This window comes from Streptococcus sp. SG1 (assembly GCF_030439935.1).
Taxonomy (GTDB): domain Bacteria; phylum Bacillota; class Bacilli; order Lactobacillales; family Streptococcaceae; genus Streptococcus; species Streptococcus gordonii.
The window spans coordinates 230686-288205 of sequence record NZ_JAQFJC010000001.1 but is presented as its reverse complement, the minus strand read 5'-3'; the positions used below and the strand labels follow the sequence as shown (position 1 = coordinate 288205).

The 57520-nt window shown below is 35.8% G+C and carries 63 protein-coding genes and 2 pseudogenes (2 of these 65 running past the window's edge); 52 read left to right on the top strand and 13 right to left on the bottom strand.

Features of this window, described 5'->3' with window-relative positions; all coding sequences use genetic code 11:
• Window positions 1–60, top strand: partial view of a hypothetical protein gene (locus PCY06_RS01390; RefSeq protein WP_061596151.1) — the 3' end only. It extends 891 nt beyond the left edge of the window; only the last 60 of its 951 coding nucleotides appear in the window; its start codon lies beyond the left edge, outside the window; it ends in the stop codon at window positions 58–60.
• A 326-nt stretch (window positions 61–386) separates the two neighbouring features.
• Here the strand turns inward: PCY06_RS01390 and PCY06_RS01385 are convergent, their stop codons facing one another.
• The 3 genes from PCY06_RS01385 to PCY06_RS01375 all read right to left on the bottom strand — a co-directional run bounded on the left by PCY06_RS01385 (window position 387) and on the right by PCY06_RS01375 (window position 4681).
• Complete coding sequence (locus PCY06_RS01385) at window positions 387–1238, bottom strand: hypothetical protein (RefSeq protein ID WP_061596150.1); 852 nt, start codon at window positions 1236–1238, stop codon at window positions 387–389.
• Window positions 1239–1406: 168 nt separating this feature from the next.
• Window positions 1407–3203, bottom strand: a complete 1797-nt coding sequence (gene pepF / locus PCY06_RS01380) for an oligoendopeptidase F (RefSeq protein WP_082307210.1) — start codon at window positions 3201–3203, stop codon at window positions 1407–1409.
• A gap of 116 nt (window positions 3204–3319) precedes the next feature.
• A complete protein-coding gene (locus PCY06_RS01375) occupies window positions 3320–4681 on the bottom strand; it encodes an MFS transporter (protein WP_082307209.1) in 1362 nt (453 codons plus the stop codon).
• A 520-nt stretch (window positions 4682–5201) separates the two neighbouring features.
• Here PCY06_RS01375 and pnp point away from each other — a divergent pair.
• From pnp to PCY06_RS01325, 10 genes are all read left to right on the top strand, one after another.
• Window positions 5202–7400, top strand: a complete 2199-nt coding sequence (gene pnp, locus PCY06_RS01370; protein ID WP_105165083.1) for a polyribonucleotide nucleotidyltransferase — start codon at window positions 5202–5204, stop codon at window positions 7398–7400.
• An 86-nt stretch (window positions 7401–7486) separates the two neighbouring features.
• Window positions 7487–8104: a serine O-acetyltransferase gene (gene cysE, locus PCY06_RS01365; RefSeq protein WP_061596147.1), complete on the top strand. Its 618-nt coding sequence runs from the start codon at window positions 7487–7489 to the stop codon at window positions 8102–8104.
• Between the two features lie 30 nt (window positions 8105–8134).
• On the top strand, window positions 8135–8353 hold the full coding sequence (locus PCY06_RS01360) for a YdeI/OmpD-associated family protein (RefSeq protein WP_060976207.1): 219 nt from the start codon (window positions 8135–8137) through the stop codon (window positions 8351–8353).
• A gap of 13 nt (window positions 8354–8366) precedes the next feature.
• Window positions 8367–9131, top strand: a complete 765-nt coding sequence (locus PCY06_RS01355; protein ID WP_061596146.1) for a nucleoside phosphorylase — start codon at window positions 8367–8369, stop codon at window positions 9129–9131.
• 8 nt (window positions 9132–9139) lie between these two features.
• Complete coding sequence (locus PCY06_RS01350; protein WP_060970667.1) at window positions 9140–9661, top strand: dihydrofolate reductase family protein; 522 nt, start codon at window positions 9140–9142, stop codon at window positions 9659–9661.
• Between the two features lie 17 nt (window positions 9662–9678).
• Window positions 9679–11022 (top strand): cysteine--tRNA ligase, encoded by a 1344-nt coding sequence (gene cysS, locus PCY06_RS01345; RefSeq protein WP_060976209.1) that lies wholly within the window; start codon window positions 9679–9681, stop codon window positions 11020–11022.
• On the top strand, window positions 11015–11419 hold the full coding sequence (locus tag PCY06_RS01340; RefSeq protein ID WP_060970665.1) for a Mini-ribonuclease 3: 405 nt from the start codon (window positions 11015–11017) through the stop codon (window positions 11417–11419). Before cysS ends, PCY06_RS01340 begins: the two co-directional genes overlap by 8 nt.
• The gene (locus tag PCY06_RS01335; RefSeq protein ID WP_060970664.1) at window positions 11406–12281 is read left to right on the top strand and encodes a helix-turn-helix domain-containing protein; all 876 of its coding nucleotides are present in this window, start codon (window positions 11406–11408) and stop codon (window positions 12279–12281) included. The genes PCY06_RS01340 and PCY06_RS01335 overlap by 14 nt, the downstream gene beginning before the upstream one ends.
• Before the next feature lie 108 nt (window positions 12282–12389).
• Complete coding sequence (locus PCY06_RS01330) at window positions 12390–13520, top strand: ABC transporter ATP-binding protein (protein WP_045634339.1); 1131 nt, start codon at window positions 12390–12392, stop codon at window positions 13518–13520.
• A gap of 377 nt (window positions 13521–13897) precedes the next feature.
• Window positions 13898–15745, top strand: a complete 1848-nt coding sequence (locus PCY06_RS01325) for an APC family permease (RefSeq protein WP_060970663.1) — start codon at window positions 13898–13900, stop codon at window positions 15743–15745.
• Window positions 15746–15812: 67 nt separating this feature from the next.
• Here PCY06_RS01325 and PCY06_RS01320 read toward each other — a convergent pair whose 3' ends face one another.
• The gene (locus tag PCY06_RS01320) at window positions 15813–16775 is read right to left on the bottom strand and encodes an aromatic acid exporter family protein (protein WP_048777335.1); all 963 of its coding nucleotides are present in this window, start codon (window positions 16773–16775) and stop codon (window positions 15813–15815) included.
• A gap of 147 nt (window positions 16776–16922) precedes the next feature.
• Between PCY06_RS01320 and rlmB the strand changes: the two genes are divergently transcribed.
• The 5 genes from rlmB to rpsI all read left to right on the top strand — a co-directional run bounded on the left by rlmB (window position 16923) and on the right by rpsI (window position 20357).
• Window positions 16923–17654: a 23S rRNA (guanosine(2251)-2'-O)-methyltransferase RlmB gene (gene rlmB, locus PCY06_RS01315; RefSeq protein ID WP_048777334.1), complete on the top strand. Its 732-nt coding sequence runs from the start codon at window positions 16923–16925 to the stop codon at window positions 17652–17654.
• The gene (locus PCY06_RS01310; protein ID WP_048777333.1) at window positions 17654–18298 is read left to right on the top strand and encodes a hypothetical protein; all 645 of its coding nucleotides are present in this window, start codon (window positions 17654–17656) and stop codon (window positions 18296–18298) included. Before rlmB ends, PCY06_RS01310 begins: the two co-directional genes overlap by 1 nt.
• Before the next feature lie 141 nt (window positions 18299–18439).
• On the top strand, window positions 18440–19303 hold the full coding sequence (locus PCY06_RS01305; protein WP_082307208.1) for a DegV family protein: 864 nt from the start codon (window positions 18440–18442) through the stop codon (window positions 19301–19303).
• A gap of 195 nt (window positions 19304–19498) precedes the next feature.
• A complete protein-coding gene (gene rplM, locus PCY06_RS01300) occupies window positions 19499–19945 on the top strand; it encodes a 50S ribosomal protein L13 (protein ID WP_003026230.1) in 447 nt (148 codons plus the stop codon).
• Window positions 19946–19964: 19 nt separating this feature from the next.
• Window positions 19965–20357 carry a 30S ribosomal protein S9 gene (rpsI, locus tag PCY06_RS01295; RefSeq protein WP_008808378.1) on the top strand — a complete coding sequence of 131 codons (393 nt, stop codon included), beginning with the start codon at window positions 19965–19967 and terminating at the stop codon, window positions 20355–20357.
• Between the two features lie 110 nt (window positions 20358–20467).
• Here rpsI and PCY06_RS01290 read toward each other — a convergent pair whose 3' ends face one another.
• The 5 genes from PCY06_RS01290 to PCY06_RS01270 all read right to left on the bottom strand — a co-directional run bounded on the left by PCY06_RS01290 (window position 20468) and on the right by PCY06_RS01270 (window position 24255).
• Window positions 20468–21685 (bottom strand): tyrosine-type recombinase/integrase, encoded by a 1218-nt coding sequence (locus tag PCY06_RS01290; RefSeq protein ID WP_008808379.1) that lies wholly within the window; start codon window positions 21683–21685, stop codon window positions 20468–20470.
• 71 nt (window positions 21686–21756) lie between these two features.
• Complete coding sequence (locus PCY06_RS01285; RefSeq protein WP_008808380.1) at window positions 21757–22017, bottom strand: helix-turn-helix domain-containing protein; 261 nt, start codon at window positions 22015–22017, stop codon at window positions 21757–21759.
• A 59-nt stretch (window positions 22018–22076) separates the two neighbouring features.
• The gene (locus PCY06_RS01280; protein ID WP_301385151.1) at window positions 22077–23105 is read right to left on the bottom strand and encodes a replication initiation factor domain-containing protein; all 1029 of its coding nucleotides are present in this window, start codon (window positions 23103–23105) and stop codon (window positions 22077–22079) included.
• Between the two features lie 2 nt (window positions 23106–23107).
• Entirely contained in the window at window positions 23108–23530 is a 423-nt protein-coding gene (locus PCY06_RS01275; RefSeq protein WP_008808382.1) for a hypothetical protein, read from the bottom strand.
• 281 nt (window positions 23531–23811) lie between these two features.
• A complete protein-coding gene (locus PCY06_RS01270; RefSeq protein ID WP_046165025.1) occupies window positions 23812–24255 on the bottom strand; it encodes a hypothetical protein in 444 nt (147 codons plus the stop codon).
• Between the two features lie 154 nt (window positions 24256–24409).
• Between PCY06_RS01270 and PCY06_RS01265 the strand changes: the two genes are divergently transcribed.
• The 19 genes and pseudogenes from PCY06_RS01265 (at window position 24410) to PCY06_RS01175 (ending at window position 37529) form a co-directional block, all read left to right on the top strand.
• Window positions 24410–24982, top strand: a complete 573-nt coding sequence (locus PCY06_RS01265) for a helix-turn-helix transcriptional regulator (RefSeq protein ID WP_008808384.1) — start codon at window positions 24410–24412, stop codon at window positions 24980–24982.
• Window positions 24983–25092: 110 nt separating this feature from the next.
• Window positions 25093–25959: a helix-turn-helix domain-containing protein gene (locus tag PCY06_RS01260; protein ID WP_105165082.1), complete on the top strand. Its 867-nt coding sequence runs from the start codon at window positions 25093–25095 to the stop codon at window positions 25957–25959.
• 444 nt (window positions 25960–26403) lie between these two features.
• Window positions 26404–26682 carry a class IIc cyclic bacteriocin gene (locus PCY06_RS01255; RefSeq protein ID WP_008808386.1) on the top strand — a complete coding sequence of 93 codons (279 nt, stop codon included), beginning with the start codon at window positions 26404–26406 and terminating at the stop codon, window positions 26680–26682.
• Between the two features lie 87 nt (window positions 26683–26769).
• Window positions 26770–27237 carry a stage II sporulation protein M gene (locus PCY06_RS01250; RefSeq protein ID WP_008808387.1) on the top strand — a complete coding sequence of 156 codons (468 nt, stop codon included), beginning with the start codon at window positions 26770–26772 and terminating at the stop codon, window positions 27235–27237.
• 11 nt (window positions 27238–27248) lie between these two features.
• Window positions 27249–27782: a hypothetical protein gene (locus PCY06_RS01245; RefSeq protein WP_125414667.1), complete on the top strand. Its 534-nt coding sequence runs from the start codon at window positions 27249–27251 to the stop codon at window positions 27780–27782.
• 12 nt (window positions 27783–27794) lie between these two features.
• Entirely contained in the window at window positions 27795–28652 is an 858-nt protein-coding gene (locus tag PCY06_RS01240; protein ID WP_008808388.1) for an ABC transporter ATP-binding protein, read from the top strand.
• Window positions 28633–29286 (top strand): ABC-2 transporter permease, encoded by a 654-nt coding sequence (locus PCY06_RS01235; RefSeq protein WP_000677415.1) that lies wholly within the window; start codon window positions 28633–28635, stop codon window positions 29284–29286. The genes PCY06_RS01240 and PCY06_RS01235 overlap by 20 nt, the downstream gene beginning before the upstream one ends.
• Before the next feature lie 13 nt (window positions 29287–29299).
• Window positions 29300–29467 (top strand): hypothetical protein, encoded by a 168-nt coding sequence (locus PCY06_RS01230; RefSeq protein WP_020992799.1) that lies wholly within the window; start codon window positions 29300–29302, stop codon window positions 29465–29467.
• 712 nt (window positions 29468–30179) lie between these two features.
• A complete protein-coding gene (locus PCY06_RS01225) occupies window positions 30180–30482 on the top strand; it encodes a TMEM175 family protein (RefSeq protein ID WP_004240734.1) in 303 nt (100 codons plus the stop codon).
• Window positions 30407–30748 carry a hypothetical protein gene (locus PCY06_RS01220; RefSeq protein WP_000397556.1) on the top strand — a complete coding sequence of 114 codons (342 nt, stop codon included), beginning with the start codon at window positions 30407–30409 and terminating at the stop codon, window positions 30746–30748. The genes PCY06_RS01225 and PCY06_RS01220 overlap by 76 nt, the downstream gene beginning before the upstream one ends.
• A gap of 13 nt (window positions 30749–30761) precedes the next feature.
• Window positions 30762–31085, top strand: coding sequence for a potassium channel family protein (locus tag PCY06_RS01215; protein ID WP_001253404.1), 324 nt, complete (start codon window positions 30762–30764; stop codon window positions 31083–31085).
• Window positions 31082–32131, top strand: a pseudogene (locus PCY06_RS01210) (DUF389 domain-containing protein). The gene PCY06_RS01215 and the pseudogene PCY06_RS01210 overlap by 4 nt, the downstream one beginning before the upstream one ends.
• A 475-nt stretch (window positions 32132–32606) precedes the next feature.
• Entirely contained in the window at window positions 32607–33209 is a 603-nt protein-coding gene (locus PCY06_RS01205; protein WP_255260894.1) for a transposase, read from the top strand.
• A gap of 180 nt (window positions 33210–33389) precedes the next feature.
• On the top strand, window positions 33390–33668 hold the full coding sequence (locus tag PCY06_RS01200; protein WP_002893755.1) for a DUF6110 family protein: 279 nt from the start codon (window positions 33390–33392) through the stop codon (window positions 33666–33668).
• Between the two features lies 1 nt (window position 33669).
• Window positions 33670–35733: a heavy metal translocating P-type ATPase gene (locus PCY06_RS01195; RefSeq protein WP_002893754.1), complete on the top strand. Its 2064-nt coding sequence runs from the start codon at window positions 33670–33672 to the stop codon at window positions 35731–35733.
• A 299-nt stretch (window positions 35734–36032) separates the two neighbouring features.
• Window positions 36033–36647 (top strand): CadD family cadmium resistance transporter, encoded by a 615-nt coding sequence (locus PCY06_RS01190; RefSeq protein WP_002911684.1) that lies wholly within the window; start codon window positions 36033–36035, stop codon window positions 36645–36647.
• A gap of 11 nt (window positions 36648–36658) precedes the next feature.
• Entirely contained in the window at window positions 36659–36997 is a 339-nt protein-coding gene (cadX, locus tag PCY06_RS01185) for a Cd(II)/Zn(II)-sensing metalloregulatory transcriptional regulator CadX (RefSeq protein WP_000711078.1), read from the top strand.
• 43 nt (window positions 36998–37040) lie between these two features.
• Complete coding sequence (locus tag PCY06_RS01180; RefSeq protein WP_023024363.1) at window positions 37041–37175, top strand: hypothetical protein; 135 nt, start codon at window positions 37041–37043, stop codon at window positions 37173–37175.
• A 69-nt stretch (window positions 37176–37244) separates the two neighbouring features.
• On the top strand, window positions 37245–37529 hold the full coding sequence (locus PCY06_RS01175) for a hypothetical protein (RefSeq protein WP_014334291.1): 285 nt from the start codon (window positions 37245–37247) through the stop codon (window positions 37527–37529).
• Window positions 37530–38246: 717 nt separating this feature from the next.
• On the opposite strand, the gene PCY06_RS01170 is transcribed toward PCY06_RS01175, so the two are convergent.
• Both PCY06_RS01170 and PCY06_RS01165 read right to left on the bottom strand, forming a co-directional pair.
• The gene (locus tag PCY06_RS01170; RefSeq protein ID WP_061601559.1) at window positions 38247–39764 is read right to left on the bottom strand and encodes an ABC transporter ATP-binding protein; all 1518 of its coding nucleotides are present in this window, start codon (window positions 39762–39764) and stop codon (window positions 38247–38249) included.
• Complete coding sequence (locus PCY06_RS01165) at window positions 39748–40029, bottom strand: SPASM domain-containing protein (protein ID WP_231083267.1); 282 nt, start codon at window positions 40027–40029, stop codon at window positions 39748–39750. The genes PCY06_RS01170 and PCY06_RS01165 overlap by 17 nt, the downstream gene beginning before the upstream one ends.
• A gap of 390 nt (window positions 40030–40419) precedes the next feature.
• Between PCY06_RS01165 and pezA the strand changes: the two genes are divergently transcribed.
• The 4 genes from pezA to PCY06_RS01145 all read left to right on the top strand — a co-directional run bounded on the left by pezA (window position 40420) and on the right by PCY06_RS01145 (window position 42556).
• The gene (pezA, locus tag PCY06_RS01160) at window positions 40420–40896 is read left to right on the top strand and encodes a type II toxin-antitoxin system antitoxin PezA (protein ID WP_061601558.1); all 477 of its coding nucleotides are present in this window, start codon (window positions 40420–40422) and stop codon (window positions 40894–40896) included.
• Window positions 40896–41663, top strand: coding sequence for a type II toxin-antitoxin system toxin PezT (pezT, locus tag PCY06_RS01155; protein WP_046165029.1), 768 nt, complete (start codon window positions 40896–40898; stop codon window positions 41661–41663). Before pezA ends, pezT begins: the two co-directional genes overlap by 1 nt.
• 267 nt (window positions 41664–41930) lie before the next feature.
• Window positions 41931–42188 carry a type II toxin-antitoxin system Phd/YefM family antitoxin gene (locus tag PCY06_RS01150; protein WP_046165030.1) on the top strand — a complete coding sequence of 86 codons (258 nt, stop codon included), beginning with the start codon at window positions 41931–41933 and terminating at the stop codon, window positions 42186–42188.
• On the top strand, window positions 42185–42556 hold the full coding sequence (locus PCY06_RS01145; RefSeq protein WP_046165031.1) for a type II toxin-antitoxin system death-on-curing family toxin: 372 nt from the start codon (window positions 42185–42187) through the stop codon (window positions 42554–42556). The genes PCY06_RS01150 and PCY06_RS01145 overlap by 4 nt, the downstream gene beginning before the upstream one ends.
• A gap of 378 nt (window positions 42557–42934) precedes the next feature.
• On the opposite strand, the pseudogene PCY06_RS10720 reads toward PCY06_RS01145, so the two are convergent.
• A pseudogene (locus PCY06_RS10720) lies at window positions 42935–43066 on the bottom strand (site-specific integrase); the annotation flags it as partial.
• Between the two features lie 669 nt (window positions 43067–43735).
• Here PCY06_RS10720 and PCY06_RS01140 point away from each other — a divergent pair.
• From PCY06_RS01140 to PCY06_RS01080, 13 genes are all read left to right on the top strand, one after another.
• Entirely contained in the window at window positions 43736–44470 is a 735-nt protein-coding gene (locus PCY06_RS01140) for a LytTR family DNA-binding domain-containing protein (RefSeq protein ID WP_048778123.1), read from the top strand.
• A gap of 12 nt (window positions 44471–44482) precedes the next feature.
• On the top strand, window positions 44483–45811 hold the full coding sequence (locus PCY06_RS01135; protein ID WP_048778126.1) for a GHKL domain-containing protein: 1329 nt from the start codon (window positions 44483–44485) through the stop codon (window positions 45809–45811).
• Between the two features lie 354 nt (window positions 45812–46165).
• Window positions 46166–46336, top strand: coding sequence for a thiopeptide-type bacteriocin (locus PCY06_RS01130; RefSeq protein WP_103344441.1), 171 nt, complete (start codon window positions 46166–46168; stop codon window positions 46334–46336).
• Between the two features lie 70 nt (window positions 46337–46406).
• Window positions 46407–47345, top strand: a complete 939-nt coding sequence (locus PCY06_RS01125) for a hypothetical protein (RefSeq protein WP_048778129.1) — start codon at window positions 46407–46409, stop codon at window positions 47343–47345.
• On the top strand, window positions 47323–47970 hold the full coding sequence (locus PCY06_RS01120) for a hypothetical protein (protein ID WP_048778130.1): 648 nt from the start codon (window positions 47323–47325) through the stop codon (window positions 47968–47970). The genes PCY06_RS01125 and PCY06_RS01120 overlap by 23 nt, the downstream gene beginning before the upstream one ends.
• A 14-nt stretch (window positions 47971–47984) precedes the next feature.
• Window positions 47985–49658, top strand: coding sequence for a YcaO-like family protein (locus tag PCY06_RS01115; RefSeq protein WP_061601554.1), 1674 nt, complete (start codon window positions 47985–47987; stop codon window positions 49656–49658).
• A 10-nt stretch (window positions 49659–49668) separates the two neighbouring features.
• Window positions 49669–50514 carry a thiopeptide-type bacteriocin biosynthesis protein gene (locus tag PCY06_RS01110; RefSeq protein WP_048778137.1) on the top strand — a complete coding sequence of 282 codons (846 nt, stop codon included), beginning with the start codon at window positions 49669–49671 and terminating at the stop codon, window positions 50512–50514.
• Entirely contained in the window at window positions 50501–51319 is an 819-nt protein-coding gene (locus PCY06_RS01105; protein ID WP_048778139.1) for a nitroreductase family protein, read from the top strand. Before PCY06_RS01110 ends, PCY06_RS01105 begins: the two co-directional genes overlap by 14 nt.
• On the top strand, window positions 51320–52063 hold the full coding sequence (locus PCY06_RS01100; RefSeq protein ID WP_048778142.1) for a hypothetical protein: 744 nt from the start codon (window positions 51320–51322) through the stop codon (window positions 52061–52063).
• 19 nt (window positions 52064–52082) lie between these two features.
• Complete coding sequence (locus PCY06_RS01095) at window positions 52083–53159, top strand: M20/M25/M40 family metallo-hydrolase (protein WP_048778144.1); 1077 nt, start codon at window positions 52083–52085, stop codon at window positions 53157–53159.
• On the top strand, window positions 53159–55564 hold the full coding sequence (locus PCY06_RS01090) for a hypothetical protein (RefSeq protein WP_061601553.1): 2406 nt from the start codon (window positions 53159–53161) through the stop codon (window positions 55562–55564). Before PCY06_RS01095 ends, PCY06_RS01090 begins: the two co-directional genes overlap by 1 nt.
• Window positions 55565–55620: 56 nt before the next feature.
• Window positions 55621–56301 (top strand): ATP-binding cassette domain-containing protein, encoded by a 681-nt coding sequence (locus PCY06_RS01085; protein ID WP_061601552.1) that lies wholly within the window; start codon window positions 55621–55623, stop codon window positions 56299–56301.
• A complete protein-coding gene (locus PCY06_RS01080; protein ID WP_008808392.1) occupies window positions 56294–57013 on the top strand; it encodes a hypothetical protein in 720 nt (239 codons plus the stop codon). The genes PCY06_RS01085 and PCY06_RS01080 overlap by 8 nt, the downstream gene beginning before the upstream one ends.
• 351 nt (window positions 57014–57364) lie before the next feature.
• Here the strand turns inward: PCY06_RS01080 and PCY06_RS01075 are convergent, their stop codons facing one another.
• Window positions 57365–57520, bottom strand: partial view of a CsbD family protein gene (locus PCY06_RS01075; protein ID WP_008808393.1) — the 3' portion only. The gene runs 48 nt beyond the window's last position; the window shows 156 of its 204 coding nt (coding positions 49–204); its start codon lies off the right edge, out of view; it ends in the stop codon at window positions 57365–57367.

Sequence of the window (57520 nt, the reverse complement as noted above, 5' to 3'; positions counted from 1 at the left end):
AATCTTTTACAAATCAATATGAAACCAGCGAATGAAGCTAATAAAGGTAAATTCGAATAAGCTGCTACCAGAGTCTTGAATGGACTCTTCGAACCCGCATACTCCAACCTCTTGCTAGTTGGACATTTAGTAGATGGAATTTTTCTAAATTGCAAAAAAATCACCCGTTTCAGGTGATTTTTTGTGTAGTCTGGTTTTAGATGATAAATACTCTTAAATCCATCATAGGTAAAAGCTTTTATTTTCCAACCTCTTCGCTAAAGGCAATAATCAGATCATCTGTATCCGACAATAATTAAATGGTGTCGCGAAGTGGTTAAGCATATACATATTGCCTTGAGGACGAAATAGATAAAGGGAAAATTTTTCTTGTGCATTTTTTTATATTATTCTTTACTTGTGTGTCTTTTTCCAGAGGCAATGGCATCAGCTTCAGTCATTGACACGACTCTATCAAAACGTGTATTTGATGGCATATTCTCCATACTATACCAATATACATCTGCAGTTCCGTTTCGAGCGACATAAACAGTTCTTGTTTGTTGCTGTTCTGCTGCCAGTCTTGCAGTTTCTTGGCGTGCTTCCTCTGCAAGGCGTGCTTCTTCAGCCCGTTGGTTAATTGCATTTTGCACTCGTCCAATGCGATCCGTCAAGTTAGATTTTGTAGTTGGATCTGCAACGCGTTCGACCGCTACCTGTGCCGGAGAAATATTGTCTGCGACCTGATTATTTTCAAGCTGTTGGACAGCCTGATTGGCTTCTTCAACAATTTTCTTAGTCTCTGCTTCTTTACGTGCTTGTTCCTCGCGAGCTTTTTTCTCTTCTTCCTGCTTTTGTTTCTGAGCTTCCTTTAGCTCTTTTTCTTTACGTTCTTTCTCTTGTTTTTCTTTTTCTTTTTTACTGCTAGATGCTGTAGAGCTACTAGTTTGTGATGACGATGAGCTAGTCGAGGAACTATTAGATGTAAATTTTGTTACCTGACTTTGTTCTGTCTGCTCTTTAATAACATCAGGAGTTAACTTCCCTACTGCATAGGTTCCTAGTATTCCGACAATAGTGACAGCAATGGCGATATTGCGCTTTCGAATATTCGGTTTTCGTTTAGAGAAGCGCCAAATACCAAAGCATCCTCCTAGGAACATCAATGGCATGGTGATTGGTGCAAGAATGATGATGAAGAGAACTGCCAGAACAAGCAATATTTTCTTCAAGGTCTGCTTTTCAAAAAAATTTTTCATAATTTTTCTCCCTTCGGATATATATCCAAGGACATCATATCACAAAAAGGAAGCGTTTTCAATAGATATTTTTGTAAAATTTTAAAATATAGATTTGATTTTGTTCTTTAAAAGAACTAAAAATCAGACCCAGATGAATAATCCAAGTCTGATTCTAAATATATAGTCTTACTCCCCCAACTCTTCGCTGTAGGCAATAATTTGATCGACTGTGTCGGACAAGAACTGGATGGTGTCGCGGAGTGGTTTGTCTGTCGAAATATCTGCTCCGATAATCATAGCTGACTCAAGTGGAGTCTTGCTGCCGCCAGATTTGAGCAGCTCAAGCCAGTCACGGGCGCCATTTTCGTCATTTTTCAGATGTAGGTAGCCAGCGGTAGAGATGACCAAGCCTGCGGAGTAAGTATAGCTGTAGAGTCCCATGTAGTAGTGGGCTTGGCGCATCCAAGTTAAGGCAGCATCGTCGTCAATTTCAACGGCATCGCCCCAGAAGTCCGTCAAGACTTCTTTCATGATAGCGTTGAGTTTGCTTGCGCCGAAGGTTCCGCCTTCTTCAATCAAAGTATAGACCTTGCGTTGGAAGGCAGCTTCCAGCAAGTGGGTGATGAAGTTGTGGAAGTAAGTATCCGTCAGACGGTGAGCTAGGGCAAAGCGTTTCTGGCGTGGGTTATCAAATTGGCGCTCCAGATAATCGCTGAGCAGGAGCTCATTAAAGGTAGACGGAGCTTCCACATAGTAGGTGGACATGTGGGCGTTGAAATAGCTTTGGTGATTGTCAGAGAAGATAAACTGACCGGAGTGGCCAATCTCGTGAATCAGAGTATAGACATCGCTCATGCGACCAGTCCAGCTCATGAGGACATAAGGGTGAACCCGATAAGGATCCGCAGCATAGCCTCCAGAGTCTTTTCCCGCATTGGCCGCAAAGTCGACCCAGCGTTCTTCCTTATAGCGGGCAACTTCTTGACAATACTCTTGTCCGAGTGGCTCGACTGACTTCATGACTAGGTCGTAGGCATCATCGATGCTGACTTCGGGATTGAGTTCGCTGTCCAAGTCCAGCTTCCAGTCGGCAAAGGTCATTTTTTCAAGTCCGTTTACCTTAGCGACATGCTTGAGGTATTTTTGAGCTACTGGGGCAAATTCGCTCATGATCAAGTCAATCTGCCGGTCAAACATAGAGCGATCAACTTCTTGCTCAGCTAGTAGGTAGTCAAAGACAGAGTCATAGCCCTTCATGTCAGCCAGTAGTTTTTCAGACTTGACCTGAGCCAGATAGGCAGCTGCAGCAGCATTTTGGTGCTTACGAAGGCCTTCAGAGAAAGAGCGGAAAGATTTTTCGCGAATTTCTGCGTTTTCATGGTTTTGGTAGAAATTCTCATAGGTGACAAAGCTGTTTTTGTATACTTTGCCGTCCACTTCAAAGTCAGCCATAGCAAAGTCGCCAGCCCGCATCTTAGTGTAAATATCCTGAGGACTGTAGAAGACTTCGCCCAGATTAGTCAGAGCTTTTTCGACATCTGCTCCCAGATAGTGGGCTTTTTTGATTTTAGCTTGGCGGATAGCTGAAGTCAGATGGGGCTCTTGGCCCAGTTTTTCTAAGATAGCTTCATCTGCACCGACCAGGGCGTCGTCAAAGAAGCTGAGTGCGACATTGGCATCGGTCTCAAACTCCATAGCTGCTTGGGCAATCTGCGCAAAGCTCTCGTCACCAAAGTCAGTGGTCTGTGGCATAAAGCCGTAGTTGCCGATGTGGCTGATTTGGATATAAATCTGCTCTAACTCAGCAAATGCCTGTTCAAAATCTTCGAAAGTGCTGAGCTTGCCTTGGTAATCACGGACGAATTTTTTGATATCCTCTCTTGCCTTCTCGATGGCCCGGAGGAAGTCCTCTTGGTCTTGGTAAAGGGCCGTTAGGTCCCAGAGTTCATTTTCTGGAAATTCAGAACGATGTTTTTGTTCCATAGTATACTCCTTTTGTCATATATAGAAATAGTATAGCAAAAAATCCCCCAAAATGTCTTTGGGGGAGGAAGGATAAGTCAGTATTTTTTAAGTGTTTATCAGGTCAAGGATAAAAGTCAATTTTTCTTTGCTGCAATCCTTTTAAAAAGCAGTAGATAAGACAAGAAGACGAAGAGAACCAAGCCCAATAAAAGGGTGAAGACGTTTTGAGTTCCTTTTGTCATATTGGGAGCTTGGTTGGCGATGACAGCTGTAACTGCAGTACCTATAGCGCCCGCAAAGGTCTGGGCTAGCTGAAAGAGCGCGGTCGTATCTGCAGTCTTTCCTTTATCAACTTGAGTCGTGGCTAGAGCTAGTGTGTTATTAAAAGCCATGTTTCGCCCCAAGGTAAAGCAAATATAAATCGCAATAACAGCTGTTAAGGTGAGTTCTTTTGTGAAGAGAAGGAGCAAGAGGACAGCTAGGAAAAGAAGTGAATTGCCTGTAAAAAGGGTTAGTTTCGGTCCTTTTGTATCATAGAGTTTGCCAAAGGCAGGAGATAGGAAGGCTCCGAGCATGGTTCCTGGAAGCAGTGCAAAGCCTGCCTGAGCGGTTGAAATGTCTTTTTCTATGACTAGGAAGTTGGGAATCAGAAAATTGGCCGATAGGTTGATAAATTGAAAAATGAAGAAGGGCAAAATAGCCAATAAGACTGTTGGTTGCTTTAAGATACGAATATCTAGGAATGGATGATCGATTTTCAAGCTCCGATAGATGAAGCAAGCTAGTGGCACTATGCAGAGAACAAGATAGAGCCAATCGATATGTCCTTCTTCTAAGCTAGAGATAGCTACAATGGCAAAGACGAGTGAGCTTGCTAAGAGGAGAAATGAGAGAAGATCAAAGATGCGTTTCCTAGACTTCTCGGAATTTCTTAAAAAGAAAAAGCCAAGAATAAAGGAAATGATTGGGACAGGAAGAATAAAGGTATAAATCATATGCCAGTCAAAACGACTAATCATAAAACCACCGTAAGTCGGGCCAATTGCTGGTGCTAGGCTGACCACCATCCCAGACAAGCCCATATAGGTTCCGATTTTTTGCTTAGGAACACGCTCAACAATCAAGTTAAAGAGCAAAGGAATGGCTAATCCAGTAGCTCCTCCTTGTAGGATTCTCCCTATCATCAAGATGGGAAAGCTTGAAGCCAACATGGCAATCAGTGTGCCCAGGCAAAAGTTGGCCAAAGCGGTAAAGAGGATGGTTCTCTCTTTCCAATTGTGGGCTAGGGTCGCTCCTAAAGTAATTGTAATAGCCACTGCTAACAAATACCCTGTCGTAATCCATTGCAGTGTTCCCAATCCTAAGCCAAAGACCTTACTTAGATGCGGGAAGGTTACGTTCATACTGGTTTCAGATAAGATGCCTGCAAAGCAGACTAAGGCTGTTGCAAGGAGCGAGAAAAAATCTTTCTTTTCAACTGTTTGATGATTTGGCACGATTGTCTCCTTTATATGTTTGAAATGAGTTACTGTATTTATTATAAAGCAAGAAATCCTCTTTGAAAAGTGAATAGTGGCTATACCGCCATCTTGTTTGACGAATCGAAAAGGGAAAAACGAACTCTGACAGTTGACTATAATCAGCTATAGAAAAGAAAAATAGGTTTTCAGTACTTTTATAGAAAAAAGCCATTTTCAGCCTTTTTCTTTTGCCTGAAATTGTGGTAAAATAAGGTCTATACGTGCTTGATACAAAGATGAGGATATAATAAGCTACTGAGACCATGATATTAAAGTCAAAGTGCTCACTGAACACGTCCTATGAGTTGCTTAAGGGCTTAATATCTTGAGAATTGAACCCGCCTACAACTCTGTGGAAAAAGATAAATCCATCTAGGAGCAGTCGCTCCGTCGCTCGCTTTCCTATGTTTACTTTGCTTTTGACGGGCTTAATATCTTGATCTTTGTAGCCAAGGCGTATGAAAAAATTTGAGCATGTGCTCGGCAAGGAGTCTTTATGACAAAACAAGTTTTTAAAACTATTTTTGCAGGCCGTGAGCTGGTAGTTGAAACCGGACAGGTTGCAAAGCAGGCAAATGGCAGCGCCGTTGTTCGATATGGAGAAAGTACCGTTTTAACTGCGGCAACCATGTCCAAAAAGATGGCTACTGGTGACTTTTTCCCGTTGCAGGTCAACTATGAGGAAAAAATGTATGCGGCTGGGAAATATCCTGGTGGTTTTAACAAGCGCGAAGGCCGTCCGTCAACAGATGCGACTTTGACTGCCCGCTTGATTGACCGCCCGATTCGTCCCATGTTTGCAGAAGGTTTCCGCAATGAAGTTCAGGTTATCAATACAGTTCTTTCTTATGACGAAGATGCTTCGCCTCAAATGGCTGCTATGTTCGGTAGCTCTCTGGCTCTTTCTATCTCAGATATTCCTTTTAATGGCCCTATCGCAGGAGTTCAGGTTGGCTATGTAGATGGTGAATTCATCATCAACCCTAGCAAGGAACAAAAAGAAGTTTCGCTTTTGGAACTGACAGTGGCTGGTACCAAAGAGGCTATCAACATGGTAGAGTCTGGAGCTAAGGAGCTGTCTGAAGATGTCATGTTGGAAGCTCTTCTCAAAGGGCATGAAGCAGTCAAAAAATTGATTGCCTTCCAGGAAGAAATTGTCGCAGCAGTCGGCAAGGAAAAAGCAGAAGTAGAATTGCTGCACGTTGATGAAGAGTTGCAGGCAGAGATTATCGCAGCCTATAACAGCGACTTGCAAAAGGCTGTTCAGGTAGAAGAAAAGCTGGCGCGTGAAGCAGCGACTCAGGCTGTCAAAGACCAAGTCACAGCAGTTTATGAAGAGAAATACGCAGACCACGAAGAATTCGACCGTATCATGCGTGATGTGGCTGAAATCTTGGAGCAAATGGAGCATGCTGAAGTGCGCCGTTTGATTACCGAAGATAAGGTCCGTCCTGACGGTCGTAAGGTTGATGAAATCCGTCCGCTGGATGCGGAAGTAGATTATCTGCCGCGCGTGCATGGTTCTGGTCTCTTTACTCGTGGGCAAACCCAAGCCTTGTCTGTTCTGACTCTAGCACCAATGGGCGAAACGCAAATCGTTGACGGTTTGGATCCAGAATACAAGAAACGCTTCATGCACCACTATAATTTCCCGCAATATTCTGTCGGAGAGACAGGCCGTTATGGTGCTCCTGGTCGTCGTGAAATCGGACACGGTGCTCTTGGGGAACGTGCCTTGGAGCAAGTCTTGCCTAGCTTGGAAGAGTTTCCTTATGCTATCCGTCTGGTAGCAGAAGTCTTGGAATCAAACGGTTCTTCCTCCCAAGCCTCTATCTGTGCAGGCACTTTGGCTCTGATGGCTGGTGGTGTGCCGATTAAGGCTCCGGTTGCTGGTATTGCTATGGGCTTGATTTCAGATGGCAGCAACTACACGGTTCTGACGGACATTCAAGGTTTGGAAGACCATTTTGGTGATATGGACTTTAAGGTGGCTGGTACTCGTGACGGGATTACCGCTCTCCAAATGGATATCAAGATTGAAGGAATTACAGCGGAAATCCTGACAGAAGCTCTTGCTCAGGCTAAGAAAGCCCGCTTTGAAATTCTGGACTTGATTGAAGCGACAATTCCAGCTCCACGTCCTGAGTTGGCTCCAACTGCTCCGAAAATCGACACTATCAAGATTGATGTGGACAAGATTAAGATTGTCATCGGTAAAGGCGGTGAAACCATTGATAAGATTATCGCTGAGACTGGTGTTAAGATTGACATTGATGAAGAAGGAAATGTATCCATCTACTCCAGCGACCAAGACGCGATCAATCGTGCTAAGGAAATCATTGCTGGCTTGGTCCGCGAAGCAAAAGTGGATGAAGTTTACCATGCCAAGGTTGTTCGGATTGAGAAATTCGGTGCCTTTGTCAATCTCTTTGACAAGACGGATGCACTGGTTCACATCTCAGAGTTAGCTTGGACTCGGACCAACAACGTCGAAGATGTTGTACAAATCGGTGATGAAGTGGATGTTAAGGTTATCAAGATTGATGCCAAAGGTCGGGTAGATGCTTCCATGAAAGCACTTTTGCCACGTCCGCCTAAACCTGAAAAATCAGACAAGCACCATGATAAGCATCATGGTAAGGGGCATCCTCATAAGAAACATGAAGAAGCACCTCTTGCTCAAACAGAAGAATAAAAGACAAACAAGGAGTAGTAGGGCTCAGTTGCGTTGCAATTCTTGGGCCAGCTCCCTTGTTTTTTACATCATGAAAGGAGAAGAAGATGGGGTGGTGGAAAGAAACCATTGATATTGTAAAAGAAAATGATCCAGCAGCTCGAAATTCTCTGGAAGTCCTCTTGACTTATCCAGGGATTAAAGCCTTGGCAGCTCATCGTCTTTCTCATTTTTTGTGGAGGCGTGGGTTCAAGCTATTAGCAAGAATGCACAGTCAATTCTGGCGCTTTTGGACTCAGATAGAGATTCACCCTGGAGCCCAGATTGAATCAGGTGTCTTTATTGACCATGGCAGTGGCCTAGTGATTGGAGAGACAGCTGTTGTGGAGAAGGGGGCTATGCTATACCACGGTGTTACCTTAGGTGGTACAGGAAAAGATACGGGCAAACGTCATCCGACTGTCCGAAAAGGGGCGCTGATTTCGGCCCACGCTCAGGTGATTGGCCCTATTGAAATTGGAGAGAAAGCCAAAGTTGGGGCGGGTGCAGTGGTTGTATCTGATGTGCCTAGTGATGTGACGGTGGTCGGAGTTCCAGCTAAAATTGTCCGTGTCCACGGTGAGAAAGATGAGCCAACCATTCACGAAGTAGAGGAGAAACGGGAATACTATCTAGACAAGTTAGAGCATGCCCGTGAAGCCAGCCACCATTCGTCAAGTCTCTAGGAAAGGGTAGCAAAGTTATCGAAGTGGAGTATGACAGGAGGAACCGACATGTCAGATTTATCAGATGCAATTTTGAACCAGGCAGTCCTTGAGTTACAAGAACACTTGGATGGTCTTGCTAAGGAGCGCTTTATTAAACTGCCACCTAGCCACCAGCAAGAATGGGCTCATTATATCAGTGAAGCCAAAAAAGATGAGACCAAACTGCGCCGTCTAAATAAAATGAAGGCGGATTTGCTGGAGCCTTAAAGAAAGAGAAGTTATGCTATTAGAGGAATTTGAAGATGTAGCAGCGGTTATTGAGCCAACTGAAAAGCCAGTCCATGACAAGGGTGAGGTATGCGAAACCATCATCCTGTCCTTTAATGGCGAAATTCTGAAACGTTTGGTTGAGTCAGAGGAAGTCTATCAGGGAGGCTATTTGAAAAGCATAAACGGCCAGCATCCATGGTATATTTATGGCCAAGGACCTAGCAAGCTAGCAGTTATGTTGTCTCCAATTGGGGCTCCCATGATAGTTGGCCAACTGGAGGAGTTAGCGGCCAGAGGCTTCACGAATTTCATCATTCTAGCTTCCTGTGGCGTTTTGGACCACTCAATTGAGGCGGATAAGATCATCCTGCCAGCTGCTGCTTTGCGAGATGAAGGGACTAGCTATCACTATGCCCCACCGGGTGATGAAGTAGCCTATGACGAGTCTCTGCTGATCGAGCTGGAAGCCATCTTTGACAAGCACAATATCGAGCATATCCGCACCAAGTCTTGGACGACTGACGCCTTTTATCGAGAAACGCCTGATAAGGTCAAGCGTCGCTTGGCTGCTGGTGCACAAGTGGTGGATATGGAAGCTTCAGCTATCATGGCTTGGAGTCAATTTCGCAAGAGTAAAGTCTATCAGTTCTTCTACACAGCTGACTATGTGGATCATCATAACAGAACCTGGGATGCCCGCCATGAAGAGCGGACAGCTGATGCCATGACTTTTTTCACTATCGCTTTGACAATAGCAAAGGAACTAGAAAGGTAACTACAAGAATGGCAGTATATTTTTACGGCTGTATCACCATGGATGGCTACTTGGCAGACAGCCAGCACAGGATAGACTGGTTGCATCAGCTTGGTTCTGTAGAGGATACAGGCTATGATGACTTTTACAGGCAAATGGATATCACCATCATGGGCAAGCGGACCTTTGAGGAAATCCAAGATTTGCAAGATGTAGAAAGTTTTTATCAAGCTACGGAAAATTATGTCTTTACGCATGATAGGCACCTGCCTGTCAGCAATTACCAGCCAGTAGCTGGGGATGTGGTGGACTTTGTTCACCAGATTGACAAAGGCAAAAATGTCTTTGTGATTGGTGGTAATTCCTTGGTAGGACCGCTCTTGGATGCGGATCTTTTCGACCACCTCATTATTCAGATAGCGCCCCTTATCCTAGGAAAGGGGGTTCCCCTCTTTACCCAAGAGGAAGGGCGGCGCTTTTACCAACTGGATAGCCTCAGACAATTTGGCCCTTTTGCAGAGCTGGTTTTCAGCCGAAAAAGTCAGAAATAGAGAAGGGAGTGGACCGCATGATTAAAATTTACGACACCATGACCCGCAGCCTACGTGAATTTGTGCCCATTGAAGAGGGCAAGGTTCGCATGTATGTCTGCGGTCCGACGGTTTATAACTATATCCATGTCGGCAATGCCCGCTCAACAGTAGCTTTTGACACAGTTCGTCGCTATTTTGAGTATCGGGGATTTGAGGTCAATTATATTTCCAATTTTACAGATGTAGATGATAAGATTATCCATCGCGCCAAGGAAGAAGGCATCACACCAAAAGAAGTGGCTGATAAGTATATCGCAGCTTTTCGTGAGGATGTCTCAGCTCTGGGTGTAAAACCTGCGACTCGTCATCCGCGGGTGGTGGAGTTTATGGCTGACATCATCCGTTTTGTTGAGGACTTGGTTGACAAAGGCTACGCCTATGAGTCAGAGGGCGATGTCTACTTCCGCGTCGAAAAATCTCACAATTATGCCAAACTAGCCAACAAAACCTTGGCTGACTTGGAGTTGGGTGCTTCTGGTCGGACAGATGAGGAGACCGCTCGTAAGGAAAATCCAGTGGACTTTGCTCTCTGGAAGGCAGCTAAGCCAGGTGAGATTTCTTGGGACAGTCCTTGGGGAGCAGGTCGCCCAGGCTGGCACATCGAGTGTTCGGTCATGTCGACGGAGATTTTGGGTGATACTATTGATATCCACGGTGGAGGAGCAGACTTGGAGTTTCCTCACCATACCAATGAAATCGCCCAGTCAGAGGCCAAGACTGGTCAGACTTTTGCCAACTACTGGATGCATAATGGCTTTGTCAACATTGACGATGTTAAGATGTCCAAATCTCTGGGCAATTTTATCACCGTTCATGATGCCCTCAAGACCATTGATGGTCAGGTGTTGCGTTTCTTCTTTGCTACCCAGCATTACCGCAAGCCCATTAATTTCACAGAAAAAGCAGTTCATGATGCAGCGACCAACCTCAAGTATTTGAAGAATACCTATGAGCAGCCTTTCACTGGCCAGGCAGACTCTGCTCAGCTGCAAGCCTTTCTAGACAAGTTCACAGCTGCTATGGACGAAGATTTCAATGCGGCTAACGGTATCACGGTTGTCTTCGAGCTAGCCAAGTGGATCAATTCTGGTAACTACACCGCTGAAGTCAAGGAAGCCTTTGCCAAGCTTTTAGAAGTTTTCGGTATCGTCTTTGTAGAAGAAGTTTTGGACGCAGACATTGAGCGCTTGATTGAGGAGCGCCAAGTAGCGCGTGCCAATCGTAACTTTGCGACTGCAGACCGTATTCGAGATGACTTGGCCGCTCAGGGCATCAAGCTTTTGGATACTAAGGACGGAGTGAGGTGGACACGTGACTGATGTCAACCTGATTAACGGCATTGCCCTCGCCTTTGAGGGAGATGCTGTCTACTCCATGTATATAAGACGCCACCTGATTTTTCAGGGGCTCACTAAGCCCAATCAGTTGCACAGGGAAGCGACCAAGTACGTTTCTGCCAAGGCTCAGGCCAATCTTATCTCTCTCATGCTGGAAGAAGGGATCCTGACAGAAAAGGAAGAGGATATCTACAAGCGCGGCCGCAATGCTAATAGTCACACCAAGGCCAAAAATGCAGATATTGTTACTTACCGTATGTCTACTGGTTTTGAAGCGGTCATGGGCTACCTGCATATGACGGAAGAAATCAAACGCTTGGAAGAATTAATTGACTGGTGTGTCAAACGAGTGGAGGAAGCTACTCATGAAAACAAATGAACTGCTAGCTTTGTTTCCAAAGGCTAGTCTACAAGATAAACCCAGTCAAGATAGCCAGAAAGTCTCGCTCCGTCTTGATCAGCAACAGTGGCTAGTTTTGGCGACAGAAGATTTAACAGATCGAGAACAGCAACTGCTTGCTCTGCTGACAGAAAAAGAGTCCGTTTTTTCACAAAATCCCTGGTATAGGTATTTAGTATCTGAGTCCGAAGAGACGCTCCCCCATGAGGTTGAGACGTTACAGTTCATTCATTGTCATCTATTTCATTATGAGACAGAATCTATTTCGGCCTGGCTAGATATGATGCGAACTCTTTTGACCAATAAAGTCGCTTATTTTCAGACCAGTCCGCAAGACTATATTTTTGTTCTTGATCAAGGGCAACAATTGGCTGTTAAAGATTTGCTGAGGGATGTCTTGTCAGCTGTTGAATATGACTTTAACCTGCGTTTGGCTGTTTTGATTGGGCAAGTCTGGCCGAAATCGGTGAAAGATGAGTTGCCACAACTTTACCAAGCCGAGAACAGCCTCTTCACTCAATGGTTGAATCGCTATCAGCAGTCTTTGGTTTTGCCTTTCTCACAGCTCTTTTTATGGGGCTTAGACGAGGCTAAGGACACTCTTCTTCCTCTGAAGAAGAAACTGCATCAGCTTATAGAAGGACAAGAGCAATTAACCGAGATTATCTTAGCTTTGTGGGAAAATGGAGCAGTTGTGACCAAGGCAGCTCAGCAACTTTATATTCACCGGAATACTCTCCAATATCGCTTGGATAAGTGGGAGGAGTTGACAGGCTTGCAGTTAAAAGAGTTGACGGATTTATCACTCTGTTACCATATCATTTTGAAAGACTTATTTTGATGTTTTGTGCAGCCTGCACAAAACATTTTTTTTATTTTAGGCAGTTTGCCATAGCATTGTAAAACGCTTTCAAATATAATAAGAGTATAAATTTAAAAGGAGCCTATCATGGTAGAATTAAATCTAAAAAATATTTACAAGAAATATCCAAATAGTGAACACTATTCTGTTGAAGATTTCAACTTGGAAATTCAAGACAAAGAATTTATCGTATTTGTAGGACCTTCAGGATGTGGTAAATCTACAACTCTTCGTATGATTGCTGGACTTGAAGACATCACAGAAGGTGAATGTTCAATTGATGGTCGAGTGGTTAACGATGTGGCACCAAAAGACCGTGATATTGCCATGGTTTTCCAAAACTATGCCCTTTATCCTCATATGACTGTATATGACAACATGGCCTTTGGTTTGAAATTGCGTAAATACAGTAAAGATGATATTGACAAACGTGTTCAAGAAGCTGCTGAAATTCTTGGATTGAAAGAATTCTTGGACCGTAAACCAGCTGACCTTTCTGGTGGTCAACGTCAACGTGTTGCCATGGGACGTGCTATTGTCCGTGATGCAAAAGTATTCTTGATGGACGAGCCTTTGTCAAACTTGGATGCAAAACTTCGTGTATCTATGCGTGCTGAAATCGCTAAAATCCACCGTCGTATCGGAGCAACAACTATCTACGTAACACACGACCAAACAGAAGCGATGACTTTGGCTGACCGTATCGTTATCATGTCAGCAACTAAGAACCCATCAGGAACTGGTACAATTGGTCGCGTAGAGCAAGTTGGTACACCACAAGAACTTTACAAACACCCTGTCAATAAATTTGTTGCTGGCTTTATCGGAAGCCCAGCTATGAACTTTATCAATGTGAAGCTTGAAGGCAACGAGATCGTTACTGAAGGTGTGAGATTGAAAGTGCCAGAAGGGATCTTGAAAGTTCTGAAAGAAAAAGGCTACGAAGGTAAAGAATTGATTTTTGGTATCCGTCCAGAAGATATCAATACAGAACCTGCTTTCCTTGAAACTTTCCCTGACTCAGTAGTACACGCAACAATCTCTGTATCAGAGTTGCTTGGTTCAGAGTCTCACTTGTACTGCCAAGTTGGTAAAAACGAATTTATCGCAAAAGTAGATGCACGTGACTACTTGCAAACTGGTGAGGGAATTGACCTTGGCTTTGACTTGAACAAGGCGCACTTCTTCGATAAAGAAACTGAAAAGACAGTTTATTAATGTTTTCTACAATGAAGAAAATTTAGTTATCAAAAACGAGCTTGGACATCCATGCTCGTTTTTTTCTATCAAGACTTATCAATCCATACTTGATAGGCTCAAAAACCTCATAGTTGAAGAGATTATTTTTATAAGTGATAGAAAATGAACTTTGGAAAATATGAATTTGTCCTTCGAAGTTATTTCATTAGAGATGAGAAGCTTCACTTCTCATCTTTAAGGATAATTGAATCATTCTCACAACCTTCTAATTGCTACTAGCTCACATTGTTGAACAAGAAGAGGTTGCTTAAAAATAGAAAAAATTTCAGAAAACTGTTGACATGTTTTCCGAAAAAGAGTAGAATAGCCCTTATTTTTTAATTGAGGAGGAACTTATGTTTTCCAAGTTAAAAGGATTTTTTATTGGACGTCCATTAAAATCCGGTAAAGAAGGAGAGGATGGTCATTTATTGACAAAACTACAGGCCTTGGCTATGCTCTCTAGTGACGCCTTATCTTCCATCGCTTATGGACCAGAGCAGGTTGTTCTGGTCTTAACTTCTGTGTCTGTCGGAGCGATTTGGTGGTCACTTCCAATAGGAATTGTTGTATTGGTTTTATTAGCGAGTTTAACCATTTCTTATCGTCAGGTTATCCATGCTTACCCTCAAGGAGGAGGAGCTTATATGGTAACGACAGAAAATCTTTCTCCAACAGCAGGCTTAATTGCAGGAGGAAGTTTACTGGTAGACTATATGTTGACTGTAGCTGTTTCAGTTGCTTCTGGAGCGGATGCCATTACCTCAGCGATTCCTATCTTACACCCTTACAACCTACATATCTCGGTCTTGCTAGTCCTCTTATTGATGCTAATGAATTTACGAGGGCTAAAAGAATCAGCGACTTCCTTAATGATTCCTGTCTATCTTTTTATTGTCAGCACGTTATTGTTGATTGGTTTTGGTTTTGTGCAAATCATGACGGGAAACTTGGAATATCACGCAACTGCCCATCTCGGGACTTCTATTACTGGAGTAAGCATGATCTTGCTGCTCCGAGCATTTACCAGTGGCTCTGCTTCTCTGACAGGAGTGGAGGCTATATCTAATTCCGTTCCCTTTTTCAAGAAGCCAAAAGCTCAAAATGCCGCAACAACCCTATCCATTATGGCTTTAATCCTAGGAGTCATGTTCGCAGGAATTACTTTTTTAAATTATTGGATTGGGATCGTTCCTGTCAAAGGTGTAACCACCTTGGCACAGATGGCTCAGGCAATCTTGGGAAGTTCTCCACTTGGTCGTATTTTATTCTACGTTTTTCAATTGTCAACAGCTTTGATCTTGGCAGTTGCGGCTAATACAGGATTCTCAGCTTTTCCAGTGCTTTCCTACAATATGGCTAAGAATAAATATATGCCACATATGTATATGGAAAAAGGAGATCGCCTCAGCTATTCAAATGGGATTTTTACATTAGCCTTTGGGGCTATTGCTCTCTTGTGGATTTTTAAGGGGAATACAGAGCGTTTGATCCCCCTGTATACCATTGGTGTATTTGTGCCCTTCGCCCTCTCTCAAACTGGTATGGTTGTCCATTGGAAGAAAAAGTTTGGAAAAGATTTCTTGAAGCATTCAGTTGCGAATATCCTTGGTGCTGTTATTTGTTACGGGATTGTTCTTATTTTACTTTTATTCCGTCTCGGCGATATTTGGCCCTTCTTTCCAATTATCATTGTCTTGACATGGCTGTTTTTAGCTATTAAACAGCACTACAACAGAGTCGCAAGACAGCTGAGATTAGAAGAACATATCGAGCGTCAGAATTACACAGGCAATACAGTAATTGTACTAGTTGGAAATGTCACCAGAGTTAGTGTTGGAGCAATGAGCTATGCTCGCAGTATTGGCGACGATGTCGTCGCAATGCACGTCTCAACAACTGAAACTGCTAAAAAGGATGCTGAAGTTGCAGAGGAATTTGCTGACTATTTCCCTGATATTCGATTTGAGACTGTTACGACTAGCTACCGCAATATCATTACTCCAACAGTTCAGTATGTGATCAAGGTAGCAAAGCGGGCTAAAAAAGAAGGAAGGACAGTGACAGTCTTGGTTCCTCAGTTTATCCCGAAAAAGAGCTGGCAAAATATCCTTCATAATCAAATGAGTTTAAAATTGAAATATTATCTAAAGTGGTACGAAGATGTTGTAGTCGCAAGCTATTCTTATCACTTAAAAGAATAAACTACTTTCTTAATGTAAAAAAGGAACCAAATTTTTTTGGTTCCTTCTTTATTTTGTGTAGAAAGAGTTAGTTCCTTTCTTCTTGATAATTCCTATAAAAATCAACCTTTAGCTTAATAAAGGTTTCCAAGTCCCGCAGGAGCTGAAGGAGCGTAGCGCGGGTTTCAAATTCCTGGCGAGTCTTAGGAAGTGGCCGTTTTCGAAAGACTGCCAGATATTCCTCGATTTCATCCAGCAAATCATGACCTGGATTTTCTTGACTTAACTGTTTGGCTGTTTTTAAAAAGAGTTTAGCCAATATGAAGCTTTCGCTAGCTGCTAGGCGACAGGTATTGATATTACCGGCCATATCCAGCAAGATACGATTCTGAGCTCTTCGCATTTCAAAATAGTGGATATGGTAGTTGGTTTGATGAAAGAGATGGTTAGAGCGGTCCAAGTAGACCAGATTCAAGGCTTGTTCTAGAGTTTTATCAAGCTCTTTTATTAGGGTCGCATCGTTTCGTCCGTCCCCTGATTTTAAAAAGTATTCAAAACGAAGGAGAATCTTTTTTAGTTGTTCTTCCACTTGCTCATGATAGTTGTCAATCTCCTCTTGACGCGAGGGCATGTAGAGATTGGCTAAAAGAGCAAAGCCAGTTCCAATGAGAAATAGAGCAAGCTCATTGCTAAGGAGTGACCAGGAGGTGGATTTTTCTAAGAGCAGATGAGAGACCAGGACAGTGCTGGGGGTAATGCCAATTTCCCATCCAAGTTGAAAAGCTAGCGGAACGTAGATTGCGATATAGAGGGCCAATGCTCCGAGATTAAAGCCTAGAAAGCGAAAGGCTAAGCTTCCAATAGTCAGCGCCAATATGGTCGATAAAAAGCGGTCTCTGGCTAGTCTAGCTGTACTCCGGCGTGTATCGCTAACACTCAAAAGAGCAATAATACCAGCAGAGACTGAATAAGCTAATCCTAAAGTTTTTGCTAGCCAAGCCGCTAGGCAGGTGGCGAGCATCAGTTTGATCGTTCGGTGGAGAAGGGACATATGAGTCAACTTTCTTTTTCTAGAGTCGTTTAATTATATCATGACTAGAGTATAAAGTTGGTTAGGATGATTCCTTCAATTCGGATTTCTTGTTTTGTTCAGTAAAAGCTGTCGCAATTTAGGAGGCATTTATGTTATACTGAAATCATGGAAAAAAACGATATTGTCTACGGTGTGCATGCGGTGACAGAAGCGCTCGCAGCCAACACTGGAAATAAACTCTACATTCAAGATGACCTGCGTGGCAAAAAGGTCGATAAAATCAAAGATTTAGCTGCAGAAAAAAAGGTTTCGATCTCCTGGACGCCCAAGAAGACCTTGCAGGAAATGACTGACGGAGCCGTTCACCAGGGCTTTGTTCTGCGAGTCGCAGAGTTCGCCTATACTGACTTCGAGGTTCTGTTGAAAAAAGCAGAGCAGGAAGACAATCCACTATTATTGATTTTGGACGGGCTGACTGACCCGCACAATTTGGGCTCTATCTTGAGGACGGCTGACGCAACCAATGTGGCTGGAGTCATCATTCCCAAGCATCGTGCGGTCGGTGTGACACCAGTTGTAGCTAAGACCTCAACGGGTGCCATTGAGCATATTCCCATTGCTCGTGTGACCAATCTCAGCCAGACTCTGGACAAGCTCAAGGAAGCTGGTTTCTGGATTTTCGGTACGGATATGCAGGGGACGCCTTCCCATAAGTGGAATACAACTGGCAAGCTGGCCCTCATCATCGGCAATGAAGGCAAGGGTATTTCCAGCAACATCAAGAAGCAGGTGGACGAAATGCTGACGATTCCCATGAATGGCCATGTCCAAAGCCTCAATGCCAGTGTCGCAGCGGCTATTCTCATGTATGAAGTCTTTAGAAATCGGGTGGGCTAATGCAAGTACTTGGAAGTTATGAGTTAGAAAAATATCAAACAGAAAAGTTTGAACCGATTATTTATGATATCTATCATAATAAAGGAGAAGATAATTATTGCTTTTGCTTTGAAATCACTGAGGAAGCAGATCAGTATCCCTTAGAGGATTTATTGACCCAATATTCCTTGAATTGCACGGATTTATACGGTCAAGGAAGTCAGGTAAATGGTGCTTTGAAATACCTAATTGAGGTCGAAACCTTATCCAGTGATAAGGCGGATTTTATCAGTATTCTCAATTTTTCTACAATTTTAAATAAAGAGATTGTGAATTATGTAAAAGGAAAATATGAGTGCCTTGCTGAAAAGAGGTGTATGAGTTCCTTTTATATGGGAAATCAAAAAGTGGAAGTTCCTGTGCTTGCTTACCGAAATGATAACTCTGGGATGGTTTCTTTCCAAAATCAATATCCAGAAGGACAATTGACAAATTTATTTTTAGAAGATAAAAAATATGATGTTGAGTGTTTAGATGGGGAATGGACCTGTATTGAATTGCTTAATGGCAAGGCAAACCTTATTTTAAAAGATTCACAAGATGAATATTTCCAATATATTTTTGATTTGAAAGGCTTTCAAAGTGTCAGTCCTGTTTTAGACTGACCTAGCGAAATAACTTTCCTAAAAAGCAAGAATGTTTACTAGTTAGCCCCAATAAGGTGGTCATTCAAAGCACCACTAATAACCCGCTTATATCCATGGAGAAACGCTTCTGTGGGAACTAAAAAATGATGGAGAAAAAAGATGACCTTTAAAATTTTAACGGATTCTACAACAGACCTGTCTGAAAAATGGGCAGCTGAACACGATGTTACAATCCTAGGCTTGACCATTCAGCTGGATGGAGTGACCTATGAAACAGTAGGAGATAATAAACTGACTAGTAAAGTCTTGCTTGAAAAGATGAAGGCAGGAAGCCAACCAACTACCAGCCAAATTAATGTAGGTCAGTTTGAGGATGTCTTTAGAGAATATGCGAAAGCTGGCACACCACTGTTGTATGTAGCTTTTGCTTCCTTGCTATCTGGGACCTATCAAAGCGCTGTTATGGCTCGGGACATTGTCTTGGAAGACTATCCTCAAGCTGTGATTGAGATTCTTGAGAGTCGGGCTGCTTCTATGGGGGAAGGGCTTCTGGTAATGAAGGCTGTCGAGGCACGATCAGAAGGTAAATCACTAGCTGAGACCTTGGATATTTTACTGGCTTTGCGACCAAAAGTTCAAACCTATTTCTTAGTGGATGATCTGAATCACTTGGTGCGGGGCGGAAGAATTTCAAAAACAGCTGCCATGATCGGTAGTCTAGCTAGTATCAAGCCAATTATTGCAGTTCAAGCGGATGGAAGTTTGAAACCAATTGCTAAGGTAAGAGGAAAGAAGAAGGCTCAGGCAGAGTGTGTTCGCATGCTTTTAGAAAATATAGCGGATGATCGTGCAGTGATTGCTCATGCAGATGCTGATCAGGATGCTGAGAATCTGAAGGAACAGCTCTTAGCAGATGGTCGAGTGAAAGAAGTCTTGATTGAGCCACTTGGACCAGTTATTGCAACCCACGTTGGACCAGGAACTTTAGCTTTATTTGGCTTCGCAAAAAACGACCGAGATTAAGAAACAAACTTGAAAACGAAAACAAGCTAAAAAGTGAAATATTTCCGGCAAAGATATTGACTTTTGGCCTAAAAATTTGGTATGATAGTAGGCGGTATTGTTTACCCCATTTGTAAGGCCCCGGAACCTTTCAAATAACTTGCGGACCGGAACATCCGCCCTGTAAACAAAAACGATATTCAAATAGGAGAAATCATGAACAAAACAACATACATGGCTAAGCCAGGTGAAGTTGAACGCAAATGGTACGTAGTTGACGCTACTGATGTACCTCTTGGACGCCTTTCTGCTGTTGTAGCAAGCGTACTTCGTGGAAAAAACAAACCAACATTCACACCACACACTGATACAGGTGACTTCGTAATCGTTATCAACGCTGAAAAAGTTAAATTGACTGGTAAAAAAGCTACTGATAAAGTTTACTATACTCACTCAATGTACCCAGGTGGATTGAAATCTATCACTGCTGGTGAACTTCGCTCTAAGAACGCTGTTCGTTTGATCGAAAAATCAGTTAAAGGTATGCTTCCACACAATACTCTTGGCCGTGCTCAAGGTATGAAATTGAAAGTATTTGTAGGCGCTGAGCACACTCACGCTGCACAACAACCAGAAGTTCTTGATATTTCAGGACTTATCTAAGGAAAGGAACAAATAAGCTATGTCACAAGCACAATATGCAGGTACTGGACGTCGTAAAAACGCTGTTGCACGCGTTCGCCTTGTTCCAGGAACTGGTAAAATCACTGTAAACAAAAAAGATGTTGAAGAGTACATCCCACACGCTGACCTTCGCTTGGTTATCAACCAACCATTCGCAGTTACTTCAACTGCTGGTCAATACGACGTTTTCGTAAACGTAAACGGTGGTGGTTACGGAGGACAAGCAGGAGCTATCCGTCACGGTATCGCTCGTGCCCTTCTTCAAGTAGACCCAGACTTCCGCGATTCTCTTAAACGTGCTGGACTTCTTACTCGTGATGCTCGTATGGTAGAACGTAAGAAACCAGGTCTTAAGAAAGCTCGTAAAGCAAGTCAGTTCTCAAAACGTTAATATTATACTTTTATATCAACGTTTCAAGCACTTCATGGTTCACACCATGGAGTGTTTTTTGATGTCTTTTAAGTAAAATTCACACCACTTTTCACACCAAATTCACACCATTACTTTTTTAAGTTACGATAAGCAATCTCTCCAACAGCCATTGGAACGACATTTGAAGTATTGACATAGGTCTTAGTTGTAAAAGTGTCGCTATGCGTTAGAGCCTCTGAAATGGCTTCTAGTGATGTGCCAGATTGTTTGGCAAGAGTTGCCCCCGTATGACGTAATTTATGAGGTGTAGCGTGTATTAGTTCCTTATGACGGCGTTCGACTGACTTCATCTTATTATTAAGATAATCAGCATGTAAGGGACTATTAACGTTTCCTTTTGTGTCAATATAAGTAAAGACATACTGTTCATCAGATTGAATAATATTGAATTTTGCTAATTCCAATTTTTGTTGCTTTTTCCAAACACGGAGTAAATCAGCTAGCTCAATGGGAATATGGAAAGTCGTCTTTTTATTACCCTTAGTTGACTTTGGATTTTTATACTTATCCAAGGCTCTCACTAACTGAATTTCTTGTTTCTTTAGGTTAATGTGCTTCCATTGTAAGGCATAGCTTTCAGATTTTCTATCACCTAGGAAAAAGGTTGTATAGAATAACACATAATCTTTGAACAGGAGTTTGTCATTTTCTAAATCTTCTTCAAACGCTGTAAACCATGCTTGTAGTTCTGATTGTGACAGATACAAATCTTCATCATTTTTAGCCTCTTGTAGTTTGATTTTTTTAGTTGCCTTAATACGGCTAATGGTTTTAGAGAGGCGATTAGTTTCGATATATTCTAATTCCTCAGCCCAATCAAAAATAGAGTTAACATAGCTTCTGATGACTTTGAAGTTGGCATATTCTTCTGCTTTTTGGGTCAATAGGTTCAAAACAACTTGTTTATTTTGATTGAGAAAATCAATAGAATAATTTCCAAGCAAGGGTAGGATATGTTTTCTAAAGACAATTTCTGTACCGTCAATAGTAGCTTGTGAAGGTGGTTTTGTGGTAGATGTTGTTTGACCTGCTTTATAGGATTCCCACCAAATATTGTGATAAAAATCGGAAAAGAGGGTTGAACCATTTGTTTCCAATGAGGTTGAATCTCCGCTTAAAATTTTATCAATCCTGTTTTGTAATTCAAGTTCGTATTTTTTAGCTTCACTCCTTAGCTTAAAACGTTTTTCAATCACTTTTTTATCAATTCCCAATGATGATTTGACTTCTTCTGGGACATAGATACGTAAGCGATAAGTTCCATTTTTAGTTTTTGTAATTGACATAGTATTCTCCTTTTTTTGAATTGAGCTAGAAAAATACCGTGGCTTAATTATATCAAACCACGGTTAGAATGCTACTGATTTTGTAACCAGTGATTGAGTTCAATTCTATCAAAGCGGACAGTTTTTCCAACTCGAATAACTGGTAACCCCTTTTTTATCCAAGAATCAAGCGTATTATTGGCAATTCCTAGATACTTACAAGCTTGTTGCTTGTTCAAGAATGGACTTTCAATGTTGTTACTATCCAATTTATTTTTTATTTCATTTTCTATAAGCCAGCTAATTAACAGTTGTAGCTGATGAATTTGTTCGTCTGGTAAAATCACTTGCATAGTCTTTTTTGTCCTTTCATGATATAATATTTGTAGTTATTATTTCTAAGGCGATTTGTTTACGGCAAGTCGTCTTTTTGTATGCCCCAAGTGTTGGAACTTTGGTGTTCACGGACATATTGGTCAATCTCCTTTTCATCGCTGTTGGTAAATTTCGATAATCCCAGTTTTAAGAGGTCTTGGAGAAATTGGTCTGCTCCTTCAAGAGTTGTTGCCTCATATTTAGCCACATAGAGTTTGGCTAAGGTCTTTGAGACTTGTTTTTCCGCCCATCGTTCTGACTGTCTAAGCGTTGGCTTGGTACGTTCAGTGCTTAACCGTGTTTTGATTTCCGTCTGGAGGTAATCCAGCCACCATTTGACGGGTTGGCGTCTGCGCTTATTTGTGTCCCTGCCATTTGGTCTGACAAAACGGTAGTGTCCGTTGATTGCCTCAAAGTAAATGGCTGTCAGAGGTCTTTTAAGGTGTATTTGGTGAGCAATGATATTGGCTTTTCCTTGCCAACAACGGAGTTCTGCTCTGACCCAAGCGTTTGTCTCATCAACGATTTTACCTTTACCTTTTTGTTCCATGAGTTTGTTATAGACACACCATTGTTGGCTCCCTCGTGCCCCTATGGTGACGGTCTCACCAACCCGTTCGCCTGTTTCAAGGATTGACCGCTCGTGATAGTCCATATATTGTGCTCTTGTAATACACAAGCCTCGTTTACAGTAGGCGTAGAGGGTTTGAACGGATAAAGCCTTATCGTAGATGTCATTGGCAATATCTATTCGGGTAAAGTTGACCTGATAGCGGTAAAGGCGTGTGACCAGAGCTACCCAGTTGTTAGCGTTACCCACCATAAATTCCTCATATTGGCGACAGCCTCGTCCTTTGAGTTCCAGATAGACCCCCATCTTATCTAAGAATTGGTTAAAGTAAACTTTGATATCTGAACAGGCATAGTGGCTTTGATACTTGTTTATTCCCCAAGCATTAAGGGCAAACTGGTCTTGGGGTATAAGGAGTATCTCTTCTAACACCTCCTCTGGTGGAACATCTTTAATGGTCACAGCGAAGTAGTCAATCCTTACGCTGTTATCCATGCTTAGTCACCAGTCATTTTAAGGTCGTTTGCCACTAGTTTTACTCCAGACCAGTTACTACGAGTCATGTTCCACATGAGACGGACTTGAGGATTGACGAGTTCAACGGTCTTATCAAGTAAACCGTCATTTTCTGCCAATTTCGTGATTTTGTCGAGGTTGTCATTAATTTCAAGCGTAATCGCTTTGAGTTCTTCAATGGCAATGTTCATTTCTTTTAACACTTTGATTTTATCCGCATCTTGAACGCTACAAACTAGTTTGGATGGTTCGTCTGTTCGGACTTGTTCGCCATTTACCTCTTGATACTTATAACTCATACGAGCAGAAAGCACTACCACTTTTTTAGGTAGCATGAATTGACTTTTATCAAGGTTCAATTCGCCAAGTTTAAGTGTTGTGTCAGTTAGTGTTAAGTTTGTCATAGTATTCTCCTTTGTGTTTTTTAAAGTAGTTATCTTTTCTAAACGTACGCAGAATTAGCTTTGAACCATACTCCCCCAAGGGATTTCAGCGCAAACTTCAACTGATTGGCTTTAACCCCAGACGTATCAAGGGTTTAGCCCTACTTTCGTGTACGTTCGTACCCCCTATTAGTATCGGGGTACTAATTTTTGGGGAAGATTGCCCGTCCAAGCACGGGCACGCCATTATGGGCTACCGTGTTTCTACACACTCGCCCATGGCGTTGTGCTTCTAGCCGTGCTCACTTCCCAAATAATTTTTTCCTCTTCGATTTCTCTAAAACTTCAATCTGTTTTCTTAACTGCTCTATACGAATAGCTAATACCTGTTCCTGTTGTGTTAAGTCTGTTACTTTTTGACTTAACCCTTTTAATTGAACAGTTAAACGATTGACTTTTTGGTTAATAGATAAGGGAGAGGCTCTACTCGGTGCATAGGCTTTTAAGATTGCTTTATCAAGCCCAAGGTTTCCTTTGGTATCTGCAATTTGTTGGAGTTTTTCAATATCATCATCTGTAAAGAGATAGATTTTACTGTAAGAACGTTTACCAGTTCGGACTCGACTTTCTTCAAAGGTAGTCCCTGTGAGTTGTTCAATCTTTAAACGCCATTTTTTTAGTGTAGAGATAGAGTTCAATCCCTTAACAAGTTCAATTATTTGGGCATAACCATAAAACTGTGTCATTTTTGTCTCCTCTCATTTACTTTTATGGTAAAATATTATATAATCAAGAGGTAAATAATTATTTTACCTTGAATTATCTTTATTATACAAAACAAAATTTTACCTGTCAACCCAAAAAAGTAAAAATATATTTTACCCAGAAAGTGAGATACTAATGGCTCCTTTATATAATTATACGACTGTTCTACGAGCTGGAGAATTAGATATTAAGTCAGCTCGCTTAAAAGCAGGAATGACTCAAAAAGAATTGGCTAAGATTATTGGTGTCACAAAACAAACGATTATTAACTACGAAAAAGGCACTACCGACCCAAGCTGGGAACGCCTTGAAGATATAGCTAAAGCTTTAAAAGTTGATGTGGATGCGCTTTTTCCTTACAATGAGTTTGGAGAGATGAAAGGGGATGTGAAATGGGCAGACCATTTGGAGCGCTTAGCTAATGATTGGCATTATGCTCGTATGGCAGAAGAAGAGTTACTGTTAGAAAATCTTTTTGAGTATGCTCAATTTCAACGAGAAGTGGAACAGAAAACTTATACAAAAGAACAACTGAATCAAGAGTTAGGACTTGAAAATAATAACATGTCTGACGAAGATAAAATAGAACTCATTCAACTTAAGTATGAAAAGGATATTCAAAGGAAAACGGAAAATTTAATTTCTTTGTATAAGGAACAATCGGATAAAGAAATTGATGTAATTCGATTTGAGCATACAAATTTATAAAGTAATTAATTTTGTAAAACATGAAATTACTTGAAAGAGTTAAGTGAAGCCTGATATACATGAGAATTTAAGTTTTTAGTTTTATATCAATAGCTAAAAAATAGGGAGACATGCAGATGAATACAAAAGAATCAATGGATTTAGGAGAGCTTTTTCGTGAGTTACGTATTGCACGAGGCTTAAAATTGAAAGATGTTGCAAGTGATAAATTGTCTGTCTCACAATTATCTAAATTTGAGAATGGTCAGACGATGCTTTCGTCTGATAAGCTATTAGTAGCTATATCGGGTATTCATATGAACTTTTCAGAGTTTGGATATGCACTGAATAATTATCAAGAGCCTGAATTTTTTAAATTAGGAGAAAAAATAGCAGCGCTTCACTCGAAACAAGATATTGATGGTTTAAAAAAGCTATTGGTAACTTATAAGGGATACGAAAGTTTTGATGTTTATAATCGTTTAAACCTATTAGTTATTAAAGTAGCTATCCATTCCCTCGATAACGGCTCTCTAATAACTGATGAAGATAAAAAATTTTTAACTAATTATTTATATGAGATTGAAGCATGGACAGAATATGAACTGTATATATTTGGTAATACAATGTCCATATTGTCAGATAGCGATTTAATTTTTTTAGGTAAAGCGTTTGAAGAACGTAGTAAATTATATTCCTCACTTACAAGTCATAAAAAAAGTGCTGAAATAGCCTTTTTGAATCTAATTTTAATTTTAATTGAGCGGAAAGAGATTTACTATGTGAGGTATTTCATATCTAAATTAGAAGAAATATTGAATTACCAAGATATGTTTGCTATTACTTGTTTGCATGTTTTAAAACAAGTATCAGACTATCTCAATGGTGATGTAAAGAGCATTGAAAAAATAGATAATGATATAAACATGATTGAAAAGCTAGGTAATCCCATTGCTGCCTCTTTTTTAAGAATAAATCTACAACAATTTTTACATTGATAAAAAAGCTACTAGATTTAAATCTAGCAGCTTTTTAACATTTTAGCTCATAATAGCTTATAAAATTGGTAGTAGGAAAAATGGTAGGACAAGAGCGAGAGAAATAATTCTTTTTAAAATTGTTTTTAACATAAGGTAGAACCTCCTTTTACTATTATTATAAATCGAAATAAGTAATAAGGTGTATTTTTTCAAATATGAAAATAATAGTAAATTAAAGTTCTTATTTGAAATTATCTAGGTTATATATAAAAGAGTGCTAGAATAACCGTGTAATCGGTTACACCAATTATCCTTTATCGAAATTAATACTAGTAAAATATTTTTCTAAAGGATAATAATACTAAAAGAAAAGAGATGGTTATTATGGGGGTCCAAAACAAAAAGGTGAATTTGTGAATGTACTAATACTGCTTTATATTGCACTGGGAAAGGTGGTTTATTATGAGAAACAATGTATCACTAAACTTCAATCTTAATAAAATTGAAAAAACTTTTCTATTTAGTTTGCTCGTTTCTGTAGGTATGCTTATTGCGGTAGGAAATATCTACTGGATTTGTGGAAAATTTGGTATTCGGTTGGCTCCAGGATGGTACCAAGATATTGTAGACTTTGTATCTGCTGGCGGTTCAATTGTTGATGCCTTTGCAATTATTGCTGGGATTACACTTCCAGCATGGATTGCACCAGTTTTAGCTGGTTTTGGTGTCGTAAGTGCTTAAATACTGTTGGAGGATTGAGGGAGATAAATTCTTCCTCAATTTTTCAAAATTCAAGTAAGTAATAATTAGATTACTAAGGGAGAAAGGATGAGAGGGAAAAAATATTTAATTTTGACCTATTTATTAACCGCTCTTATAGTATTTTATTTTTCCACTTCTTCTGAAAAGCAAGTAATTTCAAACTATAATGTAGCTTTTGGCTTTGAAGATTTTATCCAAATACTTTTAAAAAATTCAATTGCTAGTATTTGGTTATTATTAGCATATATCTTTGGTGAATCAATTATCTATATTTTCTTTATAATTAATGGAGTAATCTTGGGACTTTTGTTGTCTTCCTTTTCGTCAATAACATATTTATTGCTAGTTTTACCACATGGATTGATTGAAATAGGCTCTTATGTATATTTATCAGATACTATAATGAATATGAGGAATCAGAACCAAGATAAGAAAAAAGTGACTAAACGTTTTATAGTCTCTTTCCTATTGTTAGCTTTAGCGGCAGGGGTTGAAACCTTTATAACCCCTTTCATGATTAATTTCATTAGTTAAGGAGAAATAAAATGGATAAAAAGCATAAATTACCCATTGTATTTACAATTTCATTATTTATCTTTATCCTTAGAAGTATTTTTATTTCTGAAAAAACCTTTCAAATAAAATACAATATACACTTTAACTTATTCAATACACTATTATTTATAGTGGTTTCACTAGTAATTACAGCTGGTGTATTAATTTTAAATACCAATATAACCTATTTTATAATTAAGAAGATAATAATAAGATTTTCTGACATAAACATAGATAACTATGATTTTAAAAATACATTGTATTTTATTTATCTATTATCTTATTCAATAACAGGTGCTATCTCTGTGATAACAAGTCTATTTATCACAATAACAAATTTATTTATCACAATAACAAATTTATTTACTTTACTAATGAGTTTAGGTAATTATGTTTTAGTAGCTTTATTATTATTTATTGAATTAAAAAAGGCCAATGTATCTAAAAAAGTTAATACTCTATTGACGTTGGTAATTCTAATTGGAAATAGCTTAACGGTTGTGTATATGCTATTGCAATCTTAGCGAGGTGAAAAAATGAATACAAAACCAGTATTAGAAGTGCTAAACTTAAGCAAGCGGTATACAGATTTTCAACTACAAATCAATAATTTAAAAATCCAAGAAGGAAGTATTGTTGGATTGATTGGTGAAAATGGTTCAGGAAAATCAACTTTTCTGAATTTGTTGTTAAATCAAATAAAAAGTGACTCATGTAATATGAAAATTTTAGGTTTGGATTCTGATAAAGATGAATATCAAATAAAACTTAACCTAGGAGTGATTTTAGAACAAAATTATTTTCCAAATTCGTTTTCAATTCAACAAATTGAAAAAATGCTAAAAATGATTTATCCAAGTTGGGATAAAGAACTTTATTACAGCTTAATTGATAAATTTGCCTTACCTATTAACAAAGCTATTGGAGATTTTTCAAGGGGAATGGTTGTAAAACTAAACTTTGCTGCCACATTATCCCATCATCCTAAACTTTTGATTGCTGACGAAGCAACAAGCGGGCTTGACCCTATTGTAAGAAAAGAGATTTTAACTATACTAAAAAAATATGTAGATAATAATAGAATGACTGTACTATTGTCTTCGCATATTTTAAGTGATTTGGAACAAGTCGCTGATTATTTTATTTTTATTGAAAATGGGAAAATTCTACTAAAGGGCGAGAGGAGTGAGTTACTTAACCATTACGCTATTAAAACCGAAATAGCACATTTGCCATTGAAAAACATCAAATATAAGTCGTCTCAAGATAACATTATTCAATATTTAGTTGACGTATCACAAAATGAAGTTGATAGTGAAGACTATGCTACATTAGAAGAAATATTATTATTTCTAGCAAAGGGAGTGAGGATAGATGAAGGGACTACTCTATAAAGATTTTCAACTTATTTTGAATAAAGTAAGTGTGACGAATAGATTGTTAATTGTCTGTGCGTTATTGTTAATAACAATTTTTGGTAGAGAGTCTGGAGCAATTTTTTTATCAATAATGGGACCAATTGGCTTGGCATCTATACCAACCAGTCTATTAGTTTCTGACTATGAAAGTGGTTGGAACAGGTTTGTTGGTGTTTTCCCAATTTCCAAAAAAACGATAGTTCTAGCTAGGTACATTTTTTGTATCTCTCTAATAATATTTGTTAGTTTTATAACTCTGATTTTGAGTCTTATAACCGCTCTAATTTTTCAACAATTCAGTATACAAATACATATATTCATATCAATAGCTGGCTTATTGATTGGCATTATGTATGTAGTATTCTTACTTCCGTCGGTTTATGCCTTTGGTACATTTGGAAGCACAGTCGTAAATATACTGGTTTTGGTATTCATTATGGGAGCAGTTTACATTTTGCAGAAAACAGCTTTTGGTCTAGTATTTATTTCTTGGATTAGCAATACTAATGCTATTCTACTAATAATTGCAAGCTGTATCTTAATTATGACAATAACGGTTGTTTCTATGATAATATCAACCAAAATATACTCTAGTACATTTAATAGATAGGAGTTTAATTGTTATGAGTAAAAAAATATATCATCAAGTAGCTGTTGCTTTAGCAATAATTTCAATTATATTGGCAGTTGGATTGCTAATTTGGGGAGAAAGAGGTACAATCTTTTTTGCAATTATCCCTCTTTTAATTGCAGGATTGGTAGAACGAATGGGAAAGCAAGGGGAGGAATAGGAATAGATTTCCATCATAGTTAGTTTTTAGAATAATAGAAAAGACGCTTGTTTTATACTCAAGTGTCTTTCTCATTTGTTTTCTATACGAAAAAATAAAGGGAGTATTCTACAAAAAAACATAATAAAAATTAGATTATTCAATGGTGTGAATTTTAGATATTAGTTAGCTCAATTCAGTGATTTTTAGGTTAAAATTCACACCATTCAAGTACAATTACTTGAAATTAGATAAAATAATTTATATTGCAAACTCGTGAAAACGCTAATTTTAAAGGCTTTTGAATTTTATCAAAACATATTTTTTTCAAACCAGGCTTGAAAAAGGCCCGTAAAGCATCACAATTTAGTAAACGTTAAAACTTATTTAAACTTATTGAAAGCATTTCGTATCAAAAATACGGGATGCTTTTTCTGTTCACCCCAAATTTTTGTAACTAGGTGATACTTGAAATTAATACAAATTTGGTTGTTTTTGATAAATCTAAGCAACACTAAATGATGAAGTGAAAGGGGATGAATCTTTGATAGTATTCATTTATTGTGAAATATGATATATTTATTAATTAGATGGATGAATACTTCTAGAGTTAAATATAGCATAATAGGGACAGACTTTTTGGTTTATTTTTGTTTGTAGTCGGATTATGAAAGAATATCCAATATTATGCGATAAGATAGAATGTTACAAAAAAGAAAGGGGATGCAATCCGATGAAGAAAGACAGATTAATTGTATTGACAGATGCTGTTCTAGCAATTATTATGACCATCTTGATTTTAGAGTTAGAAAAACCAACAACACCAAGTCTTGAAGCTTTTTGGGATTTACGGCAAAATTTCTTTGCTTGTTTTCTTTCCTTTTTCTGGTTGGGATCGTTATGGATGGCACTAAACACATTATGGGAAAAGGTTGAGAAAATTTCCTCAGAAATTATTTGGTGGAATTTGTTTCTACTCTTGGAGCGGCAGGAGTTCTCTTTGGAGAATTTCATGCCATCCAAGATACCAGTCTGAATGATGTGGTGGACCGGATCTATATAAATGTCAAGGATTTACCGTTTCAGTCCTTGGGAGCTTTAGCTAATATCCTGTCTGATGTTAAGAAGGGACTGATTCAAGACAGTCATATCTGGTCTTTCTTCCAGTCATTTTTCAAACAATATCAGTTGATAATCAGCTTAAATCAGATCTATCAGTTTGTCTATCTTTCTCTGATGGAGATCATGTCCTATCTTCACTTTGATTATTGGAAAAAACGGCTCGGTCAGGAGCTGGTATGAATAAGGAGAACAAATGAGACGTTTAAAAATGTTATGGCATATTATACAGGTTACGGGTTTTACTCGGTTTGCTCTGAGTTTTGTGACCTTTGTTTTTGGGTCAGGAGGCGTGCTTTTCCTAGTTGAACCTGCTATCACAAATTACGGAGACGGTCTTTGGTATGCTTTTGTGACTTCGACGACTGTCGGCTACGGGGATCTCCTAGCTGTGACCTTGATTGGAAGGATTACCAGTGTCTTCTTGACGATTTATGGGCTCATATTTTTTGGCTGTTTATCAGCTGTTATTATTAATTATTATACCGATTTAAATAAGGAAAGAGGAGAGGACAAATGACTGCCAATTATTCAACACGGGAATACCGTGAGAAATTATACGATGACCTTCATGTTCGATTGAGAGATACAGCGATTTTGATGTGTGCAATTTTTATTGCCTCTATCGGTCTAAATATGAATTCAACAGCTGTTATTATTGGAGCCATGTTAATTTCACCTCTCATGACACCGATTGTTGGACTGGGATTCGGTTTAGCTATTTTTGATACGCGTTTAATCAAGCAATCTCTAGAGGTTTTATTGACTCAAGTGTTGGTCAGTTTGCTTGTCTCGACTCTGTATTTCTGGATTTCTCCCTTGTCTTATGCAAGTAGCGAGTTGATCGCACGAACCTCTCCAACCATTTGGGATGTTCTCATTGCTATTGCTGGTGGGATTGCTGGTGTGATCGGTTCAAGGAAAAAAGAAGCAAACAATATCGTGCCAGGAGTAGCCATTGCTACAGCTTTGATGCCGCCTATCTGTACTGCTGGCTATGGTTTAGCTAATGGGAATGTACGATTTTTATTGGGGGCTCTCTATCTTTTCTTGATCAACTGTGTCTTTATCATGCTAGCCAACATTGTTGGAACAAGAATTTTGATGAGAAAATCTCCTTTAACTTCATTTAAAGAGCTGAGCATTAAAATGAGAATTGGCTTGATTTCTTTGATTGTATTGTTGATTCTTCCAGCTAGCTATTCGGCAGTTACTCTGACAATAGAACAAGCGCGCAAAGAAGGGATCAAACAGTTTGTAGGAAAAGAGTTCGCCAATTATACGGTTATTAATTAAGTCTACAAGTCAAGTAACAATGAATTGGTCTTGACGGTTGTTGGAGATCCGATTTCAGAAGAAGAATTAGAAACACTCCACCAAAAACAAGCCTCTTACGGTATTCAATCTGTTCAATTGAAAGTGAATCAAGTTCAGAACTCGCCAACATTAGATAGTGAAGCGACCAAGGAATTTTATGAAAACATTGACAAGTATATTGATCAAAAACTCTCTGAAAAAGATTCACAAAACGATCTCGTAAAAGAAAATGAAGCAGACAAGGATTGAGGACAATGAACTGAATCGGTTTTTACGCCGTGTTTTTCTTGTATCTTCCTCTTTCTTACTTATAGCAGGTTGTTTTTGCTTGAATAAGAAATAAATTAGAAGTTCTATCATCTAAGAAAAATGATGAAAAAAATCATTTAACTAATGGTGTGAACGTTTAGTGTTTATCAGCTCCATTCTCTGTAATTTTGGGGGTAAAATCCACACCATTTAGATAAAATTAGTTGAATTTGATTGGAAAAACGCTTTTATAAAAGCGGAGAAAAGTCTTGATATTACGCTGTTTTTAGTCCAACTGAAATTCATACTTTCCAAACCAGGCTTGAAAAAGGCCCGTAAAGCATCACAATTTAGTAAACGTTAATTCGTTACTGGACAGCAGAATACAAACGAAAACACTTTGCATCTTGCAAGGTGTTTTTTTCTATGAGAACTGGCGGTGCGCAATTAGGATAGCTCTAGCGACTTTAGTCGCATAGAGATATGCTATGCACAGTTGCCTCAAGAAAACAATGCTTCTTGGTCCACCCTGTTAGACAAGCTTCAAAACCAAGGAATCCAACAGATTTCTCTTGTAGTTACAGATGGCTTTAAGGGGCTTGAGCAGATTATCAGTCAGGCTCACCCATTAGCTAAACAACAATGTTGCTTAATTCATATTAGTCGAAATCTAGCTAGTAAAGTGAAACGAGCAGATAGAGCGGTTATTCTGGGGCAATTTATAATGATTTATCGTGCTGAAAATTTAGAAATGGCAGGACAAGCTTTAGAGGACTTTCTCGCCGAATGGAAACCAAAGTATAGGAAAGTCATGGAAAGTCTGGAGAAGACGGATAATCTTTTAACTTTTTATCAGTTTCCCTACCAGATTTGGCACAGCATGTATTCGACAAACCTCATTGAGTCTCTTAACAAAGAAATCAAACATCAAACGAAAAAGAAGGTTCTTTTTCCTAATGAGGAGGCTCTGGAACGTTACTTAGTTACGTTGTTTGAAGATTATAATTTCAAGCAAAGTCAACGAATCCATAAAGGGTTTGGTCAATGTTCTGATACACTTGAAAGCTTATTTAATTAACACTCCGTAACTCTACTTAAGTGTTTACACATAATTATTTACAGTATCAAAAAATAAAGTATATTGTTTTCATCATAATATAATTAAATATCAGTATAGAGAATTTTATCTATATATCAGATATCAGCAATTGCTTTTGCTGTCATTTTTCGCTACAATAGTTACAAGGAGGAAATAAACATGTTAAAAGAAGTATTAAACGTCGCAAAAGTTGCGAAAAAATCATCTCTCTTCTTAGGAGGGGTAGCATTTGGGACGCTTGGCTTGAAAGTCTTAGCAAGTAAAGAAGCTAAGAAAGGCTATTCTAAGGCCTTGGCTAAAGCTTACAAATTGAAAGATGGACTGGATGCATCTGTTTCTGTTGTAAAACAACACGGTGATGATGTTTTACAAGACGCTAAATATTTATACGAACAGGAAAAGAAAGAAGAACAATTAGATAGCCTGACAGGTGAATAATATGTCTTTTAAAGTGCTACACAGAGGATATCAACATATCCGATTATCGTCCTCGTTTTCACTGACCTTGGATATTCAAGATTATCTTCGTTCCTTGGCTAAAGATGAAAAAGGGATCGACTCTATTCAGTTTTATATGGATCAGCAGCACTTTACTCTACGTATGAAAGAAGGCTTCTCTGTATTAGAAAATGCAGAGGCCTTTTTAAAAAAAATTGACAAGGGGAAAGTTTCGGACTTGATGACTCTTCCCATTCGTAGAGAAGAGAGTGCTTATTCAATTGTATCGGGTGCAGCGATTAAGCGTTTGCTGTTTCGAAGTTTTGTACCCTACCCTATTCGTTATATTTGGACTTGTTATCAGGCTTTGGGTTATGTCAAAGAAGCCTATCAAACTTTAGCGCGCAAGGAACTAACCATGGAGGTCTTGGACTGTTCGGCCATTTTGTTGTCCTTGTTTATGAACCAATCCAAGACAGCTAGCAACATCATGTTTATGCTTGATTTGGGTAATCATCTGGATCAGTGGTCTTTAAAAAAAACAGCAACAGATTTGGAACAAAGCCTTCTTGCTAAAGAAAGTGATGTTTTCTTAGTGCGGGGAGACATGGTCATCAGCATCAAGAGTTCTGATGTTCAAGTAGGTGATGTATTAGTTGTCTCCCAAGGGAATGAAATCTTGTTTGACGGCCAAGTGGTTTCAGGATTAGGCATGGTCAATGAGAGTTCCTTGACTGGAGAGAGCTTCCCTGTTGAAAAGAAAGAGGGAGATTCTGTATGTGCGAATACTGTTTTGGAAACAGGAGAGTTAAGAATTCGTGTGACTGATAATCAGATAAACAGTCGTATTTTGCAACTCATCAATCTGATGAAAAAATCTGAAGAGAGTAAGAAGACAAAACAACGTCATTTTATTAGGATGGCAGACAAGGTTGTAAAATATAACTTCTTAGGTGCTGGTTTGACTTATCTGTTAACAGGTTCGTTTTCAAAAGCCATTTCCTTTTTATTGGTGGATTTTTCATGTGCTCTAAAAATATCCACACCTGTAGCCTACCTTACGGCCATAAAGGAAGGTCTAAATCGAGAAATGGTTATTAAAGATGGTGATGTATTAGAAAAATATCTGGAAGTGGATACTTTCTTGTTTGATAAAACGGGTACCATCACGACGAGTTATCCTTTGGTTGAAAAGGTTCTTCCTTTCGGAGATTATACTGAGAAAGATATTTTAAGAATAAGTGCATGTTTGGAGGAACATATCTATCATCCTATTGCCAATGCAATTGTTAAACAAGCTGAAATTGAAGGCATTGAACACGAAGAAATGCATGGCAAGCTTCAGTATGTTGCAAGCAAAGGGATTAAATCGCAAATTGATGGTCAATCGGTTGTCATTGGAAATTATGTACTAATGCAAGACGAACAGGTAAGAATTAGTTCTGAGCAGCTGGCCTTGATTGAGCAATATAAGACTCATTACAATTTATTGTTTTTGGCTTATAAGAAAGAATTAATTGGGATGTTTTGTATCCACACTCCCTTGAGAAGCGAGGCGAAAGTTGCATTGAAAAAGCTAAAGCGCCAAGGGAAAAAACTGATTCTGGCAACTGGTGATACGTTGGCTAGAACAGAAGAGTTGGTTAAAGATCTGCCATTTGACAACGTTTATACTGATTTAAAACCAGATGGTAAGTTTCAGTTGGTTCAGGAATTACAGAAAGCTGGCCGAACTATTTTGATGGTTGGAGACGGGTTAAACGACTCTGCTGCCTTGACGCTTGCAGATATTGGGGTTGTGATGAATGAAAGTGCTGATATTTCTAAGCAGATGAGTGATATTTTATTATTAGATAATCGTTTAGATTTCTTCGAGGAATTGAATTCTTTATCTGAATCGTTGCAGAAATTAATTCAAAGAAATATTCAAGAAACAGTTGTAATAAATGGAAGTTTAATTGGATTTGGGTTGTTAAATTGGTTAAGCCCATCTAATCTTTCGATATTGCACAATCTGACTACTTTAAGAATCGTCCTTCGTAGTCTTTCTATTAAAAGTAGGTAAGAGACCGAGAAGCTGAGGTTATAAAAACTAAAAGGAGTTGTCTCATTTGAGAATAACGGCTCTTTGTCAACTGTAGTGGGTTGATGGAAAATTATACCCTGGAGAGGACCAAATTGGTTCTCTCCTTTTAAATATTGAAAAAACCATTGGCAGTGGACATACTTTAAGACTATATATTTCTGAAACTAGTTTCACAATACAAATATTGACATGCAATTATTAATTGGTGGATTTTAAGTTGACATCTACAAAGGTTAATGTTAGAATACATTCAAAAATATATTTGAATGAGGTGTTTTATGATTCAAAATATTGTTACTTCAATAATCCTGTATTCTGGGACAGCCGTAGACTTACTTATTATCCTAATGTTATTTTTTGCCAAAAGAAAAAGCAGAAAGGACATCATTAACATCTATTTAGGACAATTTCTAGGCTCTGTTAGTCTAATATTCCTAAGTTTGCTTTTTGCATTTGTCTTAAATTATATTCCTAGTAAAGAGATTTTAGGCTTACTCGGTTTGATTCCAATTTTCCTAGGCCTCAAAGTTTTGCTTTTAGGAGATTCTGATGGAGAAGCTATTGCAAAAGATGGTTTGCGAAAAGACAATAAAAACCTGATTTTTCTAGTCGCTATGATTACTTTTGCAAGTTGTGGCGCTGACAATATTGGTGTCTTTGTCCCATATTTTACCACCTTAAATTTAGCGAATTTGATAGTGACTTTACTTACTTTTCTAGTCATGATTTATCTCTTGGTTTTTTCTGCCCAAAAATTAGCACAAGTCCCTTCTGTTGGAGAAACTTTGGAAAAATATAGCAGATGGTTTATTGCCGTTGTCTATTTAGGATTGGGGATGTATATCCTGATTGAAAACAACAGCTTTGACATGCTATGGGCTGTGTTAGGCTAGGAGAAAAAATTATGAAAAAAGATAGTATCTGTCAAGTGGATGTTATAAATCAACAAAATGTTACAACCGCAACGAACTACCTTGAAAAGGAAAAAGTCCAAAAATCACTTCGCATTTTATCAAAATTTACCGATAATAAACAGATAAATATCATCTTTTATCTCCTTGCCGTCGAAGAACTCTGTGTCTGCGATATAGCCTGTTTATTAAATCTCAGTATGGCATCTGCCTCCCACCATCTTCGTAAACTAGCCAATCAAAACATCTTGGACACTAGAAGAGAGGGGAAAATTATATATTATTTTATAAAAGATGAGGAAATCAGAGATTTTTTTAATCAACTAGGATAACAACTATTTTTACTACTTTTCCATGATTATAGGGAGATTATATATGAAATTTTTTGATGAAAATTACTCACAAGAAATACCTACTCGTATTAAATGTTTAAGAAAAAAGTATAATTTAAAGCAAAGCGACCTAGGTAATGCAGGTCAAGTTAGGCAAATTGAAAAGGGAGAAATTTGAAAGAATTTGTATCTTTTATTTTTTGTTTCATTTATGCCCTATGCTACTGGAATAGTTAGTAGTCATTTCATGAATCATACGGCACAGCTCTTTTATGGACTGATCGTTATTGTTTCAACGGTAGCAAACTGGTTTTTACATAAAGTAATTGATAAACCCAATATAGATCAGAAAGAATTACTTGAAGCTACCGCACAATATAGGAAGTTATTGATACCTGACCTAATAATTAAAGGAGTGGGATTGATTCTGTCCTTAATTCTCTATCCTCCGATTATGATGTATAGTGTTTTAATTGCGGCATTTTACATCATAACTTTAAAAACACTATCCGAAAAAAGAGTGAATAACTAAAAAACGGTGACCAAAGTTAGGTGTATTATTTTAATGCTTAGAGACCTAAACTATTCCCTATTTTAAAAATATTGATTCAGATTTTATGAAATTAAAAAGTAGATATTGTTCAGAAAATCCTTGATATTACGCTGTTTTTAGTCCAACTGAAATCCATACTTTCCAAACCAGGCTTGAAAAAAGCTCGTAAAGCTAGCCAGTTCTCTAAACGTTAATTCGTTACTGGAAAGCAGAACACAAACGAAAACACTTTGCAGTTTGCAAGGTGTTTTCTTGTATGAGAACTGGCGGTGTGCAATTAGGATAGCTCTATCGACTTTAGTCGCATAGAGATATGCTATACACAGTTGCCACAAGAAAACAAGCGAAGTGATGTTTAATTGAGTGGCAACCACTGAACTCAAAACGTTAATCAAGACAAGCTTGCTCTTTCTCGTATGGGGTGAATTTTTCCCTTCTAGACATAAAAATACCTCTTAAGTAGATTTTGGTTATTTAACATGTCTACTTAAGAGGAATCATATCAATAGCGGATGGTTCTTTCGTCTTGCACCTAACGGAGCGAGATGGACTGAAAGTCACATAAAATAAAACGGTAAGCTAGAAATTACTAGCCTACCGTTTTGTTATAATGGGAAAGTATTTAATTATGTAATGATGACAAATTGAAAATACGAGTTAAATCAGTGTACATGCTATATTATGGTTAATATAAATTTACTTACTTTTTTCGATGATTAGTTCTCCAGATCTAATTTCCCAGACTTGGTCAAAGTTCTTCAGTGCTTCATTCTGTCGGTGTAAAGTAATGATGACAGCACACGGTAAGTCTAGTACTTTTTTCAATTCTGCCTCGAACTGATGAGCATCCAAGGCTGAAAAAGGTTCATCCATAATAACTAATGGACTCTGACGGTTTTTTTCTCGATTGAGGTACATACGTTGTTGTTGACCACCTGACAGGGATTGAGGAGGTGTTACTTCGAACTCTGCATCCTCAAACTCTGCAGGAAAAGTATTGAATAGCGTAACATTATTTTTATAACTAGATATGAAGCTATGCTCTTGCTGCAAGATCAGGCCAAATTTCCCCCAAAGCTGATTTAGAGGAAGATTATTCAGCAAAATCTCACCTTGGAAATCCTCATCCGTACCATTTAAAATATTGAGTAGGCTACTTTTACCTGATCCGTTCTCTCCCATAAGGGCAATCTTCTCTCCTTTATGAATAGTGGCAGAAGAAATCTTCAATGTTGATTTCCCGAGTTGTTTAGAAAGATTCTTCAATGTGATCGTTTCAAAAGAAAGCTGTGGTGCCTGAATTGAAGATGGATGCTTAACGATAGTTTGAAAGCTTTTAATTACAGGTTTTACCGACTCCAACATTTGCAGATCGTAAAGGATTTCTTGAATTGGTTCTGAGAAGGCTGTAATATAACCAAAACTGGCCACCACCTCAGGGATACCAATTTGCTGATGGTATAGAGAGTATGCTAGATAGGAAAAAAGAAATAGACTGATGAATTCAAAAGAAATACCCGTCAAGAGAATACCTGTAATTTTAGTCAAACCATACCCAAGATACTTATCCTGCAAATTTTTAAGAGAACTTCTTTGTTGCTCTATAAAATGAGGTAGAGTGAGTTTATTAACTAAGTGATGTCCTCGGAATAGATCCTCCAAGGTCCGATAATAATCACCTTGCTTTTCAAGATAGGTTGTTCTACGCTTCGCAGTCAATTGACCAACGATCTTTGGAATTTGAATACTGATGGCCGTTGAAATCAGTAGGATCAGTGCCACTATAGGGTTGATTGTTCTGGTAATAATGATGGTATAAATCAAGATTCGTAGAATCTGCTTAAAAAAACTCATCAGTGGAGGTAGATAATCTTTTTCCAGTGAATCAAGGTCATTAGATTGGTAAGAAATGTATTCCGCGACTGTTTTCTGCTTGAAATCATGGTGGGCAAGTCCTAAAAGAGATTGAAACCAGTCATTCTTTAGATTTGTCGAAAAGAGAATAGCCTGTTTCCAGTCAAGTCGCATTTGAATATAGTTGCAGGTCAGGTAACCTATAACTGCAATACAATAACCTGACAAAGCTATTTGATAGTGCCCACGAATTAACTCTTGTGTAAAGTATGGAAGAAGAGCAGTACAAATATTGGACAGTCCGCTAAAGAGAAAATTAAAGAAAAGATACCAGCGCAGAGGCTTAAGGTATTGAAGCATAGACGAAACTCCTTGCTAGTGCTGTTTTTTTACATATTTCAGAGCAATTTCTGCTCTTACCTGATTCAGATAAGGCAATTCCAGGACATTGGGTGCAATAATTGGCATTTGTACAAGTACTACAATTTTTGCTATCTTTTAAAGTATATGTTGTGATCTTGTTAAACATCGATTTGTTCCATATTTCTTTTATAGAAGTGTGATAGATATTTCCAATACTTATACTATAAAGGGAACATGGTTGTACTGAACCTAAACAAGTTATATAAAGTGATATCTGAACAGAGCTACAAGTTAGAAAGTTTTCGTTTTTATCAATAAAACGGACACCGTTTATTATATCTATCTTTTTCTGTATTGTAACAAGTTGTTTAAGAGTTAACGATTTTACTCTAACTTTATTGTTGACGGTACCCCTTCTCCTACCGATAACTATTTATTATCACTAGTATACCATAGATTCCTATCTCTAATATGTTTTCAATTGTAGCTTTCTTATTTTTTATACTCTCAAAGACTTTTGAACAGCCTTATAGTGATTTTTTCTTCAATAATTGAATGTGTGACATTTTATCTCTCAGCCATAACAACGCACCATTTTTGGTGCGTTTCTAAATTTTGTGCTATAATAGAAATAAATAAAAGGAGGACCTTCATGATAGGAGAAAATATTAAAGCGTTACGTAAAACACATGATCTAACCCAGCCTGAGTTCGCAAAGATTGTTGGTATCTCTCGAAATAGCCTAAGTCGTTATGAAAACGGGACAAGTTCAATTTCGACAGAATTAATAGATCGTATTTGTCAGAAATTTAATGTTTCCTATATCGATATTGTAGGAGAGGAAAAGATGCTCACGCCAGTGGAAGATTACCAGCTCACTCTGAAAATTGAAGTGATTAAAGAACGAGGGGCGAATATCTTAGCGCAACTTTATCGTTTACAAGATGAACTAGAAATTGCATTTGATGATGCTAATAATCCTTGGGTTCTAATAAGCGATGATCTTTCTGATTTGATTAACACGAAGATTTATCTTGTTGCAACTTTTGAGGATGTGGAGCGATATAATGGCTATTTGGATGGCATTGAACGTATGTTAGAACAAGCTCGTCATCTGGTGGTGGCTTAATGAAACTAGAAGAATTTAGTCAAGATGATTTTGAACGAGCATCCAGACGACTCGTTCGTTCTTTAACTCGTGGTAAAACAACTTCGTCTCAGCCCAAGGCTATCTTGCTAGGTGGACAGAGTGGTGCTGGGAAAACAACGATTCATCGTATTAAACAAAGGGAATTTCAAGGTAATATCATTATCATTGATGGAGATAGTTATCGCTCTTTTCATCCGAACTACCTTGGCTTACAGGAAAAGTATGGAAAAGATAGTGTGGATTATACCAAAGTATTCGCGGGACAAATGGTTGAATATCTCGTAGATGAATTGAGTAAACAAGGTTATCATTTGTTAATCGAGGGCACCTTGAGAACAACAGAAGTTCCTAGAAAAACGGCACAATTATTGATAACTAAAGGATATCAAGTCTCACTTGCACTAATAGCGACCAAGCCAGAATTGTCCTATCTCAGTACTTTGATACGTTATGAGGAGCTCTACGCCATAGATTCTAGTCAAGCTAGAGCAACTCCTAAAGCACACCATGATGGAATTGTAGAACATATGGTTGATAACTTACGGGAGTTAGAAAATGATAAACTTTTTAGACAAATTCAAATTTATCAAAGAGATCAATCGTGTGTTTATGATTCGCAAGTAGACGAAACCTCAGCAACAGAAGTTCTACACGAATGCCTATTTGGAAAATGGAGTAAGGTGGAGGAAGAGATGTTGAAGTTGGGACAGGAACGGTTGAGAGAGATGGGGGGAATTAATAAGTGACGAAGGGCTAATTTATGAGTACATGATAATAAAAGCTCATAAGATTTTCTAGTAAAATAGAATTGAACGAACTAGTTACGAAAGGAAGTCTTATGAGCTGCCATCATTTTACTATAGTTGAGCATGAAAGTATTCTCATTTACCGTACGCAGGATCTAACCCCCCCTCAAATTACTAAGTTATTTCACTTAATATAGGATAAATCCATCCTATATTTTTGCTTTTGTTGCTTAATAATGGTATGATAAACAAAAGGAGGCGATGACAATGCAAATTAATCTTGAAAATTTAATTCCAATCACGGAGGCAAATCAGAATTTCTCTAAAGTTGCTCGAATGGTTGATAGTAAGGGTACAGCTGTTATTTTGAAAAACAATAAACCTAAATATGTTTTAGTTGACTATAACACCTTGGTTCAAGAAGAACAGACAGAAGCTGTTGTTGCAGATCAAGCTAGTGTTGACGAGGTGGCAAGTTCTATCTTGTCACGCCACCTAGAAGCCTTGAAGGAATTAGCTAATTGAAGAGATTAACCGTTGAACAGGTTGTTGCCTTACATAGTCAATTGATTATATCTACGGGAGGAATGGATGGTGTACGAGACAAGGGGTTAGTTGAGGCCTCGCTTTCGAATGTTTTTGACACTTATTTTGGAGTTGATCAATATCCAACTATTGAAGAAAAGGCATCTAGGCTTTGTTATTCTTTGATTAAGAATCACGCTTTTTTAGATGGAAATAAGCGCATTGGTATTTTTGTAATGCTTGTGCTACTAGAACTTAACGATATTGTGCTTGATTGTACTGATGAAGAGTTGGTTCATCTCGGATTGGGTGTAGCGGCATCAGAATTAACCTACGAAGATATTTTAGATTTTGTAAAAAGTCATTGATACAAAAAGCAAGTGACTATTAAAAATTACTTGCTTTATTTTTTAATGATTCGAAGGTAATAATGGTGTGAACTTTTTGGTAAAATCTAGCTCAATTCGTGTATTTTTAGTGTAAAATTCACACCATTCAAATGAAAGTTATTCAAATTAGATGAAATTGTTCTTTCTGAAAACGTGAGAAAACATTGATTTTAAGCGCATTTTGAAACGTATTCAAATAGAAGTGTTTCCAACCAGGTCTTAAGAAAGCCCGTAAAGCATCACAATTCTCAAAACGTTAATCAATACGATTATATCAACGTTTACAGACATTCAAGAATTTTCTCTTGGATGTCTTTTTTGTTTCAAAAATCTAAAGTTCACCCCATATTCACCCCATCAATTTTTTAGGCTATGAAATGCAATATCACCTACGGTCTGATTAACTTTGTCTTTAGTGTTAACATAGGTCTTTGTAATTTCCTTGTCACTATGGGTTAGCGCTCCAGAAATTTCCTCAAGCGAAACTCCAGTTCAGGGTATCTTCGTCAGACTGGTTCGATACTATAATTTACGTAGTTCCTAATTACCTTGAAATTCTAACTAAATGGTTAAACCATTATGTATAATAAAAGACTCCATTTATCAGATGAAATCTTAATTAATGGAGTCAAATTTTTTGTTATTTTGATGTTACTTATAAGCTTTTAGTTGTGAATTTTAACCACTCAGTTAGGTATTCGTTAATTTCTTTCATTAATACATCTAGATCTTCTGTTAAATCAATTGCACCATATAATTCTAAATGGCCAGAAAAGAGTTTCTCGTACTTTATTTTCTTGGTAAGAAGAATGATTGATTTATAATCAGTAGTGTTAGTGTTCTTTATTCTACCTATTTTAGTATCCACTGTATTTTGGGAGAGAATTATGATAAAATATAAGCTATTATTTGTATCCTTAAATACTTTAATAGCTTTTTTGTTAGGCAATATTTGATATTTTAATGAATATTTTTTACATAAATTGTTGATTTTAATTATCAATTTAATTATTTTTAGACAGAAAATATTTTTTGCCTCTCATTCTATTGTTTTATAATTATGATAAAATAAATTAAAAATAAAATATCGTATTATCATAATTGGTCAGTATATTGTCATAATGTAAACGCCTATTTATATAGTTGGAGGGAATAAAGATGCTTAACATTTATGTTTTGGAAGACGAATTACTACAACAGTCTCGCATAGAGACTATTATTTATAAGGTGATAAAAGATGAAAATTTAAAAATTAATAAGTTTGATATTTTTGGAAGGCCATCTCAATTATTAGCAGAGATAACTGAGAGAGGCTCTCATCAGTTATTTTTTTTAGATATTGAGATCAAGGATGAAGAGAAAAAAGGATTGGAGCTTGCTTATCAAATTAGAAAGCTCGATCCCAATGCAACTATTGTCTTTGTGACTACCCATTCTGAGTTTATGCCATTAACATTTAGATATAAAGTTAGTGCTTTGGATTTTATTGATAAGGCACTTGGTGATCTTCATTTTTATGAAAGAGTAAAATCAGCGATTGAATATACATTGGAAAAAAATGGAAGTACTGTTGCTCATGATTCTTTTAAATTCGAAACATCACTATCTCGTGTCCAAGTTCCATTTAATAAAATTCTTTATTTTGAAACATCGCCTACTGTGCATAAGGTTATTATGCATACGATAGATGAAAGATTAGAATTTTATGCTGGAATTTCTGAGATTGAAAAAACGGATAATAGGTTATACAGATGTCACAAGTCATTTGTCGTAAATCCTGAAAACATTAGTAAGATTGATAAGGAAAATAAGCTAATTCTATTTGAAAATGGAGAAAGTTGCTTAGTTTCTAAGACTAAATTAAAGAAACTCAAGGAAAGGTTAGATTTTTAAAAGGTTTTAACTTTGTATATCAATAATTTTTTGCTTGAAGAAATAACATTTGTTGTTCATACTATCGTAGTTTTAATGCTATATCAACAAATTACAGGGGACAAGGTACGTTTTTATCTTTATTTTCTATTACCAATCATTTTTAGAGTATTATTTTATATTGTTCCACCAATAGGATATTTTTCTTCATTATTATTTTGGTTAATTTACTCATTATATAAAAATAAATTTAGTAATCGAACATTAGCTGTATTTTTTGGTCTATATCCAGTAGTTGTCGAAAGTTTATTTAGTAGGGTTATTGCATTTGATTTATTACCGATGTTTGGTGTATCAATAAATATTACAAATAAATTTCCGGTATTATCACTATTGATTGAACTGTTAATATTCCCAACATTTTATTATTTGACCAAAACTATCCAGATCGACTTTAAAAATTTGCAAATTGGGTTTTCTAAAAATCAATTAAAATATTATTTGTTAACATTTGATATTTCAATGGCATTTTATTTTATATTGCTTCAAATTTTTTCTATTTTTACAGACGTGATTCCAAATGCACTTAAATTAAGAGAGAATTTAGTAGGGATATACGTTATTTACTTTCTGATTATGCTAATTTTTTTGCATTCTAAGATCACTGATGAGATTGATAGAGAGTTGAAAGAGCAGAAAGATAACCAAGTTCAGAACTTAGAAAAATATAGTAGTCATATTGAGTCCTTATATGAGGAGATACGATTATTTAGGCATGACTATATAAACATTATTACAAGTATAAAATCAGGTATTGAGTTAAACGATATAGCATCTATTCAGAATGTATATGATACAGTTTTATCAAAAACCGTAAAAGATTTTTCGGATAGAAAATACGATATTGCTAATCTTTCCAAAATTGAAAACACTGCCCTAAAAAGTGTCTTATCAGCAAAATTACTTGAGGCTTATAATAAGGGGGTTGAAATTGCTATAGAGGTGGATGGTAGGCAAGATTTATATTCATTTGAATTGCTAGATTTTATTACAATTATTTCAATTCTTTTAGATAATGCCATAGAAGCAACATTATTATCAAAAGATCCGGAAATTAACATTGCTATTTTTTCTCATAATGATAGATTTTATTTTATAGTTGAAAATAAGACAAGGGAGGAAAGTGTAAATAGGAATAATATTTTTAAAAATGGTTTTTCAACAAAAGGTGAAGAACGAGGGATAGGGTTATATAAAGTGACACAAATTTTAGATAAGTATCCTAGTGCATCTATTAGAACTCAAAGTTTTTCATATGTGTTTAGACAGACAATAGAAATACAAAAAAAACTACAGATTTAGTTATCTGTAGTTTTTTTATATTTTTTAGTGACTTCCAAAGATTTTCCACCAATTCATGAGCTACACCTCTTTTTTATTTGATAAAGATATAATAACAATTTTCAAATAATATTAGATAATTTATCAAAAACAGTCGCTTTTCTATCATAATCTGGATTTATAATAATATTTCCTTGGCATAATGATTTTTCTTGAACAAGTTATGAAAAAAATAAATTTTATTGAGTAAATATTTTATAATTTATTTGTCAGTTGGAGCTGGTAAATAGAATAAAGGAGATGGTTAAAATGTATAGCTAAAGATTTGTTACAGAAAAAATAAAGAATAATACATAGTGATTGAAAGGAAATAATATGAAACATTTAGACAAAGAACAAGCAGCAGCATTGGAAGAAATTTCACAACTTGATCTCTCAATTTTAGATTTAGACGAATCAGATTTGGTGTCGTCAGCAGCAGCAAGTAGTGGTAGCAGTTCATGTAAAGTGACAAGTACATGTGGCTCATCTTCATGTTGTGCATAACATAATCAAAGTAGAGGGAGGAATTATCTTCCCCTTTATTTTGATTGTTGAATGAGTTGAAAGGAAAACAATGAAAAAATATAAAGTAATTTTTAATTCAAGTATGGATATAAATAGTTTTCAAAAAAAATATTTTAATAATGCTTTCAATAGTAATGTTTATTTGCTGGAAAAAAATGCATCGAACAATTTTTTATCATTCATAAGCGAAAAGCCTATAAGTTTAATTGATATGGTTTCAGATGCTGATGTTTGTGAAATTTCATCTGAAAACTATAACTATAATATTGATTTTCCTTGGTGCAAAAACGAAAAATTATTTTTAAATTTTTATTCAAAAATTTTTGAGGCAATTGCACAATTTATTCAAGAGTCAGAATATTGGAATCGTAAAACTACTGAACAAGATTACCTTATTTGTCAGATTTTGGATACTGTTGCTTCTGTACATAAAGATGGGATTACACATGGGTATCTTTCTTTCTATTCCAATTATCTTTATTATTTATCTCAAATAAAATCTATCGCAAGTAATGAGACATTTTTGAAAATACAGAATAAAATCACGCATGTCGATAATTTAGATAAAATTTTTGTAAACAGGGAAGTGACCATCATTAAAAATCTCTATGATGTTTTGCAGGAAGAGATTAAGATGTTATCCGAAAACCAACAAGAGTTAGATTTTAGTGTATTACCAAACCCTTATACATTTTTTAAAAATAGTTCAGTAAATCTTGAATATTCAAAATTTCATCAAACAGTATTTAATAATAAACTATTACTTCGTAGATACACTAAAGATTCGTTTTTTTATTTTTATAGAATAGTAATGGGAATTTTCTTTAAAATTTTACCATTACTGGGGATTAGCATGAATAGGCGAAACCGTATAATATTTTTAGCTGTGGAGCAAATTGAGAAATATTTTGGAATAAATTGGGAAACACAAATCAAGGAAAGCATTAGATGGGAGAGTGAAAAATATGTTAATGCAGAAAAAAGATAATAGATTGATGATATTAGATGGGGCTAAGCTTGTTACTGTAAATAATGTAAACAATATTGAAAGCTTACCAAATAAAAAAATAGTAGCAATTAAGGGAAATAATAGTAAAAAATATGTTAATGTAAAAAAATTTAGTTGGAGTAACAACTTTCATAAATCATATTCATTTCTCGAAAAAAAAGTATTAATCGAAAAATTGGAGCTTAATTTTGGTTCACTATTGAGTCTTAATAATATTACGGATATGTCGACTGATCAATATCCTCTGTTTAATATTAATTACAAAAATATTGTATTAATGGATAAAAATTTGCAGAACATCTACATCAAATATTTTTTAAGATTGATATTACCATATGAAATGTTAGATATTATTGTTGATGAAAAAGATTTTGATAAATATAAAAAATTTTTAAATACAGATAATACTGACAATTGTATTATCTTTAGGCATAAGAATCGTACAAAAATCTTTGATAATCCGGAGGAGAAAGAAGAGTATATTGAACAGTTTAAGAAAATTAAAGATCATAAAGATATAGAAATCGAGGGTATAACTTCAAAAGAACTCAAAATTGAGGAAGTTATACTATTTGATCAATATAGTTGCTTAATAATTAGATAAAAAGGTAATAAGTAATGAGATATAAAAATTATAATAAAGTATTAAATTGGCAAGAAATTACTGAATTGGTAAAGCAAGAAACTCTTGCTCTCTCGGTCCCTAATGGATTAATTGTGATTAAACAAAATGATAATCTATTGTCAGATATTAACTTTTTTATTCAAGTGTTGAAAACATTGAAAGTTAATCATTGGTTTAAATTCTATTATGATGGTCAATTTGATTATTTAGATACTTCAACTAACTATGATAAATATATTGATGAATCAGAACTTGACAATGATGTTAGTCTATTTTCTGATGAGGGAAAAAAATTAGATGGCTTTAATTTTATTAAGCAAGAGTTCCTGAGCTTAAAGGATACAAATAATCTACTGGATAAAATTAGCAAGGAAGTTAATACGATTAATTCTAGTGATAGTTTTAGGGTAAATAGGTTATCAGATATTGGTAAATCAGCACAAAAATTTTTATCCTATCATACTTTTGGGAGATATCATTTAGATCCAGCCGCAGCGCCCTTTACAGGTGTAGCGTACGAATATAAAACGCCAAGTTATAATCAATTTAATTATGGATACGGGAGGTCATTTGATTTCTTAACTGCAAAGCATATTGCTAGTTTGGAAGCAGTAGAAAGATTTGCATCTGAGTTTTATTGTTACGCTTTTGAAAATAATACAAAATGTTTTAGCTATAATGAATTAAAAAATAATTTTTATACTTTACCATTAGATGAAATCACGTTAGAAGAAGGATCACAATTAACAAATGATTCAAAACTATATTGGACCTTAGCACAGGATATTCGAACCGGAAATGAAATTTATGTTCCTGAAGATTTGGTATATTACGGTAATAATCCAAGTCGTGAAGGCTATATTAGGGATATGAATGATAGTTCTAACGGGGTGGCACTGGGTTCAACTTATACTGAAGCGATGATTTGTGCATTATTAGAGTTAATTGAAAGGCACAGTTTCTTAATGACCTGGTATGGGAATGTACCGGGAAGAAGAATAGAGAATTATGAGAATTACCTTTCTACTAAAGAAATGAGTGTTATTAAAAGAGTAAGTGAGAAGGGGGCAAGGATTAATTTATTTGAAATATCTGTATTTGAAGATGTATATGTTGTTTGGGGGCTAATTACTAATAAGCAAGAGGGAACTTCTATTTCAACTTATACTTCTGCAGGTGCAGGATTCAGTGTTGATGAAGCAGTTAAAGCGGCACTGATGGAGGTATCTGTTGGTTATTTGGTACAGGAGAATTACCATGAAGAAGCACCATCTATTCCAGAGAATATTTCAACGATAGATGATCATATTGATTACTATGCGAATCCATTAAATACATTTGAATTTGATTTTGTAAAGAACTTTGAAAAATTTACTGATAGAGAAAACAATTTATTGGCAAAATATCATAGTCAAGAAGAAATCTTGAATCATTTACTGAACACAACACTTAAAGATTATAAGAGAATTATTTTCGCTAATTTAACTTCAAAAGAAATGGCAGACAATAAATTGTTTGTAGTTAAAGCTATCATGCCAGAATTTTTACCAATGACTTTTGGAGCAGGTAATCTTAGAATTAGTCTTTCTAACATTAACAAATCACGCAAACTATTAAATTTAGATGTTATCTGTCAATTTAATCGACGCCCCCATCCATTCCCATAGGAGAGAAGTTATGAATACAAATTGGAAATCCTATCATATGTTTTTATGGGACTATTCAGTATTTGATTCGGTAATTATGTATATTTATAGTCATTTGAATGATGAAGAAAAAGAAAAATTATTTTTTATTAGATACTGGGAAGGAGGTCCTCATCTGAGAGTTCGTATCCAAGAAAATGCATCTCAGAGAATTGAAGTTATTCTTAAAATGGCGATTCAGAATACTATTAAACAGTATCCATATATAAGAAATATTGAGTTGAACAAAGAAGAGTACTATTTAGAAACCTTCACTGACGGGGAAAAAATTGATGTCAAACAAATGCCTTGGTATGAAAATATGTCAATAGTAGAAATACCCTATAAACCTGAACTAGATAGATATGGGGGGTGGGACTTAATTGGATATAGTGAAAAGCTATTTTGTATTTCATCAAAATTAACAAATAAATTATTGAACTTAAAGTTATCATCTCTTAAAAAGATTATTATTTTTTATTATTTTATAACAGAAATTACAAAAACTAACTTACCAAGTGAAGAATTTATTGGAAAGTTTTATTCATTAGGAGGACGATTCTGGCGTAATCTTGGAGTGGAACAGAGTCTTGATGAACAAGAAATGTCTAAAATTCATATGTTGGCAAGTGAGTTGCACCTACAACCATTATTGGAAGAATTTATTGAGAAATTAGGTGATTTATACAGCGTTATTTTCAACTTTGATCACGATTATGCTGATAGTGTATTATTTTCACATCTTCATATGTTTGCTAATCGTCTAGGTGTAAATATTTCGACGGAACTAGCATGTTATAGCTTCTTAGAAGGAAAAGTAAATTATGATTTTGAATAAAAAATATTATATAAATAAAAAACATGATTATAAATATCTGGTGAGACAAAATCTTAGAGATGCACAGAATTTTAGTGGATGGTTAATGAATTTTGCTCCTACTGGTAATTTAAATTTGAAGTTTGAAAAATCATTACCGCAGGAAGATTCGACAAATTTGACAAAAAGTTTTTGGAATATTGATGGTTCAAGAATTGAAATTAAGGATAGTTTAACATTTTCTCTTGAAGCTCGAAGATCAACTCCAGTAGAACATTTAGACAGTGAGTGGTCAGAGGAGGAACTTTTATTTCTTATTAATAAAGCAATTAGTGATGGACGTAGAAATAAGGTCTATAAAGATGAATATATACCACTAAGGAGTTATCCTTCGGGAGGAGCACAATATCCAATAAAGATATTTATTATTGTTAATAAGGATATGGGATATTTTAAAAAAAATCACTCCTATAAAATACATGCAGATTTAGGGATGATTAGCGAAATAGATCAAGTGAATTTTAAATTTGAGGAGATTTTTGCTATTTCTCATTTTAATAAGGAAATTAGCGAAGAAACCAAAAAACTTTCTTTTGCTATTGTTTTAGATATGAATTTAAAACATAGTTTCAAGAAATATAAGTATTATTCTAGGCAATTAGCGATGATTGAAGCTGGTCATATAGGTCAAAATCTTCAATTAGTTTCTACAGCAATGGGGAAAAAATCCCTACCTAATGGGGGAATATTGTCAGATGTGACTAAGGAAGCAATTGGATTGTCAGACAGTCAAGATGATATTGTTATTTATGGAGTGGCGTTTTAAATGGTTAAAGAAAAAATCAATCCTTTTTTTGAGGTATTAATTACTGGCGGTGACACTTTAATTATTAAAAATCGGTTGTTAGATAAAATTTTGTTTAGGTGTGCAATTACTAATTCTTTTAATGAAGATAGTAAGAAGATTCTATTTAATAAACTAGAGATATTATTTCACCAGAAACTAACTGTATCAGATACTGAATATAAGTTTTTAAATCAATTAAAGAAAAATATTCATGAAATCTCACAAGCTGAAAGAAATGCAGTAGATTTTAGTGTTCATCTATTTAAATGGTTACAAGATACACAGTTGGAGAGAGTATCAATTTCGGGAAAAAGTATATCCAGACAAACTGTATTAAAAAATAAATTTGGTAAAAAGGAAGCGATAGTTATTTTAGATTCTATTAAAGAAGATAATTTAATAGAGATTGTAGACTATCTACGTACTTATGACTATTTATATTTTGTACAGACAGGTGTAATTAATTCCGTAGGGCCGTTTATTAAGAAATCCCATCTTCTAGAATATAACTTAAAGGAGATTTTATTTAATACCGATATTGAAACAGTTTTTACTGAAAGTGCATTATTAAATATTAATAGTTTTCGAGAAGAGTTGATTGCGGGAATGATTATTGAAAGAATAAGTAACTATTTGCTATCATTATCTCCTTTACACAATAGAAAATTAATTTTAAATAAAGATAGTAATGTAGTGTTAAGTGAGGAGCTACCATTAGTATAGTATAAGGAGTGGAGTAGTTATGGATTTGTTCGAGTACGGTAAAAAAATATATGATTTGCTTCATCAGACACCTGAATTATCTTCTCAAGAGGTGCAAACAAGGGAGATAATTTCACGAATTGTCAATAATATTGGAGGATATGAGATTATATATGAAGGAAAAGAAGGGTTGATTTATAGTAATGTATTGGGAGAAAATAAACATTACGATTTAGGTTTTAGAGCCGAACTAGATGCGTTATGCTTATCTAATGGGAATGTTTTCCATGGTTGTGGACATGATTTACACATGAGTTCTTTATTACAATTTATGGCTTATTTAAGTAAGCGAAAGACCTCAAAAAGAATATTATTTATATATCAAAGCTCAGAAGAAATTGGAAACGGAGGATTAACACTGGTTAATATATTAAAAAGAAAAAACATTTTAATTGATAAAATGTTTGGTTTACATAATGCTCCAGAAATTCCCGTTGAAAGTATAGCAATAAAATCTGGAGAGACTCTAACAAATAATATTACAAATAAGTTAAGGATTAGTTTTTATGAGAAAGATAGAAATTCAGACAATATTCAAGAATTTCTATCAGTTTGGGATATATTATATGCAAAAATAGTAGCTTTTAATAACAATAATAAAAATATCAATATGTCTATTGGTGAATTTACAGTGGACAGTCAAATTGGATCTCAGGCAACTAATTTAACTTTTAGTTTATCTTTAAGGTCTAATTTAAATGATATTTTTGAGTTAGAAAAGTTATTTAAACAATTTTCAAACGAGTTAAATAGAGTTAATATCGTTAAATCTATGGAAGTGCAAAATTTAAATTACCATTGGCGCATACAAAATAGTCATAGCTTGTACCAAAAATTAAAGAACAATTCTATGTTTCTGACTCTAGAGATTCCAGATAGTTTTACTTCAGATGATTTTTGCTATTATGATCAAATTTCGAATGATGTATGTTATTTATTTTTAGGCAGCTATTTAAAATTTAAAACATCTCGAACTCATACAAGTGATTATAAGCCTAATTTAAAGTTTATCAACTCTTCACTCAAGTTATACAAATATATATTGGAGGAATGCTGATGGAAATTTTCTACAGGAAAAATGATAAATCCACAAATGTTTTATTAGAGAATTTTTTTAATAATAATATAAATAGTTTGATTGAAGAATATAAAAGTAATCAGATCGCTCTCAATTTATTAAAAGAAAATCTAATTACTTTTATTGAAGATTATATTTCAGAAGAAGAGCTTCCCTATACTGTTACAAAAGAATATTTAAAAATAAAGCGACAATTAAAAAAAAGTAAAGAAATAAAAAATACTCTTCCTATGAAAAGCTATGCTTGTGAAGAGTATAATAATAGGAGGGCTAAGAATGAATTATTAGCTCAAGAAATAGAAGATAGCTTAGAACAGGAGCTCCATTCTCAAATTAAAACTTTACCCAAGTTAGTTGAAAGTAAAGATCTTCTACTTTTTAGAAATGAGTATCTCATTAAGAAAATTAATGAGATTAGAAACGGTTCACAGAAGAGACTTAAGAATAAAGAGTGGATATCACTTTATCACTACTTGTCACAACTTACTTTAAAAACTGGAGGAGTTGGTACTGTCAGTAAAGTTGGATGTTTTTCATATAATCGTGATCAAAGTATTCAACTGAGAAATCCAAAAAATAAAGTAGTCATAAGAATTCATAGTTATCTTGAAAATAGAATTTATTATGAGATTTTAAGACAAAACATAGAAAAATTTAAATTTCGATTCTTGGTTAATCAAAACTATATTATATCAGAGGATACAGAATATTATATTTTTAAAGTATTACTTGATAATAATTTATCAAATATATTTAGGGGCCAAGAACGTGAGTTAAAAATCAAGAAAATTTCCTCTATTGACAATCTATTAAAATATAAAATAGTTAGTTATCAGGAACTTAGGAGTTTATTTACTAAGTTAGAAGTTATTAAACTTCTAGACAGTGGGATATTACTTTATGAAGATATTTCCATTGGAAATAATTTTAAATGGATGGATTATATAGAGTTTACTAATGATAGTCTCTTAAATAAATTATTATCAATAAAGGATAATCTAAAGAGTTTGAATAAGAGATTCAATATCAATTTCTTTTTACAATGTTCAGAACAAATTAAATCATTATGTGATTTACTTGAAATTGATACTTTAAATTTCCCTGTACTTACAATAGATACATATACTTCAAATTTAAAAATATCGAAAAATCAAACGGAACTTCTTAATATTTTTATTGAAAATAAGGAACAATTAAGTAAATTTTATTCTATCTTTGATGCTTCTAAAAAAGTAGAAGAATTAGCTTGGGAATTTATGGGAATTTATTATCCATTTGGAAAGGATTTTGCTGATTTCCAAGATTTGGATCAATTTTTATCACAAATGTCTGATTATATTTTTAAAAATATTAATCTAGGTGAACTTCGCTCTGGATTTTTTAATTTAGATGAATACCCTCTTATCAATTATATAATCAATAGTATTTGTGAAAGTAAAGAAAATGAATATGTTATAAGTGAGAATATGATACAAATGATATTTGAAAAAGCGCAAGAAATCAATTATAACTTGGAACATTCGTATACATTCTTTACTCAACTTAGTCAGAATCAATTATTTATAAACCATGTTTATAAAGGATATGGAATCTTTACTAATCGTTATAAAGATAACTTTGAAGAAGGAGTATTTGAAGAAGAATTTGGTTTTGATAAAATTTATGATATACCATATGATTTCGGTTTTAATGCTAATGGCCGTCCTGATAAAGAGTCTTTTGATATATATAATTTGAAATCTCAGGCTAGCAATAGCTTTATAAACTACAGAGATATTAAAGTTGAAAGGCATGAAGTTCAAAAACGTTTGAAATTTTTAAAAAAAGATGGAAGTGAATTTTACTATTCATTTCTTGGTAGTATGACACCTATGGTTCTTCCGAGGACGTTAGCAATGTTTAATAGTCTATCATTGACTGGAGGGATGTACTTTGATATTGCGGACTTAGTTTTGAGAAAAAAATATGATGAAAATCCTACGTTGAATGTATATACTGCACCTATGGTATATTTTAGAGAAAAGAAAATTGTACTTGCAAGAGATAAAACTTTAGTTAGTACTGATTACCTGAATAGTCTAATAAATCAAGCTAAAAATAAAACTGAATTAATCGTGAAATTAAACACTTTACTAGGTGGAAAAACCTTTTTTGTCAGAGAATTTTCTGTAGATTGTAATTTTAAAAACAAGTTTGAAAAGCCTATTTATATTAATTTATGTAGTTCAATAGGAATTGAAGCGTTAAAAAATTATATCAAGGATCTTAGTTGGATTGTTTTTGAGGAGCCAAACCCTAATTTCGATGAAGATTACCTAACTGAATATATTATTGAAAGTAATAATACTGTTTCTGATAAAGTAAGGTCCGATTCTGATAATTGATAAAAATTAATGTTGAATAATGTTATCTTATAGTCATCAAAACAAAGGAGATAGTCATGTTTTCATTGCATAATATTAAGAAAAAATTTGGATCAAAGAATGTGCTTAAGGATATCTCGTTTACTATTAAGGAAGGCGATAAGATAGCTTTGCTTGGATGTAACGGGGCAGGGAAATCCACTTTATTTAAAATTATTGCTGGACAAGTAAAGAGCGATAGTGGACTTATAAAAACTCAATTGGATTTTAAAAATGATATTGGAATGATGCCTCAAGATGATCTTTTGATTAAAGATTTGACAGTAAAAGAACTAGTTTTGCTTAAAGCATATATGAATAAACTAAAGGACTTTGAAGTGGAATCAATGCTTTCTAAGGTAGAACTCTTAGATAAGAAAAAAGACTTAGTAGGTGATTTATCGGGAGGGCAACAGAGAAGATTGTCCTTATTATTATCATTATTAAATAACCCTAGATTACTTTTTTTAGATGAACCAACAACTGGTATGGATTTGGCTTCTATAGATAATTTTTGGGAATTATTAAAAGATAGTAGTTGTACATCTGTAATTGTAACTCATGATTTCAATCAGATTGACCAGTTTTTTTCAAGGGTGTTGATTTTAAAAAATGGATATATTTTAGCAGATGAATCTGTCGCTGAAATTCATAAGACAGGAAAAACAATTGAACAATATTATCGAGATTTGAGTAATTTGGAGGAAAAACATGATTAGTCTTATTCAATTTAAACAAGTATTGAGAAATAAACGTTTTATTCTTTTTACTTTATTTATTCCAGTTACATGGTATATGATTTTGAATAATCTTCAAGGGGATATGATGCCAAATATCTTATTGAGTATTGCGGTATTTATCGGTGTAATTGGGAACAGTTTGGCGACATTTAGTAAAAGGATTTCTTCGGAAATAGAGTTTTATAAATTAGAATCAAGTTTTTCAAATTATAGCATAGTTAATTATCTTTTGAGTCAAAGTTTAGTTCAGGTCTTGTTGAACGGATTGATTTTTGCGGTAGTAACTTTAGTTGCAACCATATTTTTTAGATTGCCATTTAGCAATTTGTTAATCTATCAGTTTATTTTATTAATGTTTATGGGAATGTACTTTAGTTTTATTGGTTTTGTAATTGGAGTTCGTGTTGATTCTAAAGTTATTGATACTATTAGCTTTCCTATTATTGTACTTGCTTCAATTACCATTATTCCTTTCTCTCACCTAGCTGTCGAAAGTGATTTTGTAAACACAGTAAGTACAATTCAAAAGATATTTCCAGGATATTATTATAGTCAGATAGTTAATTCTTTAGTAACGTCAAAAGAAATTCAAATTACGGATGTATTGCTATTTGTACTCACAATTGTTATTAATTTACTGCCATTATATTTATTAATACCAGATAAAAAATCTCTGAAAATGAATAAATAAATTTTAAATAGATGACAATCGTATTTATAGTTTTAGATTGTTAATTTCTGAATTGGTCTTTAAAATTACTTTTGGGAGATCAGTTTCATCATAACGGACAACTAATTTTTGAACAATCTAGTGTATGAGTTTTACAATCAGCTATATTTGCTCAATGTTGTTTGATTGGATGGCAACCACAGCACTCAAAACGTTAAAATTTATTTACGTATATTCCAAGCATCTCCTTATTGGGATGCTTTTCTTATATTCTAAAATCAAATGCCTTAGCAATACTTAAAAACACCCTCATCCATAGTTTTACTAAAACTGTAGGATAAGAGTGTTTTTTATAAGAACGACAGACGATGATTATTTATCGTCTTTTTTGATAATGTTTTTAACGCCTTCGATAGCTCCTTCAACTGCACCTTTAGCGTCTTCTGCAACTTCTTTTGCTTTTGAAGCAACTTTTTCAGCAACGCCTTCAGCTTGTGTTTTTGTATCGCCAGTTAATTTACCGACTCC

What these genes read in the sequence shown, in the direction of transcription:
- PCY06_RS01385 (WP_061596150.1), bottom strand. Translation starts at nt 1,238, where the DNA reads ATGAAAAATTTTTTTGAAAAGCAGACCTTGAAGAAAATATTGCTTGTT.
- pepF (WP_082307210.1), bottom strand. Translation starts at nt 3,203, where the DNA reads ATGGAACAAAAACATCGTTCTGAATTTCCAGAAAATGAACTCTGGGAC.
- pnp (WP_105165083.1), top strand. Translation starts at nt 5,202, where the DNA reads ATGACAAAACAAGTTTTTAAAACTATTTTTGCAGGCCGTGAGCTGGTA.
- cysE (WP_061596147.1), top strand. Translation starts at nt 7,487, where the DNA reads ATGGGGTGGTGGAAAGAAACCATTGATATTGTAAAAGAAAATGATCCA.
- PCY06_RS01360 (WP_060976207.1), top strand. Translation starts at nt 8,135, where the DNA reads ATGACAGGAGGAACCGACATGTCAGATTTATCAGATGCAATTTTGAAC.
- PCY06_RS01355 (WP_061596146.1), top strand. Translation starts at nt 8,367, where the DNA reads ATGCTATTAGAGGAATTTGAAGATGTAGCAGCGGTTATTGAGCCAACT.
- PCY06_RS01350 (WP_060970667.1), top strand. Translation starts at nt 9,140, where the DNA reads ATGGCAGTATATTTTTACGGCTGTATCACCATGGATGGCTACTTGGCA.
- cysS (WP_060976209.1), top strand. Translation starts at nt 9,679, where the DNA reads ATGATTAAAATTTACGACACCATGACCCGCAGCCTACGTGAATTTGTG.
- PCY06_RS01335 (WP_060970664.1), top strand. Translation starts at nt 11,406, where the DNA reads ATGAAAACAAATGAACTGCTAGCTTTGTTTCCAAAGGCTAGTCTACAA.
- PCY06_RS01330 (WP_045634339.1), top strand. Translation starts at nt 12,390, where the DNA reads ATGGTAGAATTAAATCTAAAAAATATTTACAAGAAATATCCAAATAGT.
- PCY06_RS01325 (WP_060970663.1), top strand. Translation starts at nt 13,898, where the DNA reads ATGTTTTCCAAGTTAAAAGGATTTTTTATTGGACGTCCATTAAAATCC.
- PCY06_RS01320 (WP_048777335.1), bottom strand. Translation starts at nt 16,775, where the DNA reads ATGTCCCTTCTCCACCGAACGATCAAACTGATGCTCGCCACCTGCCTA.
- rlmB (WP_048777334.1), top strand. Translation starts at nt 16,923, where the DNA reads ATGGAAAAAAACGATATTGTCTACGGTGTGCATGCGGTGACAGAAGCG.
- PCY06_RS01310 (WP_048777333.1), top strand. Translation starts at nt 17,654, where the DNA reads ATGCAAGTACTTGGAAGTTATGAGTTAGAAAAATATCAAACAGAAAAG.
- PCY06_RS01305 (WP_082307208.1), top strand. Translation starts at nt 18,440, where the DNA reads ATGACCTTTAAAATTTTAACGGATTCTACAACAGACCTGTCTGAAAAA.
- rplM (WP_003026230.1), top strand. Translation starts at nt 19,499, where the DNA reads ATGAACAAAACAACATACATGGCTAAGCCAGGTGAAGTTGAACGCAAA.
- rpsI (WP_008808378.1), top strand. Translation starts at nt 19,965, where the DNA reads ATGTCACAAGCACAATATGCAGGTACTGGACGTCGTAAAAACGCTGTT.
- PCY06_RS01290 (WP_008808379.1), bottom strand. Translation starts at nt 21,685, where the DNA reads ATGTCAATTACAAAAACTAAAAATGGAACTTATCGCTTACGTATCTAT.
- PCY06_RS01285 (WP_008808380.1), bottom strand. Translation starts at nt 22,017, where the DNA reads ATGCAAGTGATTTTACCAGACGAACAAATTCATCAGCTACAACTGTTA.
- PCY06_RS01280 (WP_301385151.1), bottom strand. Translation starts at nt 23,105, where the DNA reads ATGGATAACAGCGTAAGGATTGACTACTTCGCTGTGACCATTAAAGAT.
- PCY06_RS01275 (WP_008808382.1), bottom strand. Translation starts at nt 23,530, where the DNA reads ATGACAAACTTAACACTAACTGACACAACACTTAAACTTGGCGAATTG.
- PCY06_RS01270 (WP_046165025.1), bottom strand. Translation starts at nt 24,255, where the DNA reads ATGACACAGTTTTATGGTTATGCCCAAATAATTGAACTTGTTAAGGGA.
- PCY06_RS01265 (WP_008808384.1), top strand. Translation starts at nt 24,410, where the DNA reads ATGGCTCCTTTATATAATTATACGACTGTTCTACGAGCTGGAGAATTA.
- PCY06_RS01260 (WP_105165082.1), top strand. Translation starts at nt 25,093, where the DNA reads ATGCAGATGAATACAAAAGAATCAATGGATTTAGGAGAGCTTTTTCGT.
- PCY06_RS01255 (WP_008808386.1), top strand. Translation starts at nt 26,404, where the DNA reads ATGAGAAACAATGTATCACTAAACTTCAATCTTAATAAAATTGAAAAA.
- PCY06_RS01250 (WP_008808387.1), top strand. Translation starts at nt 26,770, where the DNA reads ATGAGAGGGAAAAAATATTTAATTTTGACCTATTTATTAACCGCTCTT.
- PCY06_RS01245 (WP_125414667.1), top strand. Translation starts at nt 27,249, where the DNA reads ATGGATAAAAAGCATAAATTACCCATTGTATTTACAATTTCATTATTT.
- PCY06_RS01240 (WP_008808388.1), top strand. Translation starts at nt 27,795, where the DNA reads ATGAATACAAAACCAGTATTAGAAGTGCTAAACTTAAGCAAGCGGTAT.
- PCY06_RS01235 (WP_000677415.1), top strand. Translation starts at nt 28,633, where the DNA reads ATGAAGGGACTACTCTATAAAGATTTTCAACTTATTTTGAATAAAGTA.
- PCY06_RS01230 (WP_020992799.1), top strand. Translation starts at nt 29,300, where the DNA reads ATGAGTAAAAAAATATATCATCAAGTAGCTGTTGCTTTAGCAATAATT.
- PCY06_RS01225 (WP_004240734.1), top strand. Translation starts at nt 30,180, where the DNA reads ATGAAGAAAGACAGATTAATTGTATTGACAGATGCTGTTCTAGCAATT.
- PCY06_RS01215 (WP_001253404.1), top strand. Translation starts at nt 30,762, where the DNA reads ATGAGACGTTTAAAAATGTTATGGCATATTATACAGGTTACGGGTTTT.
- PCY06_RS01200 (WP_002893755.1), top strand. Translation starts at nt 33,390, where the DNA reads ATGTTAAAAGAAGTATTAAACGTCGCAAAAGTTGCGAAAAAATCATCT.
- PCY06_RS01195 (WP_002893754.1), top strand. Translation starts at nt 33,670, where the DNA reads ATGTCTTTTAAAGTGCTACACAGAGGATATCAACATATCCGATTATCG.
- PCY06_RS01190 (WP_002911684.1), top strand. Translation starts at nt 36,033, where the DNA reads ATGATTCAAAATATTGTTACTTCAATAATCCTGTATTCTGGGACAGCC.
- cadX (WP_000711078.1), top strand. Translation starts at nt 36,659, where the DNA reads ATGAAAAAAGATAGTATCTGTCAAGTGGATGTTATAAATCAACAAAAT.
- PCY06_RS01180 (WP_023024363.1), top strand. Translation starts at nt 37,041, where the DNA reads ATGAAATTTTTTGATGAAAATTACTCACAAGAAATACCTACTCGTATT.
- PCY06_RS01175 (WP_014334291.1), top strand. Translation starts at nt 37,245, where the DNA reads ATGAATCATACGGCACAGCTCTTTTATGGACTGATCGTTATTGTTTCA.
- PCY06_RS01170 (WP_061601559.1), bottom strand. Translation starts at nt 39,764, where the DNA reads ATGCTTCAATACCTTAAGCCTCTGCGCTGGTATCTTTTCTTTAATTTT.
- pezA (WP_061601558.1), top strand. Translation starts at nt 40,420, where the DNA reads ATGATAGGAGAAAATATTAAAGCGTTACGTAAAACACATGATCTAACC.
- pezT (WP_046165029.1), top strand. Translation starts at nt 40,896, where the DNA reads ATGAAACTAGAAGAATTTAGTCAAGATGATTTTGAACGAGCATCCAGA.
- PCY06_RS01150 (WP_046165030.1), top strand. Translation starts at nt 41,931, where the DNA reads ATGCAAATTAATCTTGAAAATTTAATTCCAATCACGGAGGCAAATCAG.
- PCY06_RS01140 (WP_048778123.1), top strand. Translation starts at nt 43,736, where the DNA reads ATGCTTAACATTTATGTTTTGGAAGACGAATTACTACAACAGTCTCGC.
- PCY06_RS01130 (WP_103344441.1), top strand. Translation starts at nt 46,166, where the DNA reads ATGAAACATTTAGACAAAGAACAAGCAGCAGCATTGGAAGAAATTTCA.
- PCY06_RS01125 (WP_048778129.1), top strand. Translation starts at nt 46,407, where the DNA reads ATGAAAAAATATAAAGTAATTTTTAATTCAAGTATGGATATAAATAGT.
- PCY06_RS01120 (WP_048778130.1), top strand. Translation starts at nt 47,323, where the DNA reads ATGTTAATGCAGAAAAAAGATAATAGATTGATGATATTAGATGGGGCT.
- PCY06_RS01115 (WP_061601554.1), top strand. Translation starts at nt 47,985, where the DNA reads ATGAGATATAAAAATTATAATAAAGTATTAAATTGGCAAGAAATTACT.
- PCY06_RS01110 (WP_048778137.1), top strand. Translation starts at nt 49,669, where the DNA reads ATGAATACAAATTGGAAATCCTATCATATGTTTTTATGGGACTATTCA.
- PCY06_RS01105 (WP_048778139.1), top strand. Translation starts at nt 50,501, where the DNA reads ATGATTTTGAATAAAAAATATTATATAAATAAAAAACATGATTATAAA.
- PCY06_RS01100 (WP_048778142.1), top strand. Translation starts at nt 51,320, where the DNA reads ATGGTTAAAGAAAAAATCAATCCTTTTTTTGAGGTATTAATTACTGGC.
- PCY06_RS01095 (WP_048778144.1), top strand. Translation starts at nt 52,083, where the DNA reads ATGGATTTGTTCGAGTACGGTAAAAAAATATATGATTTGCTTCATCAG.
- PCY06_RS01090 (WP_061601553.1), top strand. Translation starts at nt 53,159, where the DNA reads ATGGAAATTTTCTACAGGAAAAATGATAAATCCACAAATGTTTTATTA.
- PCY06_RS01085 (WP_061601552.1), top strand. Translation starts at nt 55,621, where the DNA reads ATGTTTTCATTGCATAATATTAAGAAAAAATTTGGATCAAAGAATGTG.
- PCY06_RS01080 (WP_008808392.1), top strand. Translation starts at nt 56,294, where the DNA reads ATGATTAGTCTTATTCAATTTAAACAAGTATTGAGAAATAAACGTTTT.